Raw genomic sequence first — 41,949 nt, 5'->3', positions numbered from 1 at the left:
CGCTTGCGCCATCACGCGCAGGCTGCCTAACCTCTCACCCCAGATGGACCAGAGCCTCCGCTCCTGAACACCGCTGAATGTCCCAAATCATCTGACGACGGACACTCAGGCATGTCACCACCTCGCTTTAAGCCTTCTCCGACCCGCTTGGCTCCTGCCTTGGCCGGCATCACCGTTGTGATTGGGTAATCCATCGCGAGGAGGGCGGCTTTGGCGTCTCTGACGCGGGTCCCGCCGTGCCTGACAAGGGAACGAACCGCGTGCAAGGGGCGTCATCCTTCGACTCTACCGAAGTCGAGGAGACTGATATGGACGATGATCGCGTTTGGTCGTTCGAGAAGAGCTTATGGACCGGCGACGCGGACCATTACCGCGAATTGGTCGATGACGAGTGCCTGATGGTCTTACCGACGCCGCCTTTCGTGCTCAGTGGCGCACAGGCGATCGGGGCCGTTGCCGCGACACCGCGTTGGTCCAGCATCGAGATCACGAAAGGCCAGATCTCGCGTCCCCAGGAAGGTCTCATCATCATCGCCTACCATGCCAAGGCATCGCGCGACGACGAATCGTACGAAGCCAATTGCACGTCGACCTATCGACGGATCTCTCATGAGGTCTGGAGGGTCGTCCAACACCAGCAGACGCCGCCCCTCTCCATTCCCGCGGTCAACGACTGATCTTCACATGCACCGGCTCCCCGTTTGATTGGGACGAGTTAAGGGACCGAAGGCGATGATGCTGCGCGAGGCATCGCGTGGATGCACGATGCCCCGTCGGCTGTTTTCAGCCGGCACCGTACCCACCCTCCTTGTTCGTTTGATGCCGATTGGGCGAGTGGTCGTCGTATCCGCCCGTTTCCGGGCCCTGATCACGAGAGGGCTCGACGCGGCCGGGTGAGGTCGGGCCGGCCTCAGCGGGATCATCGCTGGTCCGAGGCTCGACTAGGGATTTGCCTCTCGACGGGATCGAGTGCGCATCCGTTGATGCCTTGTCCGAACTCATGGTGCCCTCGCAGGTTCGTGCCACATACGGGGAAGAGGCCGCCGCGGATCGAGTTCCGTCCACCGCGGAGGCGCAAGACGTCGACTCGGCTGAGACAAGGCATGGACGCGGCGATGGTCAGTGGCTAGCGACAGTGGCAGGTGTTGCGCGTGGGCGACGGCATCGCTGCAACTGTGCGCATTGTGCATAGGAGATCACCATCATCGCGATCGACATGTCATGAAGCCCAGCCGATGACGGGCTGGTTTGGACCATGGACATGAAGAGCGCTGGGTTTCGCCGGGTAACACAGGGCGCTGCGACTGCCGTCCTACTGGTCCTGGCGTTGGGCAGCCCTTTCGCAAGGGCTGGTTCGGCGGCGCAACCGGGACAGACGGTGGGCCAGTCGCCCGGTGCGCCGTTGCCGGTGGGTCTGTATTTCATCAACACCTCAAGCTTCGGCTCGCGCGGCACGACTCCACGCTCCACCGACTCGAACATCAACCTACCGTCGTTCATCTGGGCGACCCCAGCAGAGGTGGTCGGAGGACGACTGCAATTCGTTGTCCTGCAGCCGATCGTGGCGTCGAGCACTCGGGGTGCTGCCTATCAGAGCGGCTTCGGTCAAACGCTGTTGGCTGCGCAGGTGGCCTGGAAGCTCGGGCATGATGTGAACTTCAGTTATCTCCTAGGCGCCTATCTTCCGAGCGACACCAAGATCGTCATCCAGAATCCGGTCCTGCATCAGCGCTTTGCCATCACTTACAACGGCGACGGATGGAACCTGACGGGAAACTTCCTCTATGGCACCTTCTTCGACACGCGCTCGTCGAGCGGGACTTTCTACCCGGACTTCCTCAACCTTGACCTCACAGCCACGAAACATTTCGGCAAGTGGGAAGTCGGGCCAGTCGCGTTCGGATCGACCGATCTACCGACAAACAATCCAAGTTACGCGCGCCAGGGCCAAGTCGCCGTGGGCGCCCTCGTCGGCTACAATTTCGGCTCCGTGAACCTACAAGCCTACGTCACGCGCGACGTCGTTCAGCGCAACTATGCAGGCTTCGAGACCCGCGGGTGGCTGCGTGCCACGGTGCCGATTTACCAGGACAAGGAGCAGCCCGAGGGAGCTCATCCCATCCTGCGCAAGTTCTAGGACGAGCCGGGTACGGGGCGCGCCGTCCTGCGCGAAATGCACGCAAGCCGACCCTCTCCGCGCAACGGCCGGCTCCTCTGCGCGTATTTTCCTTAGTGGGCAGATCGCCCGGTTCGACTAGGAGTCGGGTGTATGAGACACAAAGCTCTGCGGGATCAGGTCATCGTCATCACTGGGGCCTCCAGCGGTATTGGATTGACGACCGCACGAATGGCGGCCCAGCTGGGTGCCCGCGTTGTGTTGGCGGCACGCAGCACCGATGTCCTCGCGCGGGTGGTCAGCGAGATCGAGGCGGAGGGCGGTCACGCTGTCGCCGTGACGGCAGATGTCGGTCGGCGCAACGACGTACTGGCGATCGCCGACGAGGCACGAGCGAGCTTCGGCGGCTTCGATACCTGGGTCAACGTTGCCGGCCTGACGGTCTACGGACCCCTGAGCGCGATCGATTACGCCGATCACGAACGTCTGATTCAAACCAATCTCTGGGGTACGGTGCATGGCTCACTCGTTGCGGTCGAGCACCTGCGCCGGCATGGTGGCGCCCTGATCAATGTCGGAAGTGTGGCCTCCGACCTCGCGTTCCCGTTTCAGGGCCTCTACGCGACCTCCAAGCACGCTGTGAAGGGATTTACCGACACCCTGCGCATGGAACTGATCGCCGAAGGCGCGCCGGTCTCGGTCACCTTGGTCAAGCCCGCGTCTGTCGACACGCCGCTGCCGAACCGTGCGCGCAACTACATGGACCGGGAGCCGACGCTACCCCCTCCGATCTATCCACCATCCGAGGTTGCCAACGCTATCCTCCATGCGGCCGTACATCCGCAGCGGGACATCTTCGTTGGCGGCGGCGGCAAGATGTTCGTCATGGGCAAGGAGTTCGTGCCCGGCGCCTATGACGAACTCGCACCCGCGATCATCGCCTTGCAGAAGCGCTCCGAAACGCCACGGAACCCGATCGGCGCCCTGCACGCCCCGGTCAACGCTGGCGCGGAACGTGGCGATCCGCCGATCTACGTGATGCGCACCAGCGCGTACACACGCGCCACGCTGCATCCGCTGACGACGCTGTCGATCGCCGCCGGTCTCGCGACGGCGACAGCCCTGCTTCTCGGATGGCGTGCTCGACATCCACTGTGAGGCGGTCAACCTGAGCCCAGCTCAGGCTTCCGGATTGGTTCTGATAGAGAAGCGATCGCGGGCGGTGATCCGATCCGCCACGAGATCGTGGACTTCGCGCTGGTAGACCTCCCGGCAGAGGAAAGCGCGCTCGAGGTCGAGACGCTCTTCCTCAATGTCGATGTACCAGCAGCGTCGCCGCCCGCTCCAGCGGTAACTTCTCCCTTTCAAGACGTCTTTCGTGGAGATCGGAGAACCAGCGGCCCAAACCCGCACCGTCGGCTTGCGCGCGATCTCGAGCAAGCACGCAAGGACGAGGCGCCCAGAGGTTCTCAGAGGCGCTGCGAGGAGTGTCAGCAGCGCGTGGCAATCGTCAATGGCGCGGTGGCCCTTATGGAAGTAGCCGTGATCGATAAGCAGGTAGCCCAGCTTAAACCCCTCGTGGCCTTCTGCACGCCAGGGCACTTGATGGTAGGAGCAGGCCCAGTTTTTTTCCGCGAAGACCGGCCAGCGGGTCTCGCACATCTGTCTGTCGAAGCTGGCGTTGTGGGCGATTACCACGGCAGCGTCGGCCACCATCGCCGTTACAGCTTCGTCATCGATGCGTTGCCCGGCCACATCGGTGTCACCGATGCCGGTCAGGCGGGTGATCTCGGGTGGGATAGGCCGGCCGGGGTCGTGGAGCTGGTTGAGCGAATCGAGCACGCGGTAGACTCGACCGCTCGCGCCGTACTCGAACTTGATCATGCCGAGTTCGATCACCGTATCGCGGGTGTGATCGACCCCAGTGGTCTCCGTATCGACGATCAGGCCGATAAAAGTTGGTTCAGTGGGAGGCTCGTTGGCATCCACAAAAGGCTTGAGCTGCCGAAGGACGCGGTAGGCACCTGTCGCCTCGAGGGTATCTGCGATTACATCTAGGGCATGCGTCGGTGTCACGTTGTCCAGGTCAGGCTGGTCTCCGGTCGCGCGAACCGTGCCCGGGCGATCCAACGGAGAGCCTAGGCGCAGAACTGATCGGACTGAAAGTCATGCCAACTTCGTATCCCCAGAAGACTGCCAGTGCGGCGACGCACACCCCGTTGCACAGTTGAGCATTGGCATGCCGTGGCTTCACCCTGCTAGCGCTCGGGCTTGTTAAGCCCAAGGTGTCCATGCGCTTCGACCGGCGTCATGCGTCGAATGGCATGCTCCGAAAACCCGAGGGTACGGAGATCGGCTCTCTGACGATTGGTGATCATCAGAGAGATTGCATGTGGGGGTGTGGAAACCTTCTGGTCGACCGACATCGCTGTATCGGTCGCATTGGCGACGCGCTCGCTGAAGGCCACGCCCGCCGCGTCGCGATCGAGGAATCTCAGAAGATCGTCGTCGCCTTCTACCATCGTTCGATCCACTCATTCTGCATGTCGAACATCGATATCTGCCACCGTGTCTTGTCAGTCGAAGTCGACGTAGCCCCGGGAAGAGCCAGCGCAATCCCGTCTCGCGCACTGTGACAACCGCGGCAACGTCGCAGTCCTCTCGAAGATCTCAGGCTTTCCCTGTCTTCACGGCCTCACGATGCCAAACCGCTGGTCAACGCGCTGCTCAATGAAAAACGACGTCGCCCAGATCGCGAGACCGCCCAGCGCCAGTGCAACGCCGACCCAGCCGGTGGAGGGAAGGCCGTATCCGGACACGAGCGCGAACCCTGCTAGCCAGGGTCCGAGGGCATTGGCGACGTTGAAGGCGGAGTGGTTCAGTGCGGCAGCAAGAGTCTGCGCGTCCTCCGCCACATCCATCAGGCGGGTCTGCAGGATGGTGGCGAGTCCGCCTCCACAGCCGATGAGGAAGACGACGGGCCCGAGGGTCCAAAGGCTTCCTGCGGCGTATGGGTAGAGAGCAAGTGCGCAGGCGCTCCAGACCAGGGTCACCCCGGCCGACGGCATCAGCGCCCGATCGGCCGCCCACGCACACACGAGGTTGCCGAGGGTGAGGCCCAGGCCGAACAGGGCAAGCATCGGCGGGATGGCACTCGGCGATGCATGGGTGACATCCAGCATCGTCGAAGCCAGATAGGTGTAGACGGAGAACAGGCCACCGAAGCCGATCGCGCCGGTGGCGAGCGTCAGCCAGACCTGACCGCGCCGCAGAGCCCCAAGTTCCTTCAAGGCGCTCGCTCCCTGAGCCGGTGCGCCGAGAGGCGCATAGATCCGCACCAGGATTGCGGTCGCCGTGGCAAGGAGGGCTACGAGGGCGAAGCTCCAGCGCCAGCCGGCGAACTGGCCGATGCCGTTGGCCAGCGGCACCCCAACCACCGTCGCGACGGTCAAGCCAGCGATGATCCGCGACACAGCCTGCGAGCGCCGCTCCCGCGGGACGAGTGAGGCAGCGACCAAGGCAGCGACGCCGAAGTAGGCGCCGTGCGGCAGGCCGGCGAGGAAGCGGAAGACCAACATCCAGGAATAACTCGGCGCCAACGCCGACAATCCGTTACCGAGAGCGAACAATACCATCAGGGTGACCAAGAGTGTCCGCCGTGCGACGCGGGCTGCCAGCACGGCGATGACGGGCGCGCCCACCACGACACCCAGGGCGTAGGCGCTGATTACATGGCCAGCCGTGGGGGCATCGATTCCAAGATCGAGAGCAAAGGCCGGTAGCAGGCTCATGGCGGCGAACTCGGTCGTGCCGATCGCGAAGCCCCCGGTCGCCAGCGCGACGAGGATAAGGGTCGGGTGAGATGCAGGCGTTGGGATGCTGGGCGCGTGATCCGCCACGGCCGCGGATTCCAGGGGAGATGTCTGTGGGAGATCGACGACGCTCATCGCAGGCCTATCTTGGACAACTTTGGGTCAAGACTAAACATGATGGTCCGGCCTTGGATCGGGGCCTACTGGGACCTCGCATAGGCGATCATAGTTTTGGGGTCCGGTATGGGAGGTATTCTCGAACTGGAGCCGCGATCAGTTTTTCGGCACCTTGTCCTTGCCCTTACCCGGGTTTGATGTGTTGACGAGTTCGGGCGATGCCTTGGCGCGGAGAGACTGGCGCTGGGCCTCCGGATCGATCCGCCGGACGCGAGTCAACGGTTCGAGGCGGACTGGACTACCAGTCTTCAGCGCCTCGACGATGCCTTCCAAAACGCGCACGTCGGCATAACCCTCTTCGCCATCAGGTTCGGGGTCGCGGTCGTTCAGGATGCAGTCGGAGAAGTAGCGCAGTTCGCCGCCGAAATGGTCTGTGTTCTTGAAGGTCTCGTGCGTCTTGCTTTCACCGATGGTGACGGTGTGCGCCAAAGACTTGCCGTACATGTATCCGGGGTTCACCTCCATACTGCCCTTCGTACCCACCACCGTGTAGGTGTCGAGCGTGTTGCCCACATAGGACAGCACGAACTGCGCCAGGCGGTCGCCCGGGAAGCGCAATGTCACCGCGACTGTGTCATCGAAGTCGCCGAGACCTGCTTCAGGGTGCCGTACGCCGACGGCGGAGACCACCTCTGTCGGCTCCGAGCCGAAAACGTAGCGGGCTGCGTTCACCGGGTAAGGACCCATGTCAAAGATTGGTCCGGCCTCAATACCACTGCCAGCCCGGTGGTTCTCGGGCGAGACCATTTGGGTGAAGGTCGAGGTAAAGGTCAGCAAGGTACCAAGCTTGCCCGAACGGATCAGGTCGATGGTCGCGAGGGTCGCGGGCTCGAAATGCAGCCGGTAGGCCACCATCAGCTTGGCCGACGAGCGCTCCGCGACGTCCAAGATCTCACGGCACTTCGCTGCCGAGACCTCCAGCGGTTTCTCCACCAGCACATGGATCCCGGCTTCCAGGGCCGGAATCGCGAACTCCGCGTGGCGCCAGTTCGGGGTTGCGATGTAGATCGCATCGATCTTGCCCGAAGCGATGAGTTCGCCGAACTGCTCGTAGCCGTAGGATTCCGTGACGCCGTACTGCCTGCCGATACCCTGGGACTTTTCCGGATCACCTGTGACGAAAGCTACCACCTCGGAGTTTCCGGTGTGGGCCACACCCGGCAGCATCGCCTCCTGCGTGATATCGCCGAGTGCGACGAAAGCGTAGCGAACCTTCCGGGCCGGGATGAAGCCGAGGGCGGATGCGAGGCTCATGTGGGTCTCCGGGTGGGAAGGCGAAGCGTGTCGGGCGTTGCGAACTCGGCCGGAGCCTCGTCGCGTTTTAGGACGGTGGTGTGCAATCAACTGCGCCGTGCGGCCAATGTTGCATACGGATGCAGTTAGGGGCACATGGATGCCTTGCGCTGGGTGCAGGTGGTTCACTCGGAGTTCGTCAGATGAGCAGGACGCGTCCGCCCTCGTCGATTGCTGTCGCCCGGTTGGCCGGCGTCTCCCAATCGGCCGTATCGCGGACCTTCACTCCCGGGGGCATCGTCTCGCCGGCGACCCGCGCCAAGGTGCTGGCGGCCGCTTCGACGTTGGGCTACCGACCGAACCTCCTGTCACGCTCCCTTACGACCGGGCGCTCCGGCATCGTCGCCGTGGCTGTCGGCGGCCTCTCCAACCCTTTCCACGCGATGGCGCTGGATTGCTTCGCGACCGGCCTGCAACGGAGGGGACAGCAGGTCATGCTCGTCGTGGTCGAGGACGAGTGGGCGCTCGGCTCTGCCGTGGAACTCCTTTCAGGTTATCAAGTGGACGCGGTGCTCAGTTCGCTCTCAGTGAACGCTCGGGATGTCGCCGAAGCCCTGACACGTTTCGGCGTTCCCATCGTCACGATGAACTCCTCGGTGACCAACCGCTGGGTTCGGACGGTGGCGGCCGACGACCATGAAGCCGGCGCCGCAATCGCGAAGCATCTGTACGGGCAGGGCGCCCGTCGCTTCGGCTACATCGCGGGCCGCTCGGGTACGCTTGCCCAGGAGCGCCGCGAGGCCGGCTTTCGGCAGGGCTTGGCTGAGTTCGGTATCACGGACTGCGAACGGGCGCAGGGCAACCACCTTCATAGCGGCGGGGCAGCGTCGGTCCGGGCGCTCTATGCGTCTGGCACCGGGCCGGACGGCCTGTTCTGCTTGAACGACCTGACCGCAATGGGCGCCATCGACGCGTTGCGGGTAGAGTTTGGTTTGCGCTGTCCGGAGGATGTATTAGTCGCCGGTTACGACAACATCGACGGATCAGCGTGGCCTCCCTACCGCTTGACCACGGTCGATGTGGGCCTGGACCGTGTCGCTGCCGAGGCCTTCGCGCTGATCGAGGAGGAGGATGGCGGTCCACCAGAAGTCCTGGTGCAGCCCCGCCTTGTCCTGCGCGCCAGCACCCGCAGCTGAGCGGGCAAAGGCCGCTTTCTTGCTGATCAAGCGTTCTGCTTGCTGACGCCCAAGGTTTCGAGTGGCGACATCTGCGTAGGCTGTCTGGGTCGTGCAACCTCGGCGGCTAAGTCCTGAAAGATGTCACCCTTGCCGCCCTCGCGCCGAGCTGGGTCACCACTGCCTTCAAGTGTGCTCAGTCGACCAGCTTGGGAAGCGTGTCGTCTGCTCGCAGCGAGGCACTGTGCGCTGCATCGGCCACGAAGTTGATCGTATCATTTGGAAGCCGCGGGCTGCCGTATTGGCCCTCAGGATCGCTGGAATTGTCCAGTCGTCGACCTCCGGCATCATCACGCCGAGTAGAACGATGCACGGCGACAGAGGGTGCGCCATGTCGAATCCAGCTCGGCCATCGCCTGCCGGATGCACCGAGAACCATTGCCGGATCATGAAGCCGACCATGAGGTTCCGCTGGATCGCCTCACCGTCGTTGACGAGCACAAGACCGCCGTTGCCCGCCGCGGTCTCGTACCTGGATCGGTCGTGGAACTCCGCGGGCTCCGAAACCCCGATGGTTGGATGAACGGCCCCCAGGGGCAGAGTGGAGATCGTGCCTCGCTCCTCGATAATTTCCAGTAGGACATATCGGCCGCTCAGGACGGCGAATGCCTCGGTCAAGGCCAAGCCAAAGCCGGATCCGCAGTCCTTAGCGCGTCGTCGTCTCGTCCTCCCTCTGCGAAGCGCGAGAAGAACTGCATTGCATTCCGCTCACGGCGAGCCCGTGGTGCTAACCGGGGCAGGGACCAGGGCAGAGCGGCGCCGGCCGGTTCGGGGGACAGCCCGAATCCGGTTCAGCGGTGCGGCTCGGTCAGGTGCGTTGGACTTGCGGGAAACGGGGAGCGCGTCCGTTTCGGATGATCAACCAGCGGAATGCCGGTCGAGAAATCCCAGCAGGTAGCTTGCGACCGCCTCCGGCCGTTCGACGGACAGCATATGAGCAGCCTGTGGCAGCAGGACCAATTCTGCTTGTGGAATCCCAGCGCAGATCTCCTCGGCCATCGTCGGCGGGGTCGAGGGATCGTCGCGTCCGGCTAGGATGAGCGTTGGCGCAACGACGCGCGCGAGCTGCGGCCGGAGATCCATTCTGCCGATCGCTCCGCATGCAGTCGCGTAGCCGACGGGGTCGCATGCGATGAAGGCTGCTCGGATCGGAGCGATGACCGCCGGCGCGCGTGAGGCGAATCCAGGTGTGAACCAGCGCTCGAGGGTTGGCTCTACGATCGCTGCCATTCCATTTGTGCGCGCGGTTGCTGCCCGGTTGGTCCAGGTCGCCTCGCTCGGCAGGTGAGCCGAGGTGGCCATCAGGGTCAGGCTCAGGGGCCGCTCCGGTACAGCGCCAGCGAGTGCCTGCCCGATCATGCCGCCGAGGGAGAGGCCAACGATATGGGCACGAGGGATATTCAGGATATCGAGCAGGCCAGTAAGGTCTCGCGCCAAATCCGTTATCTCGACCGGTGCATCGTGGGTCGCAGAGCCCCCATGACCCCGGATGTCATATCGCAACACGCGGTAGCGCTGGCATAAGCGCGTCACCATGCCATCCCACATCGTGAGCGTTGCGCCGAGGGAGTGCGAGAAGGCGACAACGGGTGCATCGCTCGGGCCAGTCAGGTCGTAATTCATAGCAAGGCCGGCAACGTGAGCCTGAGGCATGTCGAACTCCCATTCTCCGCCATCGGCCTGGCGGTGCGCGAACGTCGAATGTCGATCGATTCAGCGCGTCGGCAAGTGGACGCCTGCATCGAGGCAAGACCTGCATCGTGCCGCTGCAGCATGACGTCTCGCCATGAGGCCCCCGGGCGCACCCTCGTCCCCGGGAGCAGCCATGCGTACCCCGGGGACGCGGGGAAGTTCCTAGACCTTGATGAGGTTCAGTGTGGTAAGCGACCCGAAGGGTAGGCTTGCCAGGGGGCCGCCAAGGTCGAGGGTGCCAAGGTCGATGGGGAAGAAGCCGGAAGTTTCGATCAAGGCGCGAACGTCGACCTTCGCTGCAGCATCGTCGCCCGAATAGAACAGAACACGCTTTCCTCCGGCCGTCTCCGGCTCCACGAGCACACGAACATCGAGGTGGTTGAACGCCTTGACCACTCGGGCACCGGGAACAAGGTCACGGAAGACCGCACTCGAATGGCGGGCGCCCAGATCAATCGCCTTGATGCCATAGGCGGCGAGCGGGTTGCTCGGATCGTTGGCGTCTGAAGAATTCGGGTCCAGAAACTCGACCGCGTTGGTCCCGTCTACGACAATCCGGCCGTTCCACGCTGGGAGCCCTCGAAGGGCATCCGCAATGTGGACCCAGGGCACGGCCACGAGGACGATTTCCGCGCTGGCGGCTTCAGCGATGGATCCAGCCTTCGCGTTCGGCCCGAGCTCCTCGATCAGGCTCACTAGAGAGGCTGGGCCACGACTGTTCGAGAGGATGACAGAAAGCCCTTTTCGCGTGAACGCGCGGGCCACAGCAGAGCCGAGTGCTCCTGAACCAATGATACCGATGGTCATGATGGTACTCCTGTTGAAGACGGGTCAAAACACGGGTGGGTCATCGGCGCCCGTAAAACCTCAGACCCGACCCAATTCGCCGTTGACCACGATCCTAATAATGTTGTGTCGTCGTCACTGTGACAAATTTGGGTAAGGCTTTACCAAACGAGTGGAATCGAGAACTTGCCGATCCGGGCGACCTCCGCGGCAACATCGGCGACGGTAACATGTGAAAGTTCAGTCTCCATTGCCGTCCGAGCGCGCTCCAATGTAGGGCGAAGCGCTTCCTGGATGTTCCCGCCGACGGCGCAACTCGGACAGGGCGTCGTTCGGTGGAACGTGAACAATTCAGTGTCCTCAACCGCCTGATAGACCTCAATGAGCCGGATATCGGCGGCAGCTTTCGCAAGGAGGGCTCCCCCACCAGCACCCAACTGCGATCTCGTCAGTCCTGCCTCGTTCAGTCGCGACATGAGACCACGGATGACCACCGCTCCCGTATTGGCGGAATAGGCGAGATCCTCCGAGCGCAAAGGCTTGTTGTCGCTCACAGCAAGAGCGGCAAGGACGTGGACCGCGACGACGAAGCGAGAACTTGTGGGCATGGAACCAGACGGTCGATTTGTGTAGGTGAACCTACGACACACTCTTCAGGGTGTCAAGAGATATCCTCTCGAAAGTCCAGACACAGTCATGTCCTTACATCACCTTCGATTGACTTAGTGAAGGGTCCGACTCTCGCCGCACTGCTCTGGAGGTCGCAAACAGGTATTTCGAATATCCCCCAAGACTAAAAGCCTTACTAGAATTAATAAGTTTGGGGGTGAGCCGAAGGCGTACTGAGCCACATGTCCGAAATCTTGTGATCGCGACAGGACGCTACTGTGTATGCCCTTGTGAGACCCTGTCCGACTTCAAGGCGTGGCACCACAACGAGTACGTACCTTCTTCTCGTTGGTAATTGGTCTGGGTTGCCCACGATGCACGCGCTTCATGCCGAATTTCACGACTCCCGGATCGGTAAGCCATAATAGCTCACTTTTCCGAAGATGGCACAGAATAGCCCAGTTATAGAGATGGATCATATAAAGTCGATTTCGTTTATTGTCGTTGGCGAGCGCAAAATTTGCTCATAAGCACGGCCTTTCAATAATGTATTCATGCTTTCGTGGTGTCATTGCTGTGTTCGGTGGCCTTCTGAAGCCGCTGCAAATTGAGGGCTGGTTCGATGATGTTCATGAAAGGGAATGATGTTATCAAACTCAAGGCGCTTCGTGCTGCGTGTGCAATCATCGAATTGGAGGTTGATGATATGTGATTAAAGCGAGTACCGAAGTGTTCCTGAAGCTGAAAGGGGCATCGAACGCGATTGCGTCATTACTCTTCTGCTGTCGGTCAAAATTCTCTCTCGCAGATAGCGCTGAAGAGAGACGTGAAGTATTCGTTGTTTTGGAAATAATTTGGATTGGTCATTATCCAGTTAATCGCTAAGGCTGCTTATCTTTTGGTTGGCCTGTATTTCATGAGTTATGCAGGTGCTCGGGCGAGGTGCACGAAGGTGCGACCGGCAGGGCGGCGTCTGCTTTCAGTAAGCCTTCCAAATCATCGCCTGAGCATCTTTCTTCCCGTTTCGATCAGGACGTCGCCACATTCTCTTACCTAAACGGATTCCGGATAGACATTCCGACACAACCTGCCGCTGACAAATGGTTGGATGCCTCAGTGTTCGCATGGGTTTTTGCCAGCGTCCGATGCTGACGGTTAGCCCTCATCCTCGAACAAAGCATCCCTGGATGATGCCCAAAAACTGATCTTAAGAGACACTTGAGGAAACTTAAATTGTGGACGCGCTTCTGGTCGATGACAGTCAAACAATGTTGCTGCGGCTTCAGAAACTGCTTGAGCAGGAGCACGGCGTGGGTGTGACGGCACGGACAAGCCCCACCATCGCGCTCATTGAAGCGCAGACGCGGGCGTTCGACCTCATTCTGGTGGATCACCACATGCCTGAGATGGACGGCACAACTTTCATCCAACGCATGCGCGCCATCCCGCATTATGCGCAGGTGCCGATCATCATGGTGACCAGCGACGTAACCGATGCCGTCAGGCTCGCCGCGCTGGAGGCCGGCGCCTCGGATTTCCTCGACAAGCGTCTGAAGGGCATCGAGTTGAGTGTCCGCCTGCGGAATCAAATCAAGCTGGCAGCGGCCATCCGGCGTCTCGACGACCAGGCAGCTTGGCTTGCTGGTGAGATCGAAACCGCGGTCCGCCACCTGCGTGAGCGGGAGGAGGAGATCATCTTCCGCCTCGCTCTGGCGGTCGAATACCGTGACAACGATACGGGCGATCACACGTGGCGTGTTGCGCGCTACAGCCAGATTATCGCCGAAGCACTTGGGCTGGAGCCAAACCTGTGCCACCGTATATACTTGGCTGCACCCTTGCACGACGTTGGAAAGGTCGCGGTTCCGGACGGCATCCTCCTCAAAAAGGGAGCGCTGACGGCTGATGAATTTTCTGTGGTCCGCACCCACACCGAGATTGGTCGCCGGATCTTGGACGATAGTGCTTCGGAACTGATCCAACTCGCGGCCGAGATCGCGGAAGCGCACCACGAAAAGTGGGATGGGAGCGGTTATCCCAATGGCTTGGCAGGGCCGGCAATTCCACTCGCGGCACGCATCGTAGCCGTGGCCGACGTCTTTGACGCACTCACAACGGTTCGCCCGTACAAGGATGCGCTGCCGGCGGAGCAAGCTCTGCGCTGCCTTGAAGCCGAAAGCGCGAAGCACTTCGACCCGGAGTGCATCGCAGCCTTTGTCTCGCGATGGCAGGACATCGTTGCAGTCCGCGCCCACGCGGCGGAGACACGCAAGAGTGCCTTCGGCCGAGCAACAGAGCCTTGGGCACGAGTTCCAGAGCTTCTCCGGGAAGTCCTAGACGCTCATGGTTCAGCACGAATAAATATTTGAGGTTGTTTGCTTATCTTGTGTCCCTGATCAGCTAGACTACGGGAACAGTAGGAGTCAGCTAAAAGCGTGTGCCGTCGATGTGGGCATCGCCGCACCAGCGGGGGAAATTTAGGCGCTGTCAGGACCCGCCGTCCATGCCGAAGCAACGACGGCGCCTTATCAATGAAGGAGGCTAAGCTTGAAATAGCGGATCCGCACAAAGTGGTGAAAGGCGGACACGTGTCATAGCCCTCTAAATTTCACCAAGGACGGAACTGTCCGACGCAACTGTCACCCTGACGACCAGAAAGGATTTGACCACACTTCCTCAGGTGGCGCGTTAGGGGCATTCCTGAGGCAGGCGCTGTAGAGGAGGAACTAGCCAGCAGGAGAAGTAAGCACCAATTTTCCTTCAAAGGGCGCCTTCTGATTGCGATTGCTAGTGCAGGCGTAGGTTTCCTGGCCTGGCTTCAGCGTGCGAATTCGCAGGACACCCTTCCCGTGCTGTTTCACGAGATAACCTTTTTCGCTCGCGACATGAACGAGGTCGCCTTCAGCATGGAGAACGTTGGCGTTCTCGAACTGACCTGGCGCAGTGATCGTGACGGGTTCGGCGGCCTGGCTCACGACGTGGAGTTCCACGTTCGTGTTGGCGGGCAACTTCAACTCGGCAGGGGCACAGATAGGCTTGTCCCCGTCCATCGTGATTGTCAGTTCGACGGGCGGCATCGCATCGCTCGAAGCCGGGGGCAACGGTTTGCTTTGAGCAAGGGCTCCGCCTGCGTATGTGATGGCCGCCAGAGCACCAAGTCCGAGCAGTGCGTATCGCATCAGGAAAACCTCGATTGAATAGGGTTCTGTCGGGGAATGGATGGCAGCGAGTTAGAGTTCCTTCACGCGGCGGCGCGCCGCAAGGCCGGTTGCGTCAAGATCGCCGTTCGGAGGCAAGCGACATTGCGCCAGCTTGAGCGCTATAGAGATTGCACCATCTCGCGGAATGGCAGTGCGCCCGCTCTTGTCTCTCCATGGCGCGAATATTTCTCAGGTTGCATGGCAATATTCTTCACCGCCGACACCCATTTCGGTGATGCACCTCTCGTTCAGCGTCGACGCCAGACCTTCGGGTCGGTGGAGGGCCATGACGAGGCTCTGATCGTCCGCTGGAATTCGGTTGTGGGAGTGACCGACGAGGTCTGGCACCTCGGTGACTTCGCCGCCGGTGCCAGCCGCGCGCATTGTGCCGCCGTCTTTGCTCGTCTCAATGGTATCAAGCGCTTGGTGCGCGGCAATCACGATACGAACCGGGTGCTCGAACTACCCTGGACAGAGCCGCCGGTAGAGAATGCCCGTATCACCGTTGAAGATTCCAACGGCTTGGCTTGGCGGCTCTTTCTCTCGCATTACCCGCATCGGTCCTGGCCGGGCTTCTGGCGGGAGACGCGCCACCTGTATGGGCATACCCATGCCTGCCTGCCGGATACGAGCCGCTCCTGTGACGTCGGGGCCGATGCCTGCGATTACCGTCCGGTCGAACTGACAACGCTGATCGCGCGTCAGGACGCAGCGCTGCAGGCTCCCGAGGAAATGGCGGCACGTGGCCTACGTTGAGCCCTTCCGAGGATACAACGATCCCATGATGTCTTGGCCGTCGTCGGTCCCCCGTGGTGCTGTCGATTCTGCGGTCTCATCCCCAATCTGGTGAAACTCCGCGGGTTCTTCCCGGGAACGCGTCTTCTACGCGCCGGGTTCGGCTCCCTCCGTATGGTAAGAAATGAATTCAAAATGATAGTGGCTGTACAGTAGGTCTCGTGATGCGTAGTCATCCAGTATAGAATGCTGCTCAGCTCAAGGATACATCAGGGGCATCGCAGACACATTCAGGCCAGCCTTTCGATGGTCGTTGGACAGGCAAGATGGGGCGTCGTTGCGCCCGCGGGTACCCCTGGGAGCTTAACAATCGCCCGCAGCAGCATTTTCCAAATCCCGATCATACCGGGCGATCCCGGTCTTTGGTTCGGCCCCAGTCTCTGAGCGGCGATGATGTTCCAAGCCGCTCCGATTGGTGCGGCGCTTCATTGAACGCGCCAGGACGCGGAGCATTCGCGTTGCCGCGAACGACATCACCTTGAACGATCGCATGCCCAGAGGCGACTGCCAGGATCAGCTGCGTCGCGTAGGCGCGAGGTCCACTCCCCCTCAGGGACATCCCCGGGCCGCCGGGGCGGAGCTTGTTGCCGATTAAGCCCCAGGGCGGTGGAATGGGAAGTCGCCTGATGCCGAGGCCCCGATCAAGCAGCGCTGCGGCGTCTTCGATCTGGCCGGCAAGCAGGAGAAGGCCAGGGCGTGTGATCCGAAACGCGTAGTTGCTCTCATCATCCACCTCCACGAGCGAGACGAGCTTCAAGGACAAAGCCTGACAGGCGATATCAACGTTGTCGCGTGTGAACTCGGCCTCAAGTGCGAGAGGTTGTGCAGAGGTCCGGCAGGAAACCCGTTCGAGAAACAGGCGGCGTCTGAACGTTTGTGCCATGTCCCTCGCACACGGATCGGTCACCCCGGATCGATCTTCCTGGAGGCAGCATGCCGTCGGGGAAGTTTCGGACTGGTTGCGATCAACGCGTCCCTAGACCGCCAAACGGCATGCGGCCGGTTCTCGTCCCCAGCTTCGCTTGAAATGGTGAGAGCCGGAAATTCCGGGGTCGGTCCGCCGGAATCGACCATGCCACGCCCCTGACAAAATTCCCGGAACCTTTCGCTATCAATCCCCTCAAGACTTAATGCGGTGCTTGGCAAGGCTGCGTCGCATCACCCTTGCCCGAGATTGCTCGACTAGATTTGTAGCAGGAAACAATCATAGACCTGCAAACTGCTGACATCCCTTGCCTGTGCACCAATCAATGACTGATCAACAAGGGCGCAACTCGCAGCCTTCGCAAACCCGATGAGGATGCACGCATTTCCAAATTGCGGCGTGTGCCGCTGAGGTCGCCCATCGTCCTCAGCTGGATGTCCAATCGGCCACCGGATCAACGGGTGTGTATCTTCCTTCTACGCCGCAGCCTAAAGGCGCATTTGCTGACTGCGATGTGTGCCACGACGCCCTCGATTCTCGTTCCAGGCCCGCTCTGAATCCCGCTAGACGTGAGCGGCGAGCTTGGATGGTGAAGCGGAAATCCCTTGTTGTTCGCGGGCGCTGCCCTCTCTGAAGGGATGGGACCGTTCCAGAAGGCTGCTTATGATGAAGTTATTTATTGCCAAGATCCGATCCGCCGCAGGGACAAAGCCCTTGGTGACGGTGCGGGCCGCCGCGGAAGGGGAGGCAAGGCTGTTCCTGGAAGCCGCCTATCCGGAGGACGAGATCGTAGATGTCGCCGAGCCCAGCGGCTGGGCGAGCGATGCCGATACCGGAAGTTCAGCGGGCGATATTCGCGAGCATGCCGGCGTGGAATGGCAGGCGCCTTCGAGCCACGCGGATTAACGGATCGACGCGCTCGATCGCTCCGCCTCCGGCAGAGATGGATTGACCCGAGATCGGGCATTTCCCAGTGCCTCGGTCTGTGTGGCCCCCCGCGGACCAAGCAGATCCGCCGGGAAGCCCGCGCCTTATCCCTAATCGACTGGCTGGAGGTCTTGTCCGTGATCCGCTATGATGTCGCATTGTCGCTGTAAGGGGGACGATCGCTCAGGGAAGGGGGAGCGTTTTCCAGCGTTCCAACGGCCGCTGATGAGATGACACGATGGCGGACTTTTGGATGCCGCCGACCAGTCGATTGCCGTTTCGGTCAGGACTGATGAAGCGCACAAGTGGGTGCGGTTAATGCACGTGGTTCTGCGACGGCGCGTCGCGATCACGACACCGCTGACCATGCTGACACGGATCTCGCCGCCTTACGTCAGCGCTGCCAGATCAAACACGATCGCGCCGAGCATCCATGCCGACGCTGAGAGGCCTCGTTTCAACGCAGGGCCTGAGGCAATCTCGTTGGCGACTCCCCACTACGGCGGCAGAGCGCTAAGGTTCACGCGGCGTCGTTTCCGAACGCAACCCTACCACGGCTCGAAGCGACGCGATGCTTCACAAACGATGATCCTGGCCGGACTTGGCGCCCTACGCCGATGGGGTAGGCATACCCTTCAGGACGGCTTCATGAAGAAGGCGGAGCCAATGGATTGCCTCCCGGGCTTTGGCCTCGGCAATTTCAGCCCGACGCTCCGCATCCGCCACCGAACTCTTGCTAGTGTTACTAGCCTCGACGATCGCTTCGATGTTCGCGAGCGTGATCGACCAGTCGAATTCGTCGGTCTCCGCCTTCGGCGCGGGCTCAGCCCTGTGGGACAGCGTATCGGTAAAGTTCTCAGGAATCAGCCGGTTCAGGTCGTCGCCCGAATGCGGGAACGAAGTGCTGAAGATGTTCCGAATCCGCTCGGCTTCCTGGTCGAGCGAGTCCACAAGGACGGGCTTCTCGGCTGCTTCCATCACGTATGCGTCCTCGTTCGGAATAATTTAATCTATTTGAAGATAAGCCTGATCTGGTAAAGATCGAATTAAATGAACGGAGATCACCCGATCCAAGAAGGCTGCCATGTGAAATACGAGGGTATTTTGAGGTAGAGGGACGACGTGGTAAATACGTTGGATCGCACGCATCGGATCCGCCCAGGGGCTTCGCCAAATTTGTCTGGTCAGTCGGTCTTCCGTAGCCGATCCGCTACCGATACGTCGGTGGAAGCGGGAGCGCTGCAGCCGGATCTCGTCACGATTGCACAGGGCCTGAATCGGATTGCCGCTCTGGAAGACGATACACAAATCTAAAACGATGGCGCAGTACCGGCCTCGATCGGATAGATCTTTGCGTAAGCTGCGGTTTCACGCAGTTATGTTGTTGCAAGAACGAATTCGACGCCTTGTGCGACAATGGCTGGGTTGTAGGCGTGAGAGCCGTCGTACTCGACCGCTCTCACTACGTATCCCGCCTCACGCAACTGAGCGACATGGACCCTTGCGCTGCGGTCGATTGGGATCTGCTCGTCGTAAACTCCATGCGACAGGAAGATCTGTGGCGCGCCCGATTGCAGGTGAACGGACAGGAAGCCCGCCGATGAAACGAGTAGGTGGGTGACTACATGCCCATTGGCGAGGCCGAGGGAGAGCGTGTAGCTGCCGCCATCCGAATGGCCCGCAAAGATCAGGTGCGTTGGATCGAGGAGGTAGCGAGCGCTGACCTCGGCCAGCGCCTCATCGACGCGCTCACGGTCAGGTCCATGGCCGCCGATCACGAGGTCCCAAGTCGGGAACATCGATTGGGGAGCCAGCAGTAAGAAGCCTTGTGCTTGGGCGTGGGCCTCCAGCATCGGCAGAATTTTTTCCGCGCTGCCGCCACCACCGTGAAACAGGACCACGAGAGGCGTTGGCCGGCGTGGGTCGACGCTTTCCGGTACCACGAGGATTGCGTCCCGCTTAGAGAAGAGACCGAGACCGTGCCGGCCGGGGGGGAGGGGTTCCTTCGTGGGAAGCCGGTGAGCGAAGGCAAGCCGCCCGGCGAGTCGAGGATCGATCATACGAGAACCCTTGGTCTAGGTATCGGCGGCAATCAGAGCGGGGGCCGTCCGTTAGCCGGCCTTGTCCGCCTGACGAGGCTTGATCTTCAGTTGGTCGATCAGCCAGCGCCATCCGCCGTCGGCCTGGCGACGTGCGGTTTCAACCGAGATCGTCCCATTGGGCAGCCGCGCGAAGGTCATCGCGAGGTCGCCGTTCCGGATCGCCGGCAAAGTCTCGGCTGCTGGAAAATCAGACTTCCGCGCCAGGAGGTCCGCATAGAATTGCCGGATCTCGTTGTGTCCAGTCGCCACCACCTTGCCGGCGGCCACCACCGCATCGTGCTCGTAGAGCGAAATGAGGCCGTCCAGGTCGCCCGCATTGGCGCGTTCGTTGAAAAGGCGGGCGAGGTCTTCCGGTTCGTAGGCGATCGCGTTGTTCTGGCCAAACTCTGTGGGCGATGTAGTCATGTCAAATCCTTTCTGGAAGAAGCTGAGGGGGTCAGGTGAGCAGCGTGCCCGCACTGTCTTGGACAGAGATCGCTACGGGGATGCCATCTTGCACGCTTTCGGAAACAGTACAGAAGCGCTGGAACTGCGCGAGCACGCGATCAATGCGAGGTATGGCATCGGCGGTCGTCCCAAGGCTGATCGAGACCCTGATACCGGTGATGCGCAGCCGGTTCTCGGCGTTGCGGGTGACCTCACAGGATGCCTCGGCCCTGATGCCGCCGGCTTCCTGCTTGTACTTGCCGAGCGCAAAGACGAGGCTAGCGCATAGGCAGTTCGTCACTGATGAGACGAGGAGCTGTTCGGGAAACGGGCCTTCGCCGCTGCCGATAGGAATGGCCTCATCGACCATCAGATGGGGTAAAATTCCGCCGAAATCGATCGTGAACTTGTAGCCCTCGATCTGCGTGATCGTGATGTTTGGGCCCTGACTCATAGCAGTTCTCCCCCTGCCGGCTCTCGTCGTCTGCGGCGTGCGGTTTTGTCCGAGAACGCTGCCACATGGGCTGAAGCTCCCTCCACCCGTTGCCATCAGCTCCGTGAGTTGACACCTCGTCATCGTTGGCATACCAAATACCAACAACGCTAGCACTGAAAAAGACGAAGTCCTCGCGACGCAATCGGACGGCTTCCAGCCTGTCGGATAAGGAGAGGAATAATTTATGCCGATGAATGGCCACTGTATCGCCCTGTGTTCGAACCCGCTTAGTCAGTGAAGCGGGCGGCGGAGACGACATCCCCCGCACGGACAGGTAGATGAGGGGCAGCGCATGACGAGCCCGATTGATTTTGCTGCCTTGGTAACAGCAGCTGGTGATGCCGTTGTGGTGTCGGACCCGAACGGTGCGATCACCGCATGGAATCCAGCCGCGACCCGGATTTTCGGCTATGCGGCTGAGGAGGCAATTGGCCAGTCTCTCGATCTCATTACCCCGGAGCGTCAGCGTCGGCGCCACTGGGAGGGTTATGCCAAGACCATGCAGACGGGGGTGACCAAGTATGGTGCCGATGTCCTGCGAGTCCCGGCCATCCATAAGGACGGCCACGCCCTCTCCATCGCTTTCACGGTCGGGCTGATCCACGGCCCCGACAACGCCGTCACCGGTATCGCCGCGATCATTCGCGACGAGACACAGCGCTGGAACGACGAGCGAGAGCTTCGCCGCCGCTTGGCAGATCTCGAATCTCGCATCGCCTGAGGGCGGGGCGCGACAGAGAGCCGGAACCTACCACCAAGGGTTTCCGGCCAACCTAGAACCCGGATTGACCGGGCAATCCTTGAACACCGACAAGTGCCCAAGCTAACAGGGAGAACGCCACAATGAGCAAGCCGCTCGAGGGTATCAAGATTATCGATTTCACCCACGTACAGGCCGGCCCGGCCTGCACGCAGCTGCTGGCTTGGTTCGGCGCCGACGTGATTAAGGTGGAGCGCCCCGGGGCCGGCGACGTGACGCGCACGCAGCTTCGCCACGTCGAGGATGCCGATGCGCTCTACTTCACAATGCTCAACTCCAACAAGCGCTCCCTGACTCTCGACACCAAGACGCCTGAGGGCAAGGAAGTCCTTGAGAACCTGATCAAGCAATCTGACGTCATGGTCGAGAACTTCGGTCCTGGTGCTCTCGACCGCATGGGTTTCTCTTGGTCGCGCATTCAGGAGCTCAACCCTGGCATGATCCTAGCCTCGGTGAAGGGTTTCTCGGATGGCCACCACTACGAGGACCTGAAAGTCTACGAGAACGTGGCACAGTGCGCCGGCGGCGCGGCCTCCACCACCGGCTTCTGGGACGGCCCGCCCACCGTCAGCGCGGCGGCTCTCGGAGACTCGAACACCGGCATGCACCTAGCCATCGGCATTCTCACAGCGCTTCACCAGAAGAACAAGACCGGCAAGGGCCAGAAGGTCGCCGTTTCGATGCAGGATTCGGTACTCAACCTCTGCCGCGTCAAGCTCCGGGATCAGCAGCGCCTCGATGCTCTCGGCTACCTCGAGGAATACCCGCAGTATCCGCACGGTGAGTTCTCGGACGTGGTGCCGCGCGGCGGCAACGCGGGCGGCGGCGGCCAGCCGGGCTGGGTGCTGAAGTGCAAGGGTTGGGAGACCGACCCGAACGCCTACATCTACTTCACGATCCAGGGCCATGCCTGGGCTCCGATCTGTAAGGCGATCGGCAAGCCGGAATGGGAGAACGATCCGGCCTACAGCACCGCCCGTGCGCGCCAGGACAAGATCATGGACATCTTCGGCACGATCGAGGCTTGGCTCGCCGACAAGACCAAGTTCGAGGCCGTGGACATCCTGCGCAAGTTCGACATCCCATGCTCGCCGGTGCTGTCGATGAAGGAGATCGCCAACGACCCGTCGCTGCGCGCCAGCGGCACCGTGGTCGAGGTGCCGCACCCGAAGCTCGGCTCGTACCTGACCGTCGGAAGCCCGATCAAGTTCTCTGACATGCAGGTCGAGGTGAAGGCCTCGCCGCTGCTCGGTGAGCATACCGACGAAGTGCTGCTCGACCTCGGCTACACCCAGCAGCAGATCGAGCAACTGCACCAAGCCCGCGCCGTCTGAGGTGCCACGCGAGGCAGTCCGTCCTCGGACGGGCCGCGACGAAAACCATGACGGCGCGCCGCGAGGCGCGCCGTTTCTTGTTGGATCAGGCCTGCATCTTCGGTCGGATCACGATGCACGCCCGAACGCGGGGCCGGCCGTACGCTGACCTGGGACGACGGGCCACCGGCGTAAGAGTCTCAATCGGCGAACCGCCCTATGCCATTACGCTCGCTCGGTGGCAGGGGCCTTTCAAACTGTAACTGTGCCCCGGTGAAGGGCTACCCGCTGGAACGAACCCCGCGCGGCTCGAGAGACATTACCAAACGCCGCAAATCTGTGTCGATGATCAGGCAATGGATCAGCCCGACCGGCGCCAGATAGGCTATCATGATTTCGAGGCGGCGATCCAACTCAGTCAGGACCAGCATGTCCAGAGCGCTGTGTTCCACGAGGAAGCATCCAGCGGGTCTCCGTCCTGGACATAGGCCCGCTGTCTCCCGAAGAAGCCACTGATGGCCTTCACGGCAAACCGCGTCGCGATTGCATCCCTGACGTGAAAAGCGAAATTCAGGAGCGGTCACCGCTCTGCGGTGATGTAATCCCAGGCCTGAATTGAGTGATCGCCGATGCAAGCGCGATCGACCGCATATCGCAATGATCGAGCTACTCGCGCGGGCGCAGAATGCGAACGGATAGGGTTAGCGGCCAAGCTCTTTGTCTGCTCTAAATCGGCGGCTCCGCACGAGGATGATTCTGGTGTGATGCCTCGGTTTCGCTCCTGCGTCGAGCGCTGATCGGCTCAGCCCTCGCTACGCTGATGGCGGAAAATCATCTGATTTGGTCGTTCTATCCCGCGAGGGACGGCCCGGATTTGCGGCCCTGCAACCTGCAAAGATTCGAGAAGGCTGCAAAGCGAATCGTCCATCGACGCCGTGCCTGTCTCCTTGACCGCGAGCGCTTCGTACGGCAACCAACTGCTGAAGGGCTCCAGGGCGTCTGGCTCGGCCGGACGGTACCAGCGCCAGACTTGGCGCGCCGCGCTCGGGGCGTACCAGCGGCCGGGTCGGCCCTCCACTAGGATCGGTCCAAGGGTCATGTGGTTGAGCCAGACTCGAGCGACGGATCGCGGGGCCGTGTGCATCGGGCGCCAAGTCGGTGGCATCGGAGATCTCCTGCGAGGCGATCGGGCGAGGCTGAAACGGGCGCGGGGGCCAGGACTTGGCGTCCGGCCCCCGCGGGTCTTCTTCGATCGCTTCGGTTAGGCCGTCAGGCCGCGACGATGCGGGGGGCCGACTTGGTCTCGTCGGAGACGGCAAGCGCCTGCGCCACGACGCGCTTGCGCCAGGGCTTCAGCACCGCGATGGCGAGGAGCGAAGCGAGGATGTTGGCGCCGGCGGCCACCAGGAAGACTCCATCCCAACTGTTGGTCGCCTGCTGCAGATAGTTCGCGACCGGGACAAGAAGCGCGGCGGTGCCCTTCGCAGTGTAGAGCAAGCCTGCATTGGTGGCGGCGAACTTGGTGCCGAAGGTATCCGTGCAGGTCGAGGGAAAGAGAGAGTATATCTCGCCCCACGCAAAGAACACGAAGCCCGAGAGCAGCACGAACCACAGCGGGTCATGGCCCCAGAGGTAGAGCATGTAGATGCCGAAGCCTTCCATCGCGAAGGCGACGAACATGGTGTTCTCACGACCGATCTTGTCCGAGACCCAGCCGAAGAACGGACGCGTCAGGCCGTTGAGGACGCGGTCGATGGTGGCCGCGAAGGTGATGGCAACCATGGTAATACCCATGATCGTGACCGGCACCTTGTCGACTCCGATATCGGCAGCGATCGGCTTGAGGTTGGCAGTGATCATCAGGCCGCCGGCGCCAACGATGACGAACATGAAGTACATCAGCCAGAAGATCGGCTGCCGGGCAACCTCACCGGGGGTGTAGTTGCGCCGGGTCTGGATGACGTTCGTGTTGGTGGCAGCCTCCGGAACCTGCCCCTTCTTCGGCGAGGTGAAGAAGAACGCCAGTGCGCAGACAACGAGACCCTGACCGATGCCGAAGTTGAAGAACGCGGCCTGGAAGCCGTGATCGGCGATCATCCATTGGATCGGAGCGACGGTGAGGGCCGAGCCGGCACCGAAGCCGGCAGCGATGATGCCGGCCGCCAGCCCGCGCTTGTCCGGAAACCATTTCAGGGCGCTGCCGACACAAGTGCCGTAGACCGCGCCCGCACCGATACCGGCGATGACCTGGCCGAGATAGAACATGTTCAACGAGGTGGCGTAGGAGTTGACCACCCAGCCGATGCCGCACAGCAGGCCGCCGAACAGCACCACCACCCGCGGGCCGTACTTGTCGACGAACCAGCCCTCGACGGGAACGAGCCAGGTCTCGAACAGAACGAACAGGGTGAAGGCCCATTGGATCGCCGCGCGATCGAAGCCGAATTTCTTTTGGATGTCAGGGACGAAGAACGTCCATCCGTACTGCAGATTCGCGATCATCACCATACAGATGACGCCGATGACGAGCTGTCCCCATCGATAACTGTCAGATACGCGCTCGGTTGTGGTTTCCACGCTCGACATGGCTTTTCCTCCGGTAGGCTCTTGCTGAAACGAGTACGCGATCGGATCTGCGTCCGATGCTGCGCACGGGGGCCGTTAGCCGCCGGGCTTGTCGCCGGCTTGGTATGTGGAATACCAGCCTCTCTCGCGTCGAACCAATCGTCAAGAGTTGGTTTCCCAGAAATCGATATCGCAATGCAGCGTGTTCACCAGATTTCGATGCACTTTCGAGCCCTGACCGGCCGTTCTTTAGCTATCCAGGAAGTCGTCCAGCCCGATTGCAGTGCCACGTCCCGATGAGGTGCGGACGATCGCCGAGCCGTTGACCAAGCTGCGCAGGCAGGTGATTTGGCCTATCAATCTATTGACCTGGAAAAGAATCGCGCGTGAATTTCCGCTTGTCTGCCATGATTTGAACACGCCTACGCATCGGGGAGATGCGCGATATTGCCGATCGGCAAAGCTGGTGTACCGCACAAGCTTGGTGCGTTGTTAAGGCGGACGAACGTTGGGGCTGCGGGTCCAAGGGTGTCGATTATAGAATTTTATGCTGCGACGCAGCATGGCCGCCGATGAAATATGTGGCTGGCCCGCGTCGATCGTCGTCCCTAAGCCGCTTTGAAGTTGGGGCGTGAACGACAAATCAGCGGATCTGTCGCGTGTTTATGCACGATATTTCAAGGGGCGCGTTGACAACTGAAATTCTGTATACCAGGTTTTCTTGACAAAACGTCACGAGTCCGGAGTATCGGCGCCATGAGCGCGAGCCAGAAGCCTGGCAGTCAAGCCTCGCGCGTGCGCCACATCCGTATGGACCGATCCGTGCGCGAAGCGATGCGCCTCCTCACGGCACCGGACGTCGATGCTTTGATCGTCGTGGACGGAGCCTGCGACGAGACTGGCTGCTTCATCGGAATACTCACGGAGCGGGACATCTTCCGCTCCATGTCCGACAAGGGCCTGGAGACGCTCGACAGTCTGGTCTGGATGCTGACCACGCCGGAATTCGTCACTGCTGACGTGCGAACCCCACCGGCGGACCGGCTGCAACTTTTCTGCGCACACAAGATCAACCATATCGCCATTATGGACGGCCTTTGCCTGCACTCGGTCCAGAGTATCTGGGATTGTGTTGCCGAAGCTCCACACGCTTCGACTGCCCTATGACAGACCTCGGCTGAGATCGGAACCGTCATTGATCGGCGAAGTTCGTGTAGAAACGTTCGACGTTCGGATCCTGCACTGCAAAGGAATTCCGCGGTTTTGAGCCAGAATCTTTTGCAGTGCCCAAATCTTGACCCGGAATGCGTTTGAACTCAGATTCTTTAGCCTCGCTCGACGTTGGGCGGGGCAAGGCAAAGTTGGCTCAAGAGAGCTGGCACCCATCATCGTTCGAGGCTTCGGCAAGGTGCCGTTATCCGCGATGAGGGAGTTGAAGGAGTGATCTCCATGCGTTTCCTGGCAATCCTCGACTGCCCGGTGATCTTCAGCGGCGAGAATAGCTATGGGATGACCAGCATCGATATGTGCCCGTCGACCGGGATCACGAGCGGGCTGATCAGTCGGCACGTGAAAGTGGTCGACGGTCGCCTGATCGCGGTCTGCATCTGGACCAGCGAGTTCTGCTGCCGCAAGTACTTCGATGCGGCTTGGTACGGCAAGGCAGCCGACCTATGGGGCGACCAGTATCAACTTCGTCTCGAGGCGATCGAGGAACCCCAGGCCGCCTGAGCATACGCGCCTGAGAGGCATCCGGGCGCGGATTTCAGGCAGTCCGGCCCACGCGGACAGCGGAGTGCTTCGGCATGACCAGCCATGCCCTGGCCAACCCGCCGCAGGTCGTCGATGCCGACGTCCACGGCCCCTGGAATCCCGGCATAGAATCGAGCTTGCCACGCTCGATCCTCCCGCTGGCCACCGTCTTCCGCGCCGAGAACGTCGAGACTCCTCTCGCCGACGCCTATGAGATGAGCGATGTCAGCGGGCTGCCGCTGACCCAGGTCGTCCGTTTCCGGCCCGAGCGACTGGTGGTCCACGAGGTTCTGATCCGCGTGATGGCGGATCTCTCCGTACCGATGGGACAGACCTACGGCGATCTCGGCGTGAACTTCCGCGCGATCGTCTCGATCATCCTGTGCGAGGGCATCGCGGATCACGCCCGGGAGATCGCCGCCCGCCATGCGGAGATTTGCTCCACTGCCGCCGCGCTCTTGGACAGCGAGATTGCCGCGATGCTGGACGAGCGTCATCCGTGTGCGGAGGTCACGGAGCCGGCGTCGTGGCTTCGCTTCTGGCGCCTGCGCGATCGGAGGACGAGCCCTCCCGTGCAGGAGAGGTGGGACCCGGCGAGCCGAGCCGAGCACCATCTCGAGGCTTGGCAGGTTCGGGCGATCGCGACCGATGATCCCCTCTCAGCAGCGGCCTGTGCAGCGCTTCGCTGCGTGGTAGCAAGTCTCATCGGCCGCCGTGGCTTCCTGATTCGCGACCGGGTGCTCCTTGGCAGGCTGGCCGGCACCCTCGTGTCGAACGGCTATGGTAGCCGCGCCCTAGGTGAGATGATCGAGCCCTGGATCCAGGAGATCGTGGCGCGCCATGGCTACGTCCGCCTGGAGGCACAGCCAGCCCCGGTGATCCTCAACGTCAAGGGCTCCTCCGCATCTGGCAAGAGCACGATCCGGCCCTACCAGCGGGCACTGGTCGAGGCCCTGGGGCTCGACTGGCTGGACTTCGCGCTGATCACACCCGATGTCTGGCGCAAGTTCCTGCTCGACTACGACAGTCTGGGGCCAGCACGACGCTACGCCGGACCGCTCACCGGCCACGAGGTCGAGATCGTCGACCGCAAGCTCGACGGCTACATGGCGCGCAAGGCGGATGCCGGACGCATCTCCCACCTCCTCATCGACCGCTTCCGCTTCGACAGCTTCGCGGTCAATCCCGGCACCGAGATGGGGAGCCAACTGCTCACCCGCTTCGGGCATCAGGTTTACATGCAATTCATGATCACGCCGCCGGGTGCCACGGTGGAGCGAGCCTGGAAGCGCGGCGAGCAGTTCGGCCGCTACAAGGCGGTGGAGGACCTGCTGGCGCACAATGTCGAGGCCTATACGGGCATGCCGCGGCTCTTCTTCACCTGGGTGCTACGGCCCGACAAGGAGGTCCATTTCGAGTTTCTCGACAACAGTGTGCCGGAGGGTCAGCGGCCCCGCACTGTCGCGTTTGGGTCGAATGGGGTCATGAACATTCTCGACGTTCAGGTTCTGCTCGACATCGACCGCTATCAAGCGATCAACATCCAGGCCCGCGATCCGGAGGCGGTCTATGTCGGCGTTCCTCCCCCAGAAACGCTTGGGGCTATGCACTTCCTGCGGGATTGCCTGCGCCGGATGACCATCATCCGCTTCGCCGATCACGCTACTGGGCGGGTGCTCGCGCATCTCGAGAACGGGCGCCTCGCCAGTCTAGCGCCGATGCTCGCCGAGGCGGACCCGATCGTGCATCGGGTACTGACCGCCCTGGATGTGCTCTCGTCGGCGGAGGCGACCGTGGACACCGGCGAGGCCCTCCGGATTAACGGGGCATGCACCCTCGGTGCCTGGGGCGAGGACGCAGCGCCTGAACTACCGACCTGACGGCGTTCACAAAGGCGCAGCGTCAAGGAAAATCACCGGCCGCGACCTGTTCATTTGCAGTGCGGCATGAGAAAACCGCACTGCAATATGCCGTCAGGAGGCCGGCCGTACTCGCATCCATCCTCGTAACGATCTTCACCCTCATCGCCCTGCAGGACGTGCTGGTGATCAAGCTCGCCGATTGGCTGTCGCAGGACAGCGGGTCCGTCGAGGGCCACAACGAGATCGGTGCCGGCCACGGCCGCTTCGCCGGCATCGCCTGAGCCGTTCGACCGTTCCGAGGAGCAGTCTTCCTTAAAAGGGGGGGGCGGCATCGAGGGATCGAGGCCGCGCGAGTTGGGAGGAGAAACCGGGTTGAGGAACGGGATTACTCGGCGGCGATCTTCCGGACTGAGCCGATGGCGCCGGACTCGGCGATCTTAAGGCGCTCGGCTTCGGAGTAGCCGAGGACCTCGGAAAGGATCTCCTCGGTGTGCTCGCCGAGCAGGGGCGACCGGGTGATCTCAGTCTCGCTCGCCGAGAGCCGGATGGGATTGCCCACCGTCAGGTACTTGCCGCGGGTGGGGTGATCGACTTCCACCACGGTGCCGGACTTGCGCAGGGATTGGTCCTCCGCGATCTCCTTCATGGAGAGGATCGGGCCACACGGCACGTGCAGAGCGTTGAGGATCTCCATCGCCTCGAACTTGGTCTTCGACATCGTCCAGGATTCGATGCGGGTGAAGATCTCGTTCAGATGCGGCAGGCGAGCCTTCGGCGTGGCGTAGTCGGGATGGGTCGCCCAAGCGGGTTCGCCGATGACATCGCAGATCTGCGGCCACACAGCTCCCTGCGTGATGAAGTAGATGTAGGCGTTCGGGTCGGTCTCCCAGCCCTTGCACTTGAGGATACGGCCTGGCTGGCCACCCCCGGAATCATTGCCGGCGCGCGGAACCGAATCGCCGAACGGGATACCCTCGCCGAACTGGCTGTATTCCGGCAAGGGACCGCGTTCGAGGCGCTGCTGGTCGCGCAGTTTTACGCGGCACAGGTTCAGCACCCCGTCCTGCATGGCACAGTCGACGCGCTGGCCGAGGCCGTTCTGGGTCCGGTGGTACAGGGCTGTGACGATGCCCAGTGCCAGGTGGAGGCCGGTGCCGGAGTCGCCGATCTGGGCCCCCGTCACCATCGGGATATCGGTGCGGAACCCCGTGGTGGAGGCAGCACCGCCGACGCATTGCGCCACGTTCTCGTAGACTTTGCAGTTCTCGTAGGCGCCCGGGCCGAATCCCTTCACCGAGGCGAGGATCATGCGCGGGTTGGCGACGTGGATCGCCTCCCAGGTCAGGCCCATCCGAGCGAGGGCACCGGGGGCGAAGTTCTCGACGAGGACGTCGCACTCGCCGATCAGACGCCACAGCACCTCGATGCCCTTCGGGTTCTTTGTATCGAGAGTAATGGAGCGCTTGTTGTGGTTCAGCATCGTGAAATAGAGGCTGTCCACATCGGGGATGTCCTGCAACTGCTGGCGCGTGGCATCGCCCACGCCCGGCCGCTCGACCTTGATCACGTCCGCGCCGAACCAAGCCAGCAGCTGCGTGCAGGTCGGGCCCGACTGGACGTGCGTGAAGTCGAGGATCTTGACGCCTTCGAGGGCTTTCATGGCACAGGCTCACCTATCCGGGAGACTTCAGCGCGGGCATTCGGCGAAATGACGATCGCGGGAGGAGGCCCTCCCGCGCGGCGTTGACAGCGCCGCCCTGGCCGGAGCGTACGGAGCCCCCCAGGAGAGGCCGCGCCGTGCCTCCGGAGACGAAGCCGATCTCCGGAGGTGCTGCCGTCCGTCAGCTCAGGCAATCTTCTTACGGACCACAGTGCTTGTCGGGTTCAGGCTGCCGATGTTGCCACTCTCAGTGCCGGCGGCGGGGTCGATAACGGCGTTGATCAGGGTGGGCTTGCCCGAATCCATCGCCGCGTTGACCGCCTGTGAGAGCTCGTCCGGCGTCGTGACGTGGACGCCGACGCCGCCGAAGGCCTCCATCATCTTGTCGTAGCGCGAATCTTTCACGAACACCGTGGTGCCGGGATCGCGGCCGGTGGGATCGGTGTCGGTGCCGCGATAGATGCCGTTGTTATTGAAGACCACGATGCAGACCGGCAGATCGTACCGGCAGATCGTCTCGACCTCCATACCGGAGAAGCCGAAGGCCGAGTCGCCCTCCACTGCGAGGACCGGTTTACCGGTCTCGACGGCGGCCGCCACCGCGAAGCCCATGCCGATGCCCATGATGCCCCAGGTGCCGACATCCAGGCGCTTGCGCGGCTGGTACATGTCGATGATGCCGCGGGCGAGGTCGAGGGTATTGGCGCCCTCATTGACGAGGATCGCGTCGGGCCGCTCCTTGATGATGGTCCGGAGTGCGCCCAGCGCTCCGTGGAAGTCCATCGGAGCCGAATTCTTCTTCAGCTTCGAGGCCATCTTGGCGAGGTTCTCCTCCTTCTTGGTCCGGATCGCATCAGTCCAGGCCGTGGGGGGCGCCTGCCAGTTCTGGCCCATGCCGTCGAGGAGAGCCGTGACGCAGGAGCCGATGTCGCCGACCACCGGAGCGACGATTTCGACGTTCGAGTCCATTTCCTTCGGCTCGATGTCGATCTGGATGAACTTCTTCGAGCCGGGGGCGCCCCAGGTCTTGCCCTTGCCATGTGAGAGCAGCCAGTTCAGGCGCGCACCCACCAGAAGGACGACGTCCGCCTCCTTCAGGACGAGGGAGCGGGCCGCGCCGGCCGATTGCGGATGGGTGTCGGGGAGGAGGCCCTTGGCCATGCTCATCGGCACGTAGGGAATACCGCTGCGCTCGACGAGGTTGCGGACCTCCTCGTCGGCCTGGGCGTAGGCGGCGCCCTTGCCGAGAACGATCAGCGGACGCTTGGCGCCCTTCAGCACGTCGAGCGCACGGGTGATGGCACTCGGGGCCGGCAGTTGCGCTGGAGCGGCGTCGATCACCTTAACCAGGGACTTGGCGCCGGCCTCGGCGTCCATGACCTGGGAGAACAGCTTGGCGGGCAGGTCGAGATAGACGCCGCCTGGGCGGCCTGAGACGGCGGCGCGGATGGCGCGGGCAACGGCGATGCCGATGTCAGCGGCGTGCAGCACGCGGAAGGCGGCCTTGCACAGGGGCTTGGCGATGGCGAGCTGATCCATCTCCTCGTAGTCGCCCTGCTGCAGATCGACGATCTCGCGCTCGGAGGAACCCGAGATCAGGATCATCGGGAAGCAGTTGGTGGTGGCGTTGGCCAGCGCCGTCAGACCGTTGAGGAAGCCGGGCGCGGAGACGGTTAGGCAGATGCCGGGCTTCTTGGTGAGGAAGCCCGCGATCGCGGCGGCGTTGCCGGCGTGCTGCTCGTGGCGGAAGGAGATGACGCGCATGCCGGCGGCCTGCGCGAGGCGGCCGAGATCGGTGATCGGAATGCCGGGCACGCCGTAGATGTTGTCGATGCCGTTGAGCTTCAGCGCGTCGATGACGAGGTGGAAGCCGTCGATCTGCTCGCCCGCGTGATCGGACGTGACACCAACGCCGGTGGCGACGTCGTGGACGGCCTGCGTGGATTCTGAGCCAGCGGTTCTATCCATGGTGTTTCCTCCATCTGGGGCGCTTCTTGTTGGATGGCGCGCCGTTCTTGGTCGTGTTCGAACGTATGAAGCCGTCGTTTGACTGACTATTTCCGAGTGGCTCGGGTTTTCAGCGTAAGGTGACGACCAACCTGTCAGCATCCCTGCGGCTGATATTCAAGACATCTCAAGATTTGCTCAGACGTAGGCTGTCAAACCAAAATTATATCAATTCGTGCTGATCGATCGCTCGGGGATCGGTCTGCGTTACGCGAGGATCTGATCGAAGGATTGTGTTGAGTGCAGTGCTGACAATCCCAATCATCCAGTTGTCAGTCCAAGAATGGTGGCATACCAAATACCACGTGTCAAACTGGATCTGGGTGAATGGTTTGGGCTTGGGATCGCTCTCTGTCGCTCTGCACCGGAACGGAAAGCCGATGCGCCGATCGATACGGGCAGCCGTTCGTCGTCACAGCTTGGTGAGTCGACGTAGCTATGTTGTTGTTGCAGGGGGGATATTCAAATCTTGTCCCGGGTCAAACGCTCAGGTTTCCTTGTGTTCCGAGAGCGGGTTCGGCATGTTCCGGACCAAATTGACGGTGCCTCAGCGTCCTACCGATCGTTCCAGGTGTAAGCATGGTTGAGTCCACGACCTTTCAGATCAAGCCGCTCGCCGCCACGTCGAGCTTGCGTGCGCTTGCCTACGATGCGCTGAAGGAAGCCATTACCAACATGAACATCTACAGCCAGCGCGACGAGGTCAGGCTCGACGAGCGCAAGCTGTCCCAGGATCTCGGTGTCAGCCGCACTCCAGTCCGCGAAGCCCTCACGGTTTTGGAGCAGGAAGGTTTCGTTCGGTTCGAAGCCCGCCGCGGCGTCTTCGTGATCAAGAAGTCGAAGAAAGAGATCGTTGCGATGATCCAGGCTTGGTCAGCCCTGGAGAGCATGGCCGCACGGCTCGCCTGCGAGCACGCTACCGACGAGCAACTCGGCTGCCTGCGTATCCACTTCCCCGAATTCTACGAGGGGCGCCCAACCGATCACATGGATGAGTACTCGGATGCGAACATCCGGTTTCATCAGAAGATCATCTCGCTCGGCGGTTGCGACGTGATCAAGGACATCACCAGCAACCTGCTGATGCATGTCCGCGGCATCCGAAACACCGCCCTGCGCCAGGGCGACCGTGCAGCGAACTCAATCAAGGAGCATGTTGAGATCATCCAGGCCCTTGAGGCACGAGATGCTGAGCGCGCCGAACGCCTCGTGCGCGAGCACGGCCTGGGCCTCGCCCGCCACGTCGAGAAGTACGGCGACTACCTCGACTGAGGAGGTGAGGACGCTGGTCTCTGAGATTGCGGTTTCTCAGTAGCTCGGGACCAGCCGTTCCTCCGGCAGCGGCGCTTCCATATGGAAGTGCAGTCCGCTCGCTGCATAGTCGATAGCCACGGTAGCGTTACACTGCTGTGCCAGGACCCGCTGAAGCAGAGTCGAGCCGAAGCCCTTGCGCTGCGGCGGCGTCACCGCCGGCCCACCCGACTCCGTCCAGTCGAGGGTCAGGCGCCGTCCGGTGTCACCTGCCAGGACATCCCATACGATCGTGATCCGGCCGCCCGGTTCAGAGAGCGCTCCGTGCTTCGCCGCGTTCGTGGTCAGCTCATGGAACGCCATTCCGGTTGGGACGGCGAGGTCCGCTGCCAGCTCGATCACTGGCCCCTGGAGGTGGATACGTTGGCTCTCTGCATCGTTGTACGGGCTGAGCTCGTTCTCTAGCAGCTCGTGCAGGGGAGCGGTCTGCCAATAATCCTCAGTGAGGAGTGTGTGGGTTTTGCCCAGCGAGACGATCCGGTTGGAGAAGGACTGGTAGAACGTTTCTACATCATGGGTGGACCGTGCTGTGGCGCCGAGCAGGCCCTGCACCGTGGCGAGCGTGTTTTTCACACGATGATGAAGCTCTCGAATCAGCAGGGCTTGACGTTCATGAGTCTTCTGGCGCTCGTCCAGGTGGGCCGCCACCTCCCACTGTCGGCGACGGGCGCGCAGGGCGGAACGTACCGCATTGGCGAGCACCGCCGGATGGAACGGCCGCTCCAGCAAGGTCACGTTGCCGAGTAGGCCGTTCAGGCGTTCGTCGGGCGAGGCGCCGCGATGGCTAAGCAGGAGGAAGGGAAAGTCGGACCAGGGGGGTTGTCGCTCGGACCATTCGGCGATCGCCCGTCGGTCCGAGTGCAGGAGAGCCTCTTCGGTGATCACCGCGCAGGCCGCAACATCCAGGTCCGCTACCAGGTCCGCCAGGTTCGCCTTGATCCGCGAATTGATGCCGACCTCAGCCAGGATCGCGGCAGCGATGCGCGCGTCGCGTCCGCCCGGTGCCAGGATCAGCGCGATGGGATCAGGCTGCGCCATGGGAGCCGGTCTGACTGCCGGTGATCTGCGCCGATGAAGTGGGTCGGTCATCAAGAAGATCGGCGCGGTCGCCCTCGAAGGTCGGCACGCCGGTGAGCACGCCACGAAAATCCTTGAGCACCTCTCCCACCCGAAGGCCCTGGGAGTCGATCCGGAACTCTCGGATCGTGTCCTCGTGCGGACCGGTGCGCTTCTTCAGGACCGAGAGGGCGCGGCGCACATGGCCGCCCGCCTCGAAGAAGCGGAGCATCACCACTGTGTCGCTGACATAGGTGAGATCGACCGGCGCCTCCATCCGCCCCACCATCCCGTGCTGGGCGAGGACTAGGATCGTCACCACACCCTGCTGGTTCAGATAAGTTGTCATCTCGTGCATCTGCAGCACCAAATGCGGCTGCCCACTCATCGCGCTCATGTAGCCTGTGAGGCTGTCGATCACCACGACCCGCGCACGATCGGTCTCGACCGCGTCGCGGATCCGTCCGGCGAAATCGCCCGCCGAGACGTCGGCCGGGTCCATCTGTTCGATCCGTAGGCGGCCGGATTCAATGTGGTGGCCGACCGCAAAACCGATCCCGGAGGCCCGTCGCTGAAGGATCCCGACGGTCTCGTCGAAACTGATGATGAGCCCGTGCTCGCCTCGATCGAGGGCGGCCATCAGGTAACCGAGGGCGAGGGTCGACTTACCGGCACCCGAAGGGCCGATGATGAGGCTTGTGGTGCCCCGGTCCAAGCCGCCGCCGAGGACCGCGTCGAGTTCCGGAACCCCGCAGGCAACAGTCTCGGGCTCGAATTGAGCATGGTGATCCGCTGCTACGAGGCGGGGGAAGATGCGAACCCCGCCACGTCTCAGCACGAAGTCGTGGAAGCCGCTCTCATAGGAAGTGCCGCGCATCTTGATAATGTGCAGCCGACGGCGTCCGGCGCCGTAGGTCGGTGTCACTTGTTCGAGGCGGAGAACCGCGTGGCTGATGGAATGCAGGTTAAGATCGTCGTCTTCAGAGCTGAGATCGTCGAGCATCAGCACGGTGGCGTTGTTGAGCAGGAAATAGCTCTTCAGCGCCAGCACCTGCCGCCGATATCGCAGTGAGCCCTGCGACAGCAGGCGGATTTCCGACAAGCTGTCAAATACCACCCGGACTGGGTTGACGCGCTCGATCTCGGCGAGTGCCATCCGGACCGTTTCGCCCAGTTCCAAGTCGGATGAGTGGATAAGGCTTTGCTGCTGCTCCGAATCCAGGCTGAGCTCCGGCGGAACCAACTCGTAGATTTCGACCCCGTCCAGGGACCAGCCGTGGCGCTCAGCGACCGACAGAAGTTCGCGCCGGCTCTCCGAGAGGGTGATGTAAAGGCCGCGCTCGCCCCGCTTCAGGCCATCGAGAAGAAATTGCAGCCCGAGGGTCGTCTTGCCACTGCCCGGCCGCCCCTCGATGAGATGAGCCCGCTGCGCCGCGTAGCCGCCGTGAAGGATCTCGTCGAGGCCCGGCACTCCGGTCGGGATCGGCGCGGCGTCGCCGGCGACGGGGGTCTGCATGGATAGATCCGCAACGTGAAAACCGCGTCCATCATAGGTGGGGCGCCCCTCGGCGTCGCCGGTATTTATGCCACACCGCCGGGGTATGAACCCCGCTGTACGTCCACGATGCCCGCAGCGGTTTGCAAGATCGACCTTCGTCCATCTCCGCCAAGGTTGCCCTTTGCAGAACCGCGAGGGCACCGTATCAGGGCCGGCCCTTGCCGCGCGGCCGCGAGATACAGCCCGCCTCGCATCTTTCCTTTCGAGCTACCGGAGTGCGGAGCCCCGATGCGCGAACCGAACGCGGTGGATTTCTGGCGGGGCCTGGCCCTCGTCACGATCTTCGTGAATCACATTCCCGGCAACACCTTCGAGCGCTACACGTATTCGCAGTACGGCATCTCGGATGCCGCCGAGCTGTTCGTTTTCCTCGCCGGCTGGTCGATCGGGATCGCCACGCGCAATCGCGACGGAAGCCCCGAGCCGCGGCTCAAGACCGTGCTGAGGCTTATGTCGCGCACCATCGAGGTCTACCGCGCGCAGATCACCACGATGGCGCTCGCCCTCGGCATGATCGCCGGCACCGCTTTGGTGCTCGACAACCCGTTGCTGCTCGAATGGCACAATGCCGGAAGCTTCTTCGCGGATCCGATCCAGACCATGGTCGGGTTCGTGCTGCTCACTCATCAACTCGGCTTCTTCAACATCCTGCCGCTCTACGTCGTGCTCCTCGGCATCGCACCCGTCTTCGTGCTGATCGGGCGGGTGAGCCGTCTCGCCGCCCTGTTCCTGTCTTTCTTGCTCTATGCCTCGAGCTTGGTGTTCGAGTGGAACGTGCCATCCTGGCCGGGGGAGGGCGATTGGTTCTTCGATCCGCTCTGCTGGCAGCTTCTGCTGGTTCTCGGCTTCACCATGCAGGACTGGAGCCGGACCTCGCCCTGGCTGAAGCGCTGGTCGCGTCGGCTCCTACCGGCGGGAGTGGTCATCGTTCTGACCGGCATCGTCCTCTCGGTGCTCGAACTACGGCCTGATCCGCTCCTCGTTCCCGATCCGCGCCTCGTCTTCACCTTCGACAAGACCTACCTGTCCCCGGCGCGGGTCATCCACTTTCTCGGCGTACTCCTCGCTTTCCAGACCCTCTACGGGTTCCTCGCTCCGCGGCTCGGATGGATCACGGCCTTCCTCGCTAGTCTGGGACGAAATTCGCTTGCGGTCTTTTCCATCGGCTCACTGCTCAGCCTGGCCGCGCAACTCGTGCGCTTCTGGACTGGCGGCGGTGTCGTTGTTGACGTTTTCGTCGTAGGGTCCGGCCTGTTCGCACTGGGTTTCACCGCATGGTTCGTCGAATGGCGCTCCCGAAAGCCGCGGGTCTCCTCGCCCTGAGCCTGGCTCTCCTCTGCCCGTTCGGCGGAGACAGAGCCTGGGCGCAGGAGCCGGCGGCCCATCAGGACCCCGCGAAGGTGGGAGCTCCGCCCCCGACTGTGGTCTCGCCTCCGAGCGTCTCCGCTGGTCAGGGGCCGGACGCAGAGGCGGTCGACGTGACCCTGTCGCCGGAATGTCGGGTGCCGGGCTCGAAGCTCTACACTCTGGCTCGCCTCGGCGCGGTCAAGGCTGCGCTGAAGGAAAAACGCCCGGTCCGCGTGCTCGCCATCGGTGCGTCGACCATGGGACTCGGATCCTCCGCCACCTACCCGGTCAAACTGGAGACCGCCCTCGAGCGCTCCCTGCCGGATGTCGACGTGGTGGTGGAGAGCCGGGGCTTGCAAGGCGAGATCGCGTCGGGGGCGGGCGAGCGCCTGCGCAGCATGGTTGCGGAAGTGGAGCCCGACCTCGTCATTTGGCAGGTCGGCTCCCACGATGCGCTTGCCCGGGTCGATCTCGATGCCTTCGGCACGGCCCTTGACGAGACCGTGCAATGGATCAAGGGGCATGAAATCGACGTCGTGCTGGTCAGTCCGGTCTACACCGCGAGCCTTGCCTCGGACGACTATTACACCAGCCTCGTGCGCAAGGTGCAGGAGGTCGCCTTGCGCGAGGGCGTACCACTGGTGCAGCGCTACGAGGCCATGCGCTATCTCGCGCGCCGCAACGACAAGGGCGAGGGGCATCTCCTTGGCAGCCAGTTCCGGCTGAATGATCTTGGGCTGCGCTGCATGGCCGAACACGTCACCCGCGCCATTACCCTGTCGCTGCTGCAGCCGGATCCAGCCTCGACGGGCAGCGCCGGGCGACCCGCCCTGACCTTGGCGCCGCCGAAGGAATCTGCCGGGACCAAGCCATCTGCGACGGCGCCCGCCGGGCCCTGAACCAAAGCCTTAACCGCTCGGCTTAACCGCGCCGCAATGGCGAAGGCCCTATACCGGCCTGGATCGGGCGGGGGCCATTCGGTGAGCATAGCGACGGACAGGATCGGAGCCACCGGTGCATGGAGCGCGCTGACGCGTCTGCGCGGCGGTGCCGCCGGTGCGGCGATCCACGTCTTCGCGATTCGCATCGGCGCCGCCGGCTTCGCCTATGTCGGACAGGTTCTGATGGCGCGCCTGATGGGCGGCACTGAGTACGGGATCTTTGCAGCGATCTGGGTCTGGATCGCGATCCTCGGTCATTCGGCCACCCTCGGCCTGTCGCAGGGCGCCTGCCGGTTCATTCCAGCGGATCAGGCCCGGGGTGACCTCGCTGCCGTCCGGGCCTACCTCATCGGCGGTGCGACCGTCACGCTGGCGAGCGCTCTGGCCGTCGCCCTCGGCGGTCTCGCCCTGGTCTGGGTGGAGGGCTCCCTGCTGGAGGGGCCCTATGCCGCCCCGCTTCTCGTGGCAGCGCTGGTGCTACCGCTCTTCGCGCTTCAGGATTACTGCGAGGGCGTGGCCCGCGGTCAGAACTGGGCCGTGCTCGCCATCGCGCCGCCGTACCTGCTGCGGCAGGGCCTGATCATGGCCGCCATGCTCGCGGCTGTCGGGTTCGGGGCCCCGGCGGAAGCGCGCGTCGCCGTCCTGTGCACCCTCGTGGCGACCGGAATCGCCGTGTCGATCCAGGCCGCCCTGCTATTGCGACGCCTCCAGGCGATCTTGCCCACGGGACCGCGCCGCTATGCCTGGCGGCGCTGGTTGCGCGCCTGCCTGCCGATCGCGGGAAGCGATCTCGCCACGTCTGCGGCCAGCTTCATCGACGTCGTCGTGCTGAGCCTTCTCGTTCCACCCGCCACGGTGGGATTGTACTTCGCCGCGACCCGGATCCAGCAATTCGTGGTCTTCGTTCATTTCGCCGCCACGGCCGCCACGGCGCAGCGCTTCACCGCGGCCCATGCGGCCGGGGACCGGGCGCGGCTCGCCGATCTGATCGCGCTGCAGGCGCGTCTTACCCTGGCGGCCACCGTCGTGATCGGAATCGCCGTCCTCGCGGCCGCGCCCCTCCTGCTGGGCCTGTTCGGCCCCGAATTCCGAGACAGCCTACCCCTCCTCGCTGTCCTCGTCGCCGGCAGTGTCGCCGCCAGCGCCTTCGGTCCGGGCGAGGACCTGCTCAACATGCTGGGCGGTGAGCGCCTCGCCGCCGGGGTCGCCGTCGGCATGTTGGGTCTGGCCGGTGGCCTCTGCTTCATCCTGGTCCCGATGCTCGGGGTGATCGGAGCCGCCGTCGCCATGGCTCTCGCGACCGTGGTGCGAGCCGCTGCCATGGCCTGGGCGGCGCACGCGGTGCATGGTCTGGTCACGCCGGTCCGGATCGGTCTGTTCGGGAGATGGGGTCGATGAGCGCCGCTCACGCCCGGCGGATCGCGCCGGCCTACACACATGCGATCACGACGCTCGCGTCTCTCGGGCGCGAAGCGGCGGCCTGGGACGACCTCTCGGCGCGTGCGGGGGATGCCCATCCCTTCTTCGGTCGACACGTGATGCAGGCCCATCTGGCGAGCGGTCTGGCGTCGTCGGACCTGCGGGTCGTCGTCGTGCGTGGGCCGGAGCGCCTCGAGGCGGTGCTGCCGTTTCGCCGCTCCTACGATATCTGCGGACTCGGACGATCCGTGCTGTTGCCGTTCGTGTCGCCCTTCATCACCGCGTCCGCGCCGCTGGTGGCCGCGGGCCCGGACAGGCCCGCGATTCTGACCGCCCTGGTGGAGGGTCTTGCCGCCGCTTCCGGCGGGCGGGCATGGCGCTGGCCGCTGCTCTCGGTCGAGGCGGCGCCGGGCCAGGACCTGCTCGCCGCGATGGCGGAGGCCGGGTGGGATCTCGGCGAGGTGGCGCGGTTCGCCCGTCCGGTCCTCCATAGGCGCGCCGATCATGCCGCTTTCCTGGCCGGGCATCCGCATCCCTCGCGGCTCAAGGATCTGCGTCGCCGGCAGCGCCGCCTCGCCGAGGGCGGTGTGATGAGCCTTGAGACCGTGACGCAGGGGCCGGCTCTCACCCGCGCGGTGGAGATTTTCCTCGACGTCGAGGCCGCCGGATGGAAGGGAGCCGCCGGTAGCGCCATGGCCTGCCGTACGGCGCATGCGGCCTTCGCCCGCGCGGTCTTCCGGGCCGAGGGAGGTCCCGTCGGCATCCGGGCCGACATCCTGAGCCGCGATGGAACGACCCTCGCCGTCAGCCTCGCCCTGGTGGCGGGGGGAACCGCCTACCTCCTGAAGACTGCCTATGACGAGACCGCCCGGGCCTTCGCGCCGGGCCTCGTCCTCGAGGCGGAGATCGTGCGGGCGCTGCATGCCGACGGTTTCGCCGACCGCCTCGATTCCGCGACCCTGGCCGGTTCCGCCCTGGAAAGCCTGTACCGCGAGCGCGATACCGTCGCGGAGGTCATCGCGGTGCCGGACGGGGCACGAGGGCTGATTGGGCTGGAGCGGCGTCTCCGGCTCGCCCGCTTCGAGGAGACGGCCCGGGGCGAGGCGCGCCGGCTGCTGCGGCGCTGAGGGCGGGTGCCGAGCGGGATTGTGACGTCCTGGCGAGTCCGTGCTACTGCGCCGCCTCGGCATGCCAGACAGGACCTACCATGCGCCGTCCCCTCTATGCCCTCACCGGAGCCTTGATCCTCGCCATGACTGCATCCGCATCCGCCGAGACCATCACCACCCCCTCGGGCCTCCAGTACCGTGACGAGGTCGTGGGCACCGGCCCCGAGCCGAAGGCCGGCCAGAAGGTCAGCGTCCACTACACAGGCTGGCTCGACGACGGTGGCAAGCCGGGCAAGAAGTTCGATTCCTCGCGGGATCGCGGCACGCCCTTCACCTTCACCCTCGGCGCCGGGCAGGTCATCGCCGGCTGGGATACGGGCGTCGCCACGATGAAGGTCGGCGGCAAGCGCACGCTGATCATCCCGCCGGACCAGGGCTACGGCCCGCGCGGCGCCGGCGGCGTGATCCCGCCCAACGCGACCCTGATCTTCGACGTCGAGCTTCTCGGCGCCCGCTAGTATACCACGCCGGTCGCGTCGAGGTCGCGCGACCGGCGGCCCCGTGCCGCCTCAGTCGGCGGTGTCGGGTCGGGACTCCCGTTGCGCCTCGGGCGCGACCGGCCGGAAGACCAGGCCGACCTCGCCGGACAGGCGCGCGACGAACGTGATGCCGGCGGCTTCCAGCGCGTTCCGGATGGCGGCGCGCGTCCGCGGCCGCAGCGCGGCACCGCCGCTCTCCTCGAATCGCTTGATGCTGGA

The 41,949-nt window shown here is 62.9% G+C and carries 40 protein-coding genes (1 of these 40 only partly in view); 19 read left to right on the top strand and 21 right to left on the bottom strand.

Features of this window, described 5'->3' with window-relative positions; genetic code table 11:
* The first annotated feature begins 308 nt into the window (after positions 1-308).
* The 3 genes from ASF58_RS21100 (at position 309) to ASF58_RS21090 (ending at position 3,274) form a co-directional block, all read left to right on the top strand.
* Positions 309-677: a DUF4440 domain-containing protein gene (locus ASF58_RS21100; RefSeq protein WP_055957141.1), complete on the top strand. Its 369-nt coding sequence runs from the start codon at positions 309-311 to the stop codon at positions 675-677.
* 584 nt (positions 678-1,261) lie between these two features.
* Entirely contained in the window at positions 1,262-2,137 is an 876-nt protein-coding gene (locus tag ASF58_RS21095; protein WP_082513220.1) for a transporter, read from the top strand.
* Positions 2,138-2,269: 132 nt separating this feature from the next.
* On the top strand, positions 2,270-3,274 hold the full coding sequence (locus tag ASF58_RS21090; RefSeq protein WP_055957138.1) for an SDR family oxidoreductase: 1,005 nt from the start codon (positions 2,270-2,272) through the stop codon (positions 3,272-3,274).
* A 21-nt stretch (positions 3,275-3,295) separates the two neighbouring features.
* Here ASF58_RS21090 and ASF58_RS21085 read toward each other — a convergent pair whose 3' ends face one another.
* The 4 genes from ASF58_RS21085 to ASF58_RS21070 form a co-directional block, all read right to left on the bottom strand.
* On the bottom strand, positions 3,296-4,192 hold the full coding sequence (locus ASF58_RS21085; protein ID WP_055957178.1) for a 3'-5' exonuclease: 897 nt from the start codon (positions 4,190-4,192) through the stop codon (positions 3,296-3,298).
* Between the two features lie 182 nt (positions 4,193-4,374).
* Positions 4,375-4,638 (bottom strand): hypothetical protein, encoded by a 264-nt coding sequence (locus ASF58_RS21080; RefSeq protein ID WP_055957137.1) that lies wholly within the window; start codon positions 4,636-4,638, stop codon positions 4,375-4,377.
* 165 nt (positions 4,639-4,803) lie between these two features.
* Positions 4,804-6,063, bottom strand: coding sequence for an MFS transporter (locus tag ASF58_RS21075; RefSeq protein WP_055957134.1), 1,260 nt, complete (start codon positions 6,061-6,063; stop codon positions 4,804-4,806).
* Positions 6,064-6,201: 138 nt separating this feature from the next.
* Complete coding sequence (locus ASF58_RS21070) at positions 6,202-7,359, bottom strand: Gfo/Idh/MocA family oxidoreductase (RefSeq protein WP_055957132.1); 1,158 nt, start codon at positions 7,357-7,359, stop codon at positions 6,202-6,204.
* A gap of 182 nt (positions 7,360-7,541) precedes the next feature.
* Between ASF58_RS21070 and ASF58_RS21065 the strand changes: the two genes are divergently transcribed.
* Entirely contained in the window at positions 7,542-8,534 is a 993-nt protein-coding gene (locus ASF58_RS21065) for a LacI family DNA-binding transcriptional regulator (protein WP_055957130.1), read from the top strand.
* A 165-nt stretch (positions 8,535-8,699) separates the two neighbouring features.
* Here the strand turns inward: ASF58_RS21065 and ASF58_RS21060 are convergent, their stop codons facing one another.
* The 4 genes from ASF58_RS21060 to ASF58_RS21045 form a co-directional block, all read right to left on the bottom strand.
* Positions 8,700-9,197 carry a response regulator gene (locus ASF58_RS21060; RefSeq protein ID WP_055957128.1) on the bottom strand — a complete coding sequence of 166 codons (498 nt, stop codon included), beginning with the start codon at positions 9,195-9,197 and terminating at the stop codon, positions 8,700-8,702.
* A gap of 234 nt (positions 9,198-9,431) precedes the next feature.
* Entirely contained in the window at positions 9,432-10,226 is a 795-nt protein-coding gene (gene pcaD, locus ASF58_RS21055) for a 3-oxoadipate enol-lactonase (protein ID WP_055957127.1), read from the bottom strand.
* A 201-nt stretch (positions 10,227-10,427) separates the two neighbouring features.
* The gene (locus ASF58_RS21050) at positions 10,428-11,072 is read right to left on the bottom strand and encodes an NAD(P)-binding domain-containing protein (protein WP_055957125.1); all 645 of its coding nucleotides are present in this window, start codon (positions 11,070-11,072) and stop codon (positions 10,428-10,430) included.
* Between the two features lie 140 nt (positions 11,073-11,212).
* Positions 11,213-11,659, bottom strand: coding sequence for an Rrf2 family transcriptional regulator (locus ASF58_RS21045; RefSeq protein ID WP_055957122.1), 447 nt, complete (start codon positions 11,657-11,659; stop codon positions 11,213-11,215).
* A 1,236-nt stretch (positions 11,660-12,895) separates the two neighbouring features.
* On the opposite strand from ASF58_RS21045, the gene ASF58_RS21040 reads away from it, so the two are divergent.
* Positions 12,896-14,029 carry an HD domain-containing phosphohydrolase gene (locus tag ASF58_RS21040; RefSeq protein WP_055957120.1) on the top strand — a complete coding sequence of 378 codons (1,134 nt, stop codon included), beginning with the start codon at positions 12,896-12,898 and terminating at the stop codon, positions 14,027-14,029.
* A 357-nt stretch (positions 14,030-14,386) separates the two neighbouring features.
* On the opposite strand, the gene ASF58_RS25390 is transcribed toward ASF58_RS21040, so the two are convergent.
* Positions 14,387-14,839, bottom strand: coding sequence for a cupredoxin domain-containing protein (locus ASF58_RS25390; RefSeq protein ID WP_244477425.1), 453 nt, complete (start codon positions 14,837-14,839; stop codon positions 14,387-14,389).
* Positions 14,840-15,058: 219 nt separating this feature from the next.
* Here ASF58_RS25390 and ASF58_RS21030 point away from each other — a divergent pair, with 219 nt between their 5' ends.
* Positions 15,059-15,616: a metallophosphoesterase gene (locus tag ASF58_RS21030; protein ID WP_055957116.1), complete on the top strand. Its 558-nt coding sequence runs from the start codon at positions 15,059-15,061 to the stop codon at positions 15,614-15,616.
* A 379-nt stretch (positions 15,617-15,995) separates the two neighbouring features.
* On the opposite strand, the gene ASF58_RS26285 is transcribed toward ASF58_RS21030, so the two are convergent.
* Positions 15,996-16,538 carry a hypothetical protein gene (locus ASF58_RS26285; protein WP_156375828.1) on the bottom strand — a complete coding sequence of 181 codons (543 nt, stop codon included), beginning with the start codon at positions 16,536-16,538 and terminating at the stop codon, positions 15,996-15,998.
* A 705-nt stretch (positions 16,539-17,243) separates the two neighbouring features.
* Between ASF58_RS26285 and ASF58_RS21025 the strand changes: the two genes are divergently transcribed.
* Positions 17,244-17,486: a hypothetical protein gene (locus ASF58_RS21025; protein ID WP_055957114.1), complete on the top strand. Its 243-nt coding sequence runs from the start codon at positions 17,244-17,246 to the stop codon at positions 17,484-17,486.
* Positions 17,487-18,116: 630 nt separating this feature from the next.
* On the opposite strand, the gene ASF58_RS21020 is transcribed toward ASF58_RS21025, so the two are convergent.
* The 4 genes from ASF58_RS21020 to ASF58_RS21005 all read right to left on the bottom strand — a co-directional run bounded on the left by ASF58_RS21020 (position 18,117) and on the right by ASF58_RS21005 (position 20,489).
* Positions 18,117-18,488, bottom strand: a complete 372-nt coding sequence (locus tag ASF58_RS21020; protein WP_156375827.1) for a hypothetical protein — start codon at positions 18,486-18,488, stop codon at positions 18,117-18,119.
* 395 nt (positions 18,489-18,883) lie between these two features.
* Complete coding sequence (locus ASF58_RS21015) at positions 18,884-19,567, bottom strand: esterase (RefSeq protein ID WP_055957111.1); 684 nt, start codon at positions 19,565-19,567, stop codon at positions 18,884-18,886.
* A gap of 51 nt (positions 19,568-19,618) precedes the next feature.
* Positions 19,619-20,014, bottom strand: coding sequence for a nuclear transport factor 2 family protein (locus ASF58_RS21010; RefSeq protein WP_055957109.1), 396 nt, complete (start codon positions 20,012-20,014; stop codon positions 19,619-19,621).
* A gap of 31 nt (positions 20,015-20,045) precedes the next feature.
* A complete protein-coding gene (locus ASF58_RS21005; RefSeq protein ID WP_055957107.1) occupies positions 20,046-20,489 on the bottom strand; it encodes an OsmC family protein in 444 nt (147 codons plus the stop codon).
* Positions 20,490-20,823: 334 nt separating this feature from the next.
* Here ASF58_RS21005 and ASF58_RS21000 point away from each other — a divergent pair, with 334 nt between their 5' ends.
* Together ASF58_RS21000 and frc (ASF58_RS20995) are read left to right on the top strand one after the other, a co-directional pair.
* A complete protein-coding gene (locus ASF58_RS21000) occupies positions 20,824-21,252 on the top strand; it encodes a PAS sensor domain-containing protein (RefSeq protein ID WP_055957105.1) in 429 nt (142 codons plus the stop codon).
* A 122-nt stretch (positions 21,253-21,374) separates the two neighbouring features.
* Entirely contained in the window at positions 21,375-22,625 is a 1,251-nt protein-coding gene (gene frc / locus ASF58_RS20995) for a formyl-CoA transferase (protein ID WP_055957103.1), read from the top strand.
* 260 nt (positions 22,626-22,885) lie between these two features.
* On the opposite strand, the gene ASF58_RS26760 is transcribed toward frc (ASF58_RS20995), so the two are convergent.
* On the bottom strand, positions 22,886-23,056 hold the full coding sequence (locus ASF58_RS26760; protein ID WP_200930233.1) for a hypothetical protein: 171 nt from the start codon (positions 23,054-23,056) through the stop codon (positions 22,886-22,888).
* A gap of 817 nt (positions 23,057-23,873) precedes the next feature.
* Positions 23,874-25,190: an oxalate/formate MFS antiporter gene (gene oxlT, locus ASF58_RS20990; protein WP_055957101.1), complete on the bottom strand. Its 1,317-nt coding sequence runs from the start codon at positions 25,188-25,190 to the stop codon at positions 23,874-23,876.
* A 735-nt stretch (positions 25,191-25,925) separates the two neighbouring features.
* On the opposite strand from oxlT, the gene ASF58_RS20985 reads away from it, so the two are divergent.
* The 4 genes from ASF58_RS20985 to ASF58_RS20970 all read left to right on the top strand — a co-directional run bounded on the left by ASF58_RS20985 (position 25,926) and on the right by ASF58_RS20970 (position 29,064).
* Positions 25,926-26,336 (top strand): CBS domain-containing protein, encoded by a 411-nt coding sequence (locus tag ASF58_RS20985; protein ID WP_055957100.1) that lies wholly within the window; start codon positions 25,926-25,928, stop codon positions 26,334-26,336.
* A 282-nt stretch (positions 26,337-26,618) separates the two neighbouring features.
* Positions 26,619-26,900, top strand: coding sequence for a hypothetical protein (locus ASF58_RS20980; protein WP_055957098.1), 282 nt, complete (start codon positions 26,619-26,621; stop codon positions 26,898-26,900).
* Positions 26,901-26,974: 74 nt separating this feature from the next.
* Positions 26,975-28,801: a hypothetical protein gene (locus tag ASF58_RS20975; RefSeq protein ID WP_055957096.1), complete on the top strand. Its 1,827-nt coding sequence runs from the start codon at positions 26,975-26,977 to the stop codon at positions 28,799-28,801.
* A 59-nt stretch (positions 28,802-28,860) separates the two neighbouring features.
* Positions 28,861-29,064, top strand: a complete 204-nt coding sequence (locus ASF58_RS20970) for a hypothetical protein (protein ID WP_055957094.1) — start codon at positions 28,861-28,863, stop codon at positions 29,062-29,064.
* Between the two features lie 104 nt (positions 29,065-29,168).
* Here ASF58_RS20970 and frc (ASF58_RS20965) read toward each other — a convergent pair whose 3' ends face one another.
* Both frc (ASF58_RS20965) and oxc read right to left on the bottom strand, forming a co-directional pair.
* Positions 29,169-30,443 carry a formyl-CoA transferase gene (gene frc, locus ASF58_RS20965; protein ID WP_055957092.1) on the bottom strand — a complete coding sequence of 425 codons (1,275 nt, stop codon included), beginning with the start codon at positions 30,441-30,443 and terminating at the stop codon, positions 29,169-29,171.
* A gap of 186 nt (positions 30,444-30,629) precedes the next feature.
* Complete coding sequence (oxc, locus tag ASF58_RS20960; protein WP_055957090.1) at positions 30,630-32,411, bottom strand: oxalyl-CoA decarboxylase; 1,782 nt, start codon at positions 32,409-32,411, stop codon at positions 30,630-30,632.
* Positions 32,412-33,029: 618 nt separating this feature from the next.
* Between oxc and ASF58_RS20955 the strand changes: the two genes are divergently transcribed.
* Positions 33,030-33,722, top strand: coding sequence for a GntR family transcriptional regulator (locus ASF58_RS20955; RefSeq protein WP_055957088.1), 693 nt, complete (start codon positions 33,030-33,032; stop codon positions 33,720-33,722).
* Between the two features lie 36 nt (positions 33,723-33,758).
* Here the strand turns inward: ASF58_RS20955 and ASF58_RS20950 are convergent, their stop codons facing one another.
* Together ASF58_RS20950 and ASF58_RS20945 are read right to left on the bottom strand one after the other, a co-directional pair.
* Positions 33,759-34,799, bottom strand: coding sequence for a sensor histidine kinase (locus ASF58_RS20950; RefSeq protein WP_055957087.1), 1,041 nt, complete (start codon positions 34,797-34,799; stop codon positions 33,759-33,761).
* Positions 34,786-36,333, bottom strand: coding sequence for an ATPase domain-containing protein (locus tag ASF58_RS20945; protein ID WP_055957084.1), 1,548 nt, complete (start codon positions 36,331-36,333; stop codon positions 34,786-34,788). The genes ASF58_RS20950 and ASF58_RS20945 overlap by 14 nt, the downstream gene beginning before the upstream one ends.
* A gap of 270 nt (positions 36,334-36,603) precedes the next feature.
* Here ASF58_RS20945 and ASF58_RS20940 point away from each other — a divergent pair, with 270 nt between their 5' ends.
* The 5 genes from ASF58_RS20940 (at position 36,604) to ASF58_RS20920 (ending at position 41,709) form a co-directional block, all read left to right on the top strand.
* Positions 36,604-37,698: an OpgC domain-containing protein gene (locus ASF58_RS20940; RefSeq protein WP_055957082.1), complete on the top strand. Its 1,095-nt coding sequence runs from the start codon at positions 36,604-36,606 to the stop codon at positions 37,696-37,698.
* Positions 37,662-38,621 (top strand): GDSL-type esterase/lipase family protein, encoded by a 960-nt coding sequence (locus ASF58_RS20935; RefSeq protein WP_055957080.1) that lies wholly within the window; start codon positions 37,662-37,664, stop codon positions 38,619-38,621. Before ASF58_RS20940 ends, ASF58_RS20935 begins: the two co-directional genes overlap by 37 nt.
* A gap of 129 nt (positions 38,622-38,750) precedes the next feature.
* Complete coding sequence (locus ASF58_RS20930; protein ID WP_244477432.1) at positions 38,751-40,061, top strand: oligosaccharide flippase family protein; 1,311 nt, start codon at positions 38,751-38,753, stop codon at positions 40,059-40,061.
* Positions 40,058-41,209, top strand: coding sequence for a GNAT family N-acetyltransferase (locus tag ASF58_RS20925; RefSeq protein ID WP_055957078.1), 1,152 nt, complete (start codon positions 40,058-40,060; stop codon positions 41,207-41,209). The genes ASF58_RS20930 and ASF58_RS20925 overlap by 4 nt, the downstream gene beginning before the upstream one ends.
* Before the next feature lie 80 nt (positions 41,210-41,289).
* Positions 41,290-41,709, top strand: coding sequence for an FKBP-type peptidyl-prolyl cis-trans isomerase (locus ASF58_RS20920; RefSeq protein ID WP_055957076.1), 420 nt, complete (start codon positions 41,290-41,292; stop codon positions 41,707-41,709).
* Between the two features lie 51 nt (positions 41,710-41,760).
* Here ASF58_RS20920 and ASF58_RS20915 read toward each other — a convergent pair whose 3' ends face one another.
* Positions 41,761-41,949, bottom strand: partial view of a PAS domain-containing protein gene (locus tag ASF58_RS20915; protein WP_055957074.1) — the final stretch only. 888 nt of this gene lie beyond the right edge of the window; 189 of the gene's 1,077 nt are visible here — the last part of the coding sequence; its start codon lies off the right edge, out of view; it ends in the stop codon at positions 41,761-41,763.

Source organism: Methylobacterium sp. Leaf125 (genome assembly GCF_001423085.1).
GTDB lineage: Bacteria > Pseudomonadota > Alphaproteobacteria > Rhizobiales > Beijerinckiaceae > Methylobacterium.
This window is presented reverse-complemented; position numbering and strand designations above follow the sequence as displayed.

Bases quoted from the DNA above. Each gene is read 5' to 3' on its own strand.
- ASF58_RS20955 (WP_055957088.1), top strand. From the start codon at position 33,030: ATGGTTGAGTCCACGACCTTTCAGATCAAGCCGCTCGCCGCCACGTCG.
- ASF58_RS21065 (WP_055957130.1), top strand. From the start codon at position 7,542: ATGAGCAGGACGCGTCCGCCCTCGTCGATTGCTGTCGCCCGGTTGGCC.
- ASF58_RS21095 (WP_082513220.1), top strand. From the start codon at position 1,262: ATGAAGAGCGCTGGGTTTCGCCGGGTAACACAGGGCGCTGCGACTGCC.
- frc (WP_055957092.1), bottom strand. From the start codon at position 30,443: ATGAAAGCCCTCGAAGGCGTCAAGATCCTCGACTTCACGCACGTCCAG.
- ASF58_RS21080 (WP_055957137.1), bottom strand. From the start codon at position 4,638: ATGGTAGAAGGCGACGACGATCTTCTGAGATTCCTCGATCGCGACGCG.
- ASF58_RS21005 (WP_055957107.1), bottom strand. From the start codon at position 20,489: ATGAGTCAGGGCCCAAACATCACGATCACGCAGATCGAGGGCTACAAG.
- ASF58_RS25390 (WP_244477425.1), bottom strand. From the start codon at position 14,839: ATGCGATACGCACTGCTCGGACTTGGTGCTCTGGCGGCCATCACATAC.
- ASF58_RS21075 (WP_055957134.1), bottom strand. From the start codon at position 6,063: ATGAGCGTCGTCGATCTCCCACAGACATCTCCCCTGGAATCCGCGGCC.
- oxc (WP_055957090.1), bottom strand. From the start codon at position 32,411: ATGGATAGAACCGCTGGCTCAGAATCCACGCAGGCCGTCCACGACGTC.
- ASF58_RS20975 (WP_055957096.1), top strand. From the start codon at position 26,975: ATGACCAGCCATGCCCTGGCCAACCCGCCGCAGGTCGTCGATGCCGAC.
- ASF58_RS21045 (WP_055957122.1), bottom strand. From the start codon at position 11,659: ATGCCCACAAGTTCTCGCTTCGTCGTCGCGGTCCACGTCCTTGCCGCT.
- ASF58_RS20940 (WP_055957082.1), top strand. From the start codon at position 36,604: ATGCGCGAACCGAACGCGGTGGATTTCTGGCGGGGCCTGGCCCTCGTC.
- ASF58_RS21015 (WP_055957111.1), bottom strand. From the start codon at position 19,567: ATGATCGATCCTCGACTCGCCGGGCGGCTTGCCTTCGCTCACCGGCTT.
- pcaD (WP_055957127.1), bottom strand. From the start codon at position 10,226: ATGCCTCAGGCTCACGTTGCCGGCCTTGCTATGAATTACGACCTGACT.
- frc (WP_055957103.1), top strand. From the start codon at position 21,375: ATGAGCAAGCCGCTCGAGGGTATCAAGATTATCGATTTCACCCACGTA.
- ASF58_RS21090 (WP_055957138.1), top strand. From the start codon at position 2,270: ATGAGACACAAAGCTCTGCGGGATCAGGTCATCGTCATCACTGGGGCC.
- ASF58_RS20985 (WP_055957100.1), top strand. From the start codon at position 25,926: ATGAGCGCGAGCCAGAAGCCTGGCAGTCAAGCCTCGCGCGTGCGCCAC.
- oxlT (WP_055957101.1), bottom strand. From the start codon at position 25,190: ATGTCGAGCGTGGAAACCACAACCGAGCGCGTATCTGACAGTTATCGA.
- ASF58_RS21025 (WP_055957114.1), top strand. From the start codon at position 17,244: ATGATGAAGTTATTTATTGCCAAGATCCGATCCGCCGCAGGGACAAAG.
- ASF58_RS20945 (WP_055957084.1), bottom strand. From the start codon at position 36,333: ATGCAGACCCCCGTCGCCGGCGACGCCGCGCCGATCCCGACCGGAGTG.
- ASF58_RS21100 (WP_055957141.1), top strand. From the start codon at position 309: ATGGACGATGATCGCGTTTGGTCGTTCGAGAAGAGCTTATGGACCGGC.
- ASF58_RS21030 (WP_055957116.1), top strand. From the start codon at position 15,059: ATGGCAATATTCTTCACCGCCGACACCCATTTCGGTGATGCACCTCTC.
- ASF58_RS20920 (WP_055957076.1), top strand. From the start codon at position 41,290: ATGCGCCGTCCCCTCTATGCCCTCACCGGAGCCTTGATCCTCGCCATG.
- ASF58_RS20980 (WP_055957098.1), top strand. From the start codon at position 26,619: ATGCGTTTCCTGGCAATCCTCGACTGCCCGGTGATCTTCAGCGGCGAG.
- ASF58_RS26285 (WP_156375828.1), bottom strand. From the start codon at position 16,538: ATGGCACAAACGTTCAGACGCCGCCTGTTTCTCGAACGGGTTTCCTGC.
- ASF58_RS20925 (WP_055957078.1), top strand. From the start codon at position 40,058: ATGAGCGCCGCTCACGCCCGGCGGATCGCGCCGGCCTACACACATGCG.
- ASF58_RS21010 (WP_055957109.1), bottom strand. From the start codon at position 20,014: ATGACTACATCGCCCACAGAGTTTGGCCAGAACAACGCGATCGCCTAC.
- ASF58_RS20950 (WP_055957087.1), bottom strand. From the start codon at position 34,799: ATGGCGCAGCCTGATCCCATCGCGCTGATCCTGGCACCGGGCGGACGC.
- ASF58_RS20935 (WP_055957080.1), top strand. From the start codon at position 37,662: ATGGCGCTCCCGAAAGCCGCGGGTCTCCTCGCCCTGAGCCTGGCTCTC.
- ASF58_RS21050 (WP_055957125.1), bottom strand. From the start codon at position 11,072: ATGACCATCGGTATCATTGGTTCAGGAGCACTCGGCTCTGCTGTGGCC.
- ASF58_RS21000 (WP_055957105.1), top strand. From the start codon at position 20,824: ATGACGAGCCCGATTGATTTTGCTGCCTTGGTAACAGCAGCTGGTGAT.
- ASF58_RS21070 (WP_055957132.1), bottom strand. From the start codon at position 7,359: ATGAGCCTCGCATCCGCCCTCGGCTTCATCCCGGCCCGGAAGGTTCGC.